At 31.5% G+C, this 57,671-nt stretch carries 43 protein-coding genes and 5 pseudogenes (1 of these 48 only partly in view); 14 read left to right on the top strand and 34 right to left on the bottom strand.

All coding sequences use genetic code 11. The features are described 5' to 3' along the window. Window positions 1-463 carry the 3' portion of a pyridoxal phosphate-dependent decarboxylase family protein gene (locus AC0ONG_RS28575; protein ID WP_098033636.1) on the top strand. Its footprint begins 1,190 nt before the window's first position, so the window shows 463 of its 1,653 coding nt (coding positions 1,191-1,653); the start codon falls outside the window, past its left edge; the stop codon is at window positions 461-463. Window positions 464-561: 98 nt separating this feature from the next. Then, entirely contained in the window at window positions 562-1,206 is a 645-nt protein-coding gene (locus tag AC0ONG_RS28570; protein ID WP_098855073.1) for a GNAT family N-acetyltransferase, read from the top strand. A 392-nt stretch (window positions 1,207-1,598) separates the two neighbouring features. Here AC0ONG_RS28570 and AC0ONG_RS28565 read toward each other — a convergent pair whose 3' ends face one another. Both AC0ONG_RS28565 and AC0ONG_RS28560 read right to left on the bottom strand, forming a co-directional pair. Next, window positions 1,599-2,390 (bottom strand): SDR family oxidoreductase, encoded by a 792-nt coding sequence (locus AC0ONG_RS28565; protein ID WP_098033635.1) that lies wholly within the window; start codon window positions 2,388-2,390, stop codon window positions 1,599-1,601. After that, window positions 2,377-3,294 (bottom strand): aldo/keto reductase, encoded by a 918-nt coding sequence (locus tag AC0ONG_RS28560; protein WP_474205090.1) that lies wholly within the window; start codon window positions 3,292-3,294, stop codon window positions 2,377-2,379. The genes AC0ONG_RS28565 and AC0ONG_RS28560 overlap by 14 nt, the downstream gene beginning before the upstream one ends. A gap of 471 nt (window positions 3,295-3,765) precedes the next feature. On the opposite strand from AC0ONG_RS28560, the gene AC0ONG_RS28555 reads away from it, so the two are divergent. Both AC0ONG_RS28555 and AC0ONG_RS28550 read left to right on the top strand, forming a co-directional pair. Beyond that, the gene (locus AC0ONG_RS28555; RefSeq protein WP_474205088.1) at window positions 3,766-4,776 is read left to right on the top strand and encodes an N-acetylneuraminate synthase family protein; all 1,011 of its coding nucleotides are present in this window, start codon (window positions 3,766-3,768) and stop codon (window positions 4,774-4,776) included. Next, window positions 4,776-5,564: an SDR family oxidoreductase gene (locus tag AC0ONG_RS28550; protein ID WP_097815259.1), complete on the top strand. Its 789-nt coding sequence runs from the start codon at window positions 4,776-4,778 to the stop codon at window positions 5,562-5,564. The genes AC0ONG_RS28555 and AC0ONG_RS28550 overlap by 1 nt, the downstream gene beginning before the upstream one ends. Window positions 5,565-5,939: 375 nt before the next feature. Here the strand turns inward: AC0ONG_RS28550 and AC0ONG_RS28545 are convergent. Further along, window positions 5,940-6,131 (bottom strand): annotated as a pseudogene (locus AC0ONG_RS28545) (DDE-type integrase/transposase/recombinase); the annotation flags it as partial. Window positions 6,132-6,165: 34 nt separating this feature from the next. Further along, window positions 6,166-7,563: a CDP-glycerol glycerophosphotransferase family protein gene (locus tag AC0ONG_RS28540; protein WP_474205086.1), complete on the bottom strand. Its 1,398-nt coding sequence runs from the start codon at window positions 7,561-7,563 to the stop codon at window positions 6,166-6,168. 1,149 nt (window positions 7,564-8,712) lie between these two features. On the opposite strand from AC0ONG_RS28540, the gene AC0ONG_RS28535 reads away from it, so the two are divergent. Beyond that, a complete protein-coding gene (locus AC0ONG_RS28535; protein WP_474205084.1) occupies window positions 8,713-10,074 on the top strand; it encodes a YncE family protein in 1,362 nt (453 codons plus the stop codon). 689 nt (window positions 10,075-10,763) lie between these two features. Here the strand turns inward: AC0ONG_RS28535 and AC0ONG_RS28530 are convergent. Then, window positions 10,764-11,174 (bottom strand): hypothetical protein, encoded by a 411-nt coding sequence (locus AC0ONG_RS28530; RefSeq protein ID WP_474205082.1) that lies wholly within the window; start codon window positions 11,172-11,174, stop codon window positions 10,764-10,766. 127 nt (window positions 11,175-11,301) lie between these two features. Then, the gene (locus AC0ONG_RS28525; RefSeq protein ID WP_001105580.1) at window positions 11,302-11,520 is read right to left on the bottom strand and encodes a helix-turn-helix transcriptional regulator; all 219 of its coding nucleotides are present in this window, start codon (window positions 11,518-11,520) and stop codon (window positions 11,302-11,304) included. 145 nt (window positions 11,521-11,665) lie between these two features. On the opposite strand from AC0ONG_RS28525, the gene AC0ONG_RS28520 reads away from it, so the two are divergent. Further along, a complete protein-coding gene (locus tag AC0ONG_RS28520; RefSeq protein ID WP_103621902.1) occupies window positions 11,666-11,992 on the top strand; it encodes a helix-turn-helix domain-containing protein in 327 nt (108 codons plus the stop codon). Between the two features lie 661 nt (window positions 11,993-12,653). On the opposite strand, the gene AC0ONG_RS28515 is transcribed toward AC0ONG_RS28520, so the two are convergent. The 8 genes and pseudogenes from AC0ONG_RS28515 to AC0ONG_RS28480 all read right to left on the bottom strand — a co-directional run bounded on the left by AC0ONG_RS28515 (window position 12,654) and on the right by AC0ONG_RS28480 (window position 23,244). Then, window positions 12,654-13,112, bottom strand: coding sequence for a GNAT family N-acetyltransferase (locus tag AC0ONG_RS28515; RefSeq protein WP_063538971.1), 459 nt, complete (start codon window positions 13,110-13,112; stop codon window positions 12,654-12,656). 239 nt (window positions 13,113-13,351) lie between these two features. After that, on the bottom strand, window positions 13,352-14,170 hold the full coding sequence (locus tag AC0ONG_RS28510; RefSeq protein WP_474205143.1) for a glycosyltransferase: 819 nt from the start codon (window positions 14,168-14,170) through the stop codon (window positions 13,352-13,354). Between the two features lie 242 nt (window positions 14,171-14,412). After that, on the bottom strand, window positions 14,413-15,741 hold the full coding sequence (locus AC0ONG_RS28505) for an FkbM family methyltransferase (RefSeq protein WP_474205079.1): 1,329 nt from the start codon (window positions 15,739-15,741) through the stop codon (window positions 14,413-14,415). An 868-nt stretch (window positions 15,742-16,609) separates the two neighbouring features. Beyond that, window positions 16,610-17,593 (bottom strand): glycerophosphodiester phosphodiesterase family protein, encoded by a 984-nt coding sequence (locus tag AC0ONG_RS28500; protein ID WP_474205077.1) that lies wholly within the window; start codon window positions 17,591-17,593, stop codon window positions 16,610-16,612. 434 nt (window positions 17,594-18,027) lie between these two features. Then, entirely contained in the window at window positions 18,028-18,594 is a 567-nt protein-coding gene (locus tag AC0ONG_RS28495) for an acyltransferase (RefSeq protein WP_098291915.1), read from the bottom strand. Next, window positions 18,587-19,717 (bottom strand): aminotransferase class I/II-fold pyridoxal phosphate-dependent enzyme, encoded by a 1,131-nt coding sequence (locus AC0ONG_RS28490; RefSeq protein WP_474205075.1) that lies wholly within the window; start codon window positions 19,715-19,717, stop codon window positions 18,587-18,589. The genes AC0ONG_RS28495 and AC0ONG_RS28490 overlap by 8 nt, the downstream gene beginning before the upstream one ends. Window positions 19,718-19,736: 19 nt before the next feature. After that, window positions 19,737-22,275, bottom strand: a pseudogene (locus AC0ONG_RS28485) (glycosyltransferase). A gap of 177 nt (window positions 22,276-22,452) precedes the next feature. Further along, entirely contained in the window at window positions 22,453-23,244 is a 792-nt protein-coding gene (locus AC0ONG_RS28480) for an enoyl-CoA hydratase (protein WP_474205073.1), read from the bottom strand. Window positions 23,245-23,726: 482 nt separating this feature from the next. Between AC0ONG_RS28480 and AC0ONG_RS28475 the strand changes: the two genes are divergently transcribed. Then, window positions 23,727-24,002 (top strand): hypothetical protein, encoded by a 276-nt coding sequence (locus AC0ONG_RS28475; protein ID WP_474205071.1) that lies wholly within the window; start codon window positions 23,727-23,729, stop codon window positions 24,000-24,002. 715 nt (window positions 24,003-24,717) lie between these two features. On the opposite strand, the gene AC0ONG_RS28470 is transcribed toward AC0ONG_RS28475, so the two are convergent. After that, complete coding sequence (locus AC0ONG_RS28470; RefSeq protein WP_474205069.1) at window positions 24,718-25,335, bottom strand: DUF2238 domain-containing protein; 618 nt, start codon at window positions 25,333-25,335, stop codon at window positions 24,718-24,720. 458 nt (window positions 25,336-25,793) lie between these two features. Here AC0ONG_RS28470 and AC0ONG_RS28465 point away from each other — a divergent pair, with 458 nt between their 5' ends. From AC0ONG_RS28465 to AC0ONG_RS28445, 5 genes and pseudogenes are all read left to right on the top strand, one after another. After that, window positions 25,794-26,357 carry an undecaprenyl-diphosphatase gene (locus tag AC0ONG_RS28465; RefSeq protein WP_474205067.1) on the top strand — a complete coding sequence of 188 codons (564 nt, stop codon included), beginning with the start codon at window positions 25,794-25,796 and terminating at the stop codon, window positions 26,355-26,357. Between the two features lie 229 nt (window positions 26,358-26,586). Further along, on the top strand, window positions 26,587-26,730 hold the full coding sequence (locus AC0ONG_RS28460) for a hypothetical protein (protein WP_000746491.1): 144 nt from the start codon (window positions 26,587-26,589) through the stop codon (window positions 26,728-26,730). Window positions 26,731-27,193: 463 nt separating this feature from the next. Continuing rightward, window positions 27,194-27,373: a small acid-soluble spore protein H gene (locus tag AC0ONG_RS28455; protein WP_001041683.1), complete on the top strand. Its 180-nt coding sequence runs from the start codon at window positions 27,194-27,196 to the stop codon at window positions 27,371-27,373. A 258-nt stretch (window positions 27,374-27,631) separates the two neighbouring features. Further along, window positions 27,632-27,803: pseudogene (locus tag AC0ONG_RS28450) on the top strand (DUF1657 domain-containing protein); the annotation flags it as partial. Between the two features lie 34 nt (window positions 27,804-27,837). After that, window positions 27,838-28,707: a DUF421 domain-containing protein gene (locus tag AC0ONG_RS28445; protein ID WP_195756443.1), complete on the top strand. Its 870-nt coding sequence runs from the start codon at window positions 27,838-27,840 to the stop codon at window positions 28,705-28,707. 506 nt (window positions 28,708-29,213) lie between these two features. On the opposite strand, the gene AC0ONG_RS28440 is transcribed toward AC0ONG_RS28445, so the two are convergent. Together AC0ONG_RS28440 and AC0ONG_RS28435 are read right to left on the bottom strand one after the other, a co-directional pair. Next, a complete protein-coding gene (locus AC0ONG_RS28440; protein WP_474205063.1) occupies window positions 29,214-29,624 on the bottom strand; it encodes a hypothetical protein in 411 nt (136 codons plus the stop codon). Between the two features lie 115 nt (window positions 29,625-29,739). Further along, the gene (locus tag AC0ONG_RS28435) at window positions 29,740-29,928 is read right to left on the bottom strand and encodes a helix-turn-helix transcriptional regulator (RefSeq protein WP_474205061.1); all 189 of its coding nucleotides are present in this window, start codon (window positions 29,926-29,928) and stop codon (window positions 29,740-29,742) included. 160 nt (window positions 29,929-30,088) lie between these two features. Between AC0ONG_RS28435 and AC0ONG_RS28430 the strand changes: the two genes are divergently transcribed. After that, window positions 30,089-30,412 (top strand): helix-turn-helix domain-containing protein, encoded by a 324-nt coding sequence (locus AC0ONG_RS28430; RefSeq protein WP_474205059.1) that lies wholly within the window; start codon window positions 30,089-30,091, stop codon window positions 30,410-30,412. Window positions 30,413-30,801: 389 nt separating this feature from the next. Here AC0ONG_RS28430 and AC0ONG_RS28425 read toward each other — a convergent pair. From AC0ONG_RS28425 to AC0ONG_RS28350, 16 genes and pseudogenes are all read right to left on the bottom strand, one after another. Beyond that, window positions 30,802-30,939, bottom strand: a pseudogene (locus AC0ONG_RS28425) (site-specific integrase); the annotation flags it as partial. Between the two features lie 199 nt (window positions 30,940-31,138). Then, window positions 31,139-32,461, bottom strand: a pseudogene (locus tag AC0ONG_RS28420) (IS4 family transposase). A gap of 195 nt (window positions 32,462-32,656) precedes the next feature. Beyond that, window positions 32,657-34,324: an ADP-ribosylglycohydrolase family protein gene (locus AC0ONG_RS28415; protein ID WP_474205057.1), complete on the bottom strand. Its 1,668-nt coding sequence runs from the start codon at window positions 34,322-34,324 to the stop codon at window positions 32,657-32,659. Beyond that, window positions 34,311-34,997: a DarT ssDNA thymidine ADP-ribosyltransferase family protein gene (locus AC0ONG_RS28410; protein WP_219303860.1), complete on the bottom strand. Its 687-nt coding sequence runs from the start codon at window positions 34,995-34,997 to the stop codon at window positions 34,311-34,313. Before AC0ONG_RS28410 ends, AC0ONG_RS28415 begins: the two co-directional genes overlap by 14 nt. Before the next feature lie 10 nt (window positions 34,998-35,007). Beyond that, entirely contained in the window at window positions 35,008-36,447 is a 1,440-nt protein-coding gene (locus AC0ONG_RS28405; protein WP_474205055.1) for a 3'-5' exonuclease, read from the bottom strand. Between the two features lie 1,102 nt (window positions 36,448-37,549). Next, complete coding sequence (locus tag AC0ONG_RS28400) at window positions 37,550-39,244, bottom strand: hypothetical protein (RefSeq protein WP_474205053.1); 1,695 nt, start codon at window positions 39,242-39,244, stop codon at window positions 37,550-37,552. Next, window positions 39,244-41,316: a hypothetical protein gene (locus AC0ONG_RS28395; RefSeq protein ID WP_474205051.1), complete on the bottom strand. Its 2,073-nt coding sequence runs from the start codon at window positions 41,314-41,316 to the stop codon at window positions 39,244-39,246. Before AC0ONG_RS28395 ends, AC0ONG_RS28400 begins: the two co-directional genes overlap by 1 nt. Beyond that, window positions 41,306-41,983 (bottom strand): hypothetical protein, encoded by a 678-nt coding sequence (locus AC0ONG_RS28390; RefSeq protein WP_474205049.1) that lies wholly within the window; start codon window positions 41,981-41,983, stop codon window positions 41,306-41,308. The genes AC0ONG_RS28395 and AC0ONG_RS28390 overlap by 11 nt, the downstream gene beginning before the upstream one ends. 582 nt (window positions 41,984-42,565) lie before the next feature. After that, a complete protein-coding gene (locus AC0ONG_RS28385) occupies window positions 42,566-42,775 on the bottom strand; it encodes a hypothetical protein (RefSeq protein WP_474205047.1) in 210 nt (69 codons plus the stop codon). Between the two features lie 35 nt (window positions 42,776-42,810). Continuing rightward, on the bottom strand, window positions 42,811-43,698 hold the full coding sequence (locus AC0ONG_RS28380; protein ID WP_219303854.1) for a hypothetical protein: 888 nt from the start codon (window positions 43,696-43,698) through the stop codon (window positions 42,811-42,813). Window positions 43,699-43,926: 228 nt separating this feature from the next. Continuing rightward, window positions 43,927-44,787 (bottom strand): HNH endonuclease, encoded by an 861-nt coding sequence (locus AC0ONG_RS28375; RefSeq protein ID WP_474205045.1) that lies wholly within the window; start codon window positions 44,785-44,787, stop codon window positions 43,927-43,929. Window positions 44,788-44,792: 5 nt separating this feature from the next. Further along, window positions 44,793-46,313 carry an AAA family ATPase gene (locus AC0ONG_RS28370; protein WP_474205043.1) on the bottom strand — a complete coding sequence of 507 codons (1,521 nt, stop codon included), beginning with the start codon at window positions 46,311-46,313 and terminating at the stop codon, window positions 44,793-44,795. Between the two features lie 1,253 nt (window positions 46,314-47,566). Beyond that, window positions 47,567-48,985, bottom strand: coding sequence for a UvrD-helicase domain-containing protein (locus tag AC0ONG_RS28365; protein ID WP_474205041.1), 1,419 nt, complete (start codon window positions 48,983-48,985; stop codon window positions 47,567-47,569). 44 nt (window positions 48,986-49,029) lie between these two features. Then, window positions 49,030-49,215, bottom strand: coding sequence for a hypothetical protein (locus AC0ONG_RS28360; protein WP_001060051.1), 186 nt, complete (start codon window positions 49,213-49,215; stop codon window positions 49,030-49,032). An 11-nt stretch (window positions 49,216-49,226) separates the two neighbouring features. Then, window positions 49,227-51,860, bottom strand: coding sequence for a hypothetical protein (locus AC0ONG_RS28355; RefSeq protein WP_474205039.1), 2,634 nt, complete (start codon window positions 51,858-51,860; stop codon window positions 49,227-49,229). After that, on the bottom strand, window positions 51,850-54,936 hold the full coding sequence (locus AC0ONG_RS28350) for a UvrD-helicase domain-containing protein (RefSeq protein WP_474205037.1): 3,087 nt from the start codon (window positions 54,934-54,936) through the stop codon (window positions 51,850-51,852). Before AC0ONG_RS28350 ends, AC0ONG_RS28355 begins: the two co-directional genes overlap by 11 nt. A 437-nt stretch (window positions 54,937-55,373) precedes the next feature. On the opposite strand from AC0ONG_RS28350, the gene AC0ONG_RS28345 reads away from it, so the two are divergent. Further along, a complete protein-coding gene (locus AC0ONG_RS28345) occupies window positions 55,374-57,071 on the top strand; it encodes a DUF2075 domain-containing protein (protein WP_474205035.1) in 1,698 nt (565 codons plus the stop codon). A gap of 247 nt (window positions 57,072-57,318) precedes the next feature. Here the strand turns inward: AC0ONG_RS28345 and AC0ONG_RS28340 are convergent, their stop codons facing one another. After that, a complete protein-coding gene (locus AC0ONG_RS28340; RefSeq protein ID WP_474205033.1) occupies window positions 57,319-57,546 on the bottom strand; it encodes a hypothetical protein in 228 nt (75 codons plus the stop codon). Window positions 57,547-57,671: the final 125 nt, after the last annotated feature.

The following is a 57,671-nucleotide window of genomic DNA, read 5'->3' as shown; positions in this document are numbered from 1 at the left end:
AGCCTTTGGTGTTGAAGGATTTCAAAAATTACTAGCAAATTATATTCGTGTAAATCTATTATTTAGAGAGAAGTTGCGCAAGGCCCTGCCTCAAGTCGCAATCACAAATGATTTTACATATGGACCAATTACAACTTTCCGTTTCTATATGAATGGAGATGGCCAAGAAAATTGGGAAAAAGAACGAATAGGCCTTGCAACAAAAGAAGAGATTGAGGATACAAACCGATTAAATATAGAACTATTTAATTACCTAGGAAAAAATCGCGATCAAGTATTTTTTGGTGATACAACTCGTTCTTGTGAAGTAGATGTAATAAACAGTTGTGATAGAAATTCGATTTCTACATTAAAATTCTTTTCTATCTCTCCATATACAACTGTTGAATGTATAGATGAGATCGTAGAATTTCTTTATGAACATATTTCGATTGCTACTAAACAGATTTATTCATATGTTTAATAACCATTTTTGTTAGCGCTTTAATAGTTAAACTTAATTAAATAAAATTATTAATCCTTTTAATTACTATTCACTATATCAGGAAAGAGGAAAAACATATGAATATAGAGCTACTTGATACACATCACGTGAAAGATGCGGCACATTTACTTGCACATTCTTTTGTGAATAATGAACCTCTTGTAAGCAGTTTACAAATTCCTTTTGCTCCTTTTCACAAAATGTGCGAAGAAATGATGAAACAAGCTGTATCTCAAGCTATGTCATTTGTAGCAATAGAAAATTTTCAAATTGTTGGAGTTCTTTTAACAAAAAAATTAACCCAGCCACTAATAGATACAGAGAAAGCGATTGAACTATGCCCGCAAATGGAACCTATTTTTCACCTTTTAGATACATTAGAGACAGAATCTATTGAGTTTTCTCATTTAGATAAAGAAAAATTGGTCTATCTAGATATGGGCGCTTGTCATCCAGATTGGATGGGAAGTGGTATAGTCACTACCCTGCTTTCACATGCCATTCAAGAAATAAGTAAAAGAGATTTTGATTTTATTGCTGCTTGTACCAATAAAATTTCTCAAAAAATCCTAAAAAAACTGTGTACGACCTATGAAATGAATGAAATAGTGTATAGTAATTTTCTTTATAAGGAAGCATACCCATTTGCTAATACAACAACTTCCTTAACAGCTCAATTACTATATATACCTCAATCTCAATTTGTCATTCAGGCTATATAATTTGGTAAACTACCCGTTTTTAAAAAGTCTTATAAGGCTGTTTAAAAGGTTCTAGTGCAAAAACTTTAGGACAAAATTTTGAACATACTAATATTACTAATCTAAAGAAGGTGCGTGATTAGTATGGAAAAGGAAAATCCTTATCCATTTCTCAATATTCGATTATATGTTTCTTGACCACTGTCTAAAGTAAATTGTGCATAGTTGACATGTTTTTTAACTAAATGTCCGGCAACTTTTTTATTCAGTAAGTATCGATTTGAAACTATTTTAACACTATATTGAATATTTCCTTCCTAGCAACGCTTCAAAATCTCCTCAGTTTATATAAAATGAGGAGATTTTTTTAGTGGAAAGCTTTCTTATTACATCCTTAACTTTCTAGCGCTGTTTTACCACGATGTCCAGCCACCGTCAATACAAATATTTTGCCCCGTTACATAACTTGAGGCATTAGATGCAAGAAAAACAATCAATCCTTGTAATTCCTGCGGATTTCCTATACGACCTAGCGCTGTTTTTTTATTTAAATTTCGAATAAATTCTTTATTTTTCTGAACTTCTATATTAGGAAATGGACCTGGAGAGATAGAATTAGCTCTAATTCCTTTTAAACCATAGTGACACGCAAGATACCTGGTAAACTGTATGATAGCAGCTTTTCCTGCTCCATAATTTGGAGGATTATTAAAGCCTGAGTCGCCGTAAATAGAAGGGTCTGGGGAAACAACACCATACATTGAAGAGATATTAATAATATTTCCTTTATTCTTCGGTAGCATATATTGTAATGCCTTTTTAGTAACTCGAAACACATTATTTATAGAACCATCAATTCCTGTTTCCCACTCCCATTCTGTCATTTCTTCAATAGTCTTTCCCGCTCCAAAGTAAGCATTATTAATAAGAATATCTATCTTATTATCTAAATTGTAAATCTCCTCAAATGTATGGTTTATTGAATTACTATCTGAAACATCTAGAGCATATCCCTGACATTTCACATTATATTTTTGATTTAACTGATCAGCCAAATTCATACATTTTTCTTTGCTTCTACTAACTATCATAACGTTTGCGCCATACTTAGCTAGCCCTTCAGAAATTGCAGAACCAAGATAACCAGATCCACCAGTAACAATTGCATTCTGGCCTTTTAAACTAAATAATTCATGTTGATTCATTACTTACCCTCCATAAGTTCGGATTAATAATTATCTCAGGTATATCCTTAAATAATTTCTTTGCAGTATTAAGAACTTTCTCTTCTAATAAAGGTGAATTACAGATTTGAATATTTTCTTTTAATTGATCTACTGTTTCACACCCAATAATAATCTTATCAATTTCTTTCAATTCTCGAACAAATAATAAAGCCAATTGCGCTCTACTTAAATTGAACTCCCGAGCTAAAAACTCAAATTCTTTTATTGGTTTTTTAGCGATTTGTAAATAATCGGGGATTTTTTCCGCATCCATTAATAGCAACCCTTGAAGATATGGACTTCTAGCATGTATTTCTATTCCTTTTGTTTTCAGCTTTTGTAGTAGTCCTGAATGAATTAGACGTTGATCAAATATATTTAAAGGGACTTGAATCATATCAAAACAATCAAATTCCAAAAAACGCTTAACTTCATCAGGTGTATAAACGGATACACCAATCTTTTTGATTACTCCCCCTAATTTCAATGTATTTAATTTTTGAATGATATATCCATTATGTGAAACCATATTTTTAGAATCATGTAACAGGCAACAGTCTATAATGTTTGTTTTCAAATTCATCATAGATTGTTTAATATATTTATCAATTAAACTATCTAAATGCTCAATACCAATATTTTCAGATTCAATCATAGGTAATTTAGTTACAACCTGAAAATTTTTTTCTATTTTTTTGCTTGAGACATATTCACCTATAATAGCTTCACTATTTCCATAAGAAGACGCTGTGTCTAACACATCAATACCGTTATTTATAGCATATTGGATGATATTTAAAGCCTCTTCCCTATCAGGCTTACCCATTATATTTCCTATTCCATAATGAAGACCCAGCTGAACAGTACCTAATGCTAATTTCATAGAGCACCTCCATAATAACCACTTAGGCTAGTTAGATATTTTCAAGAGAATGACGATATAGATATACATTGAACGCACATAATACACTAATGGAAAACTACTAATTGATATTTATCTGCTGGAAATTAAAACAAATATCCCCCCATTTATTCAATAATTATTTTGAAAAATACTTATTTCACGTTCTAAATTCTTTTATTTGTTCATACGTTATTAAAGTTGCTGAAAAATAAAAAAGCGAAAGATTTAAAATATCATAAAAAGATTCCAGATGATGTTTAAAAAAGGTAGGTATGTCTTCTCCTAAATAAACACTGCAGCTGTTATAGCATGTGATTATTTGTACTTCACGTCTGTTTAAACATTTCTCAATAAAAATCTTGCTAACAATCCCTTACAAATTCACTTAAAAATTACATTTTATACAACTACTGCAATGTTGTAGTTACCTTGAGAAAGGACAGATTGCTGATGCAGAAATTTAATATTAATAGCAAGCTAATTGGTGATGATTCATCAGTTTTTGTAATTGCCGAGGCTGGGATTAATCATGCAGGTTCATTTATTGAAGCAAAAAAAATGGTCGAGGTTGCCAACTCAAGTATGGCTGATGCCGTTACTTTTCAGCATATAGCCTATAATGACATTGATTGTAGAAAATCTTCTAAGACCAAATTAGATTGGGATAAATGGAGATTATCAGACGAACAGATTATCGAATTGTTTGATACTACACATAGCTTGGGGTTATCTACGACGGCTTGTGTTGTAGATTTTAAATCTCTTGAGTTTATTGTCAAGTCAGGTGCTGATTTTCTTAAAATAGTTAGCGGGGATATTACATGCCATCCCTTTTTGGCTGAATGTGCAAAAACTGGTTTACCTATATTTCTTTCTACTGGAAGTGCATTGTTACCTGAAATAGAAGCTGCTTTAGAAGTTATTGAAAAATCTGGTGGGAAAAATGTCGTTGTATATCAAACGAATACTAAATACCCGACTCCACCTAATGAAGTTGATCTTAGAGTAATGGAGACACTAAAAAAATTTAATTATCCAGTAGGTTTCTGTGATCACACTGCAGGAACAGCTATCTCCTTAGCAGCAGTTACGTTAGGTGCTCACGTTATAGAAAAGCACTTCAGTTTAGACGCTACAATAAAAAGACCTGACTATGAAGTTTCTATTAATCCTCATGAACTAAATCAATTTGTAACTGATATACGTAATATTAAAAAAGCAATAGGTTTGCCGATAAAGCGCCGGCATACGGATGATGCAAATTTTATATTAACTCGTAGGTCCTTGGTAGCTTGTAGTGATATGACTAAAGGTACAAAAATTCAATGGAGTGATTTAACATATAAGCGCCCTGGGACAGGTACCCAACCTTCAGAAGCTAAGAATTTTATAGGTAGAATTTTAAAATATGATGTAAGTAAAGATGATCAATTATATGAAGATATGTTGGAGGAGATTTAATGAATAAAATTGAAAGACGTACCGCATTAGTGTTAGCTAGTTCTGATGGACTTGGCTTAGCAGTTGCTAAAAGATTATACTTTGATGGACATAATATAATTATTACAAGTAGAAGTGAAAAATTAGAAAAAGCTAAAAAAGAAATTTGTGATATTGGTAGTAAAGGAGAAGTTCTAGCAATCCCATCCGACGTAACTAACATCGAAGATTTAAATAAACTTATTATGCAAGGAAAAAACCAACTGGGTAATATTGATATTTTATTCACAAATGTAGCTGGCCCTAAAGCTGGAACGATAGAGGAGTTAAAAATTGAAGATTTCTGTAAAGCACACAATGACCTGTTATTGCCCGTCATTTATTTAACTAAACAATTAATTCCTGATATGTGCTCTCGTAAATGGGGCAGGATTATTATAAATTCTTCCCTTACTGCAAAAGAGCCTTCAAAAATGCTTACTTTATCAAATATATATAGGGCTGGACTAGCTTCTCTTTCGAAAACCCTTTCTCATCAATACGCTAGTTATGGAGTTACAGTTAATACTGTTGGACCTGGTTCTTTCAAAACTGCTCGCGCATCAGAATTATTAAATGAAATGTCTAAAACACAAAAGCGAAATGTTGAAGAGATCGAATTAGAAATCACGCAAAATTTACCAATGAAGAGATATAATGAACCAATAGAATTTGGGAATGTTGTAGCTTTTTTAGCTAGTAATGCTGCAAGTGCTATTACAGGTACTTTTATTCCAATTGATGGTGGAATTTCTCATGGGATATTCTAATTAAATAGATATTTTACTATTATCCCAAAGTATTAAATGCTCAGATTGAGGTTTTTCTATATTGTAATCCCTTCTATAAACAGTCCGTTAGAACGTTAAGTGGCAGGTGGTTCACCACATATTAATACACTTTCAACTCCAAAACTAAAAGAAGAATGAACTGTATTGCCATTCTTATCAAAAAAATTAGGAAATACACTGATTTCATAATACCCAACTTCTCCCACACATCTTGGCTCACAGGAAATTTCATATTGTAGTGAAAATTCTATCCAGACGAAGTTCTAGACTGGAATATTGGTTCTGTTGCAAAATTAGCTAAAATATAAAAAGCTGTGATTTAAAAAACAAATTTTATATAGATAGCAATAATTTCTATAATTCATTGTACATCGAAAAAACGGAGTTTGGTTGATGACTCCGTTTTTTATATAGGGCATGAAGAGTTTCAGTTCCTTTTATTGTGATTGAGGCTTGAAGAGAATTTTGAAATCTTGAGGATCTAGCAAAACGACGTTTTACGTTTCTATGATCTTATTCCATACGATTATTTAGATGTTTAGCTGTAGAATTCATTGCGTTTTATAAATTTTTTTTACTTTTACATACCTCGAGATAAATCTTGTAATTTTTGAGTAACTGTTGTTTGAGGGTAATTTTTCTGTATGAAATAATCCCTTAATTGTTTAGCAGATGTTGAATAGGAAGAATCATATAAAACCTTTTCAATTGTCTGTATCATATTTTCAATAGAATGAGTTACAAGCCAGCTTAATTCATCGTAATATTTATAATCCCTCTCCTCTGACTTAGATTTATAAACGACTACTGGTTTATCCAATAACATAGCCTCTAATCCTACTGTTGAATTAGAGATAACTACAAGATCTGAATTAGAAATGACATCATAAACACTTACTTCAGTTGTAATATACTTAACATTAGGATATACCTTACTTAAATGAATATACTCGCTTACTAAATTACGACCTTTTTCCCAAGGATGAGGCTTTATAATAACTGTAATATTTTTATCTTTCATCAATTGTTTAGTTAATTCAACATAAACTTGGGTTTTAAATGGTTGCGTTGCTATAAAGATTATTTTCTTAGAGGGATCTATATTTAGTTTCTTACAAAGTACTTTTTTTTCTAAATGTTTCTTATCATAGATATCATCATATCTTGGATGTCCCAATATCTCGATTTGAGAATCAGCTCCCCCTCTTTGAAAATACCACTCTCGTTCATACTCTCCATATACAATCTGTTTTGTAGCAAAAATTGGAAAAAAAGCTTCTTCTCCCATTATGGCTCCATGCTGAAGACAATAACTTGGAATCCCCTTACTTTTAGAGATAAGAGTAAGTACTCGGTTCGTTATATCTTCTGTTGTACCAACAATCACACTCGAGATATCATGTTCTTCAAAAATAAAATATGCCATATTAATTTTTTCAATCATAATAGGAAGATCATTGAGTAGTTTTGTTTGAAAAAATTTATTAGAAAATAACGGATGTTCTTTACATGTTGAAAAAATTTTTTGAGCTTTTTCAATGAAAATATGAGAACTATCAGGAACTTTATTTGTATAATCCAGTGTGCAAATCGTAGGGAGACCATAAAGCTCGCTTTTTTTTGCTCTTGTTAATATTTTTGTATACTTAGGGTTAAAATGCGAAAAATTACCTGCTGAAAAACGAAGATAATCAGTATTAAGCAATACGACTCCATCTGGTCCTCTTTTCTTTGTCGTTTGCTCAAGCAGAGGCAACCATTTTTCAAATTCTGACTGCAATTGTTTTTCTTCTATTGGTGCAACAGACAAATATTTATAAAAATCCTTACTTTTCATCTTACTTTTAACATCTTCTTCTAAATATTGATAAAAATTACTTAATAAAGGTAAAGAAATTTTATGATGTACTAATTCAGAAAACACCTTTATATACTCTAAATTTAATAACCAATAATTTTTCAAATAGACTTCACTCAAGGTCTCACCCTCTTTTTCTTCTTAAGTCTTCTCTTAATTCCTTACATGTTCTTTATGGTTTAATAATTGTATAAATTCATTTTTTTCTTCCGCGAATAACTAAAAATATATTGAATTTAAATTAATATATTTTTCATCTAAAATCTTATCTATGGGATAAAAACCAAAAAAATGATTCAATCTCAAAAAAATAGCATACCTCATGCAATAAAATTCGGTTTCTTATCCCAGTAAGAACCCTATTTTTTGAACGATTGGCAAAATAGAAGCCCAATACATGTCGAACAATGAACCATTATATATGGATCATTGTTTGTAATCTTTTGTGCAGGTCTTTTTATAGCTTTAATTGGCTGAGATGCTTCGTTAATTAAAACTGCGAAACATTGACAATTCTAATTTAATGCGCTCCGTATCGATTTCTCTACAAACAATGGCTTGTAATAACTAGTCATAATAACTATAATTTTAGGCAGCTATTATCCCACTCCTTATCAATAAATAAAGTTCAGTTATATTATTATATAAACAAAAAGAACGAACTGTTCCGGTAATTATGATTTTCTTTTTGTATACACTAAAAGATAAAGGCGATATCTTGTTTGTCCATGAATTTTTATTATTTTCCGTAAAAATCTATTCCATAAGTAACTTCAATCACAATATGACTTGCTAACTAGAAAATCTTCTGATGTAAAAAATAAACCAGGAAACTCTAATCACTTTCTAGACTTACTCCCCCTCACTCTTAAGCGTCACACCCCTTATTATTGGTACATATGCAATTTCCGTTTCTGCCATAGTGCTGTGTCACCTTTCATGCTTTGACTTCTTTGAATTCAATAGCGCTTTATCAGCATTAACCTATCGAGATCAATTTTATATTTACCTCAACGTGTTTTACTATTATTGGATCAAATATTATCCCGATTAAAATAACCACGATATGTACAAGCATTAGAAAATAGGAAGCATAATATAGAGCATTGCCACCTATTGGCATGTCATATCAACAAGTAAATGCCTTTCAAACATGATTATTTCATAAAAAGGCATAAGTTCTAAAATTATTTTTCTTAATACGGTATGTAATCAACTTTATATACCACATGAAATAACACATAATTTTTGATAAAGGAAGTGAAGTACATGTTCCCTTGCCAAGGTACGTGCAATCAATATGTAGATTTTGAGGTTTTAATTACAGCTCCTGAAGGATATATAATTAATGATACGAATTATACCGGTGCTGTCACCTGGAATACAAACCGATTAAAATGTGCATTTGAACCATGTACGATGCAAACACCGAACCCTTGCCTTCTTCAAACTGATCTACCAGATGGTTCCTATCCAGTACACAGTGTTCGCATATATGGAGTACTTACAATGCTTGTTAGTATTTCCCCTGTTCAAAATCAATATGGACAAGGAGATGCAGCTTTTTCTAAATGGCATAAATTCTCTTTCAATCAGATTGTTTATTATACAATTGATTCGAATTGCTGCTTTGATTTTAGTAGCTTTAAACTTAAGAGTTTAACAGTTACGCCACAAGATAAAAATACATTTATCTTAAATGGCACCCTCTCTATTTTACCAGTGCCACCAAATCCTCCTATTTATGCTTTTACAGCAAATAGAGATGATAATACTCTTTCAGTAATTAATACAGCAACAAAGACTGTCCAGCATGTAATCAATCTTCCATATCAGCCAATTAAAGTTGCTGTTAATCCAAACAAAACATACACTTTAGTTTTGCACTCAAATGATAATAGTGTCTCTATGATTAAAAACGAAACTCTTACTATTACCTCTACTTTCTCAATAAACGGTCCAATTGATATTGGGTTTTCTCCGGATAATCAGTTTGCGTATATACTAAATTTTTTAACTGGTTCAATGGGCATTACTGTTATTAACCTCTTAACTCAAACCATCTCTAATACTATCTCACTAGGAGGATCTGGATTTTCAAGTATAGCCATTGATCCGAATGGACAATACGCCTACATCGTAAATTATACGACTTGGAGTATTGTAAAAGTTGATCTAAATACAGGAGAAATTGTAGTAGATCTTCCTACTTCAATGGATTATCCAAGCATCATAGAAATTAGTTTGTTTGATGGCTTAGCTTATGTTACAGAAGAACTTCCAGCGACTGGGACCCTTCTTGCAGTTATTGACTTGTCCACTTTTCAAGAGATTGGCAGAATTCTTACCGGAACGTATTACTACTCGTTCCTTGTTCTTTCACCTAATCAGCCTGTAGCTTTGCTAGGAGAAGAAACTATAGATGAAATCAATATTATTGATACAGCACAACAACTATCCACAGGAACGATTTCCATCAATGGTCCAGCAAGTGCTGCTTTTACACCTGATGGGAAATTCATCTATATTACTCAGCCAGAACAAAATACAGTAACTATTCTTAACTCCGTTGATTATACCGTAAATACAGTAGTAACAGTTGGAGCATCACCTGTAAGTGTTGCAATATAAAGTTTAATGCTTATTAACATTCAAGAAATACTGAGGATTGCACCCTCTACTTATATTAATTTCCTACTCTCCGGTATTCCATTTATACAAATAACTAGTGTCCTTCTCTCTATTTAATGACTAATCGTTTATTTTGATATGTAATAATTTATACACGGGACTCTTCTTAAATACTAAAAAACATATTATCTAATAACTCCCTAAATATTTCCTATAGTTCTTTCCATTACAATTCTCTTTAATTTTGTTTATCTATCCATTCCCTCCGTCGATTAAATCTCCCTCAAGAAATCCAATTTAAAATTCATTTTACAAGTAAACAACCGTTCCATAAGTAGATTATTTAAGGGAAAGGAGTCAGACTTACTGAATCCCTTTCTTCTCATCCTTTTTTGAAGCTCTTTTAAGTCTAATTCTATTGTATTCCAGCTAAATAACATTCCCACTAATAAATAATATGTTATATAACTATATAAAAACTCTAGCAAATCATTAAAGGAATCTCCTTTCTCCTATCGAATTATTGTAGAGGAAAGGAGAGGAATACATGGAAATTCTAGGATTAGATCCTCGCGCATTAGCGACTTTAGGTGCACTTGAATACACCAATCGTCGTAATAAATTAATCGAAGACTCGGAGAATAACATATACGAGTGTAAAGAAATAAAAGAAATACTTCAATCACTCCCTAAAGAGAAGCAGATTGAGGTTCTTGAGAATCAAGCTCACTTTGAAGCTGTGGCAAAGATGATTGAACAAAACAATTTAATTCTTTTAGAACAGATGAAAGCTCTACAGCTAATTCAGAAATAACAAACTTATGATTGATTAATTCTACATATGCTTCCATAAATAATGTATCTTTATTTATACCATCAGCCTCTGTTTTTACAGGGGCTTTTGTTATGCGTTGATTCATATTTTGAATTTGAATGGTTTCTTTCACATGTATGAATAAATCTTCTAATAAACCTGGTGTCGAGTCTAATTCCTGCTTTTCAATTTCCTCTGTTACAGCACTTATAAACCCCCATAGTACTTTTGCACCAAGTAGTTCTGCTAATCGTTTTTCACGCATTTCAAATGTTTTCATGTTCATGTAAATACCCCCCTATAATTTATATATAATGATAAAAAAATTACATTTTTATGTAAAATCACCTAAAACACTTTCTAAACTTACATTTCTAAAAAATCACTACATCATCTTAAAAATCTAAAATTGTTCAACACACTTCGTGTTGTTCTGAATCAAAAAAAATTGTTTGAACTGTAACACCATAAAAATTCGCTAATTTTATTTTTATATTATCTCGTGGGATTCTCTGTCCATTTTCATACATCTGCAATGTACTAATACTGATTCCGACTGCTTTTGCCACCTCTTCTCTAGATCTCCCATTTCTTAAATTAATTAGATTTTCAGCTACTCTTTCATAATTCATATATTCTCACCTCCAAAACCACAATTCGTGTTGTTAATTAAAATATAAAACGCACAAAATGTGTTGTCAATAGATTTCAATTATCAATTTTTAAAAGTTCTAATATATTAACACATATTGTGTTAATATATTATCAGGTGATAGAATGAAAACGTTTGGAAATATAATTCGTGATTTAAGAAAACAAAAAGGAATTACGCAAAAAGAACTGGCTCAATCCCTTCAACTTAGTGAAAGTACAATTGGTATGTATGAACGTAATGAACGTCAACCTGATTACAATACCTTGATACGTATAGCAGATTACTTTAAAGTATCTACTGATTTTCTTCTAGGGAGAGATTTTGATGTTGAAAGGAATAGAAATGATTCAGAACTAGATCAATGGTTAAATGATATAAAACTTGCTCCATCCCAAAAGCGTGAAGAATTAAAACGTTTTTGGAATTTTATAATGCAGGAAGAAAAGTAATAAATTAAACCCCCACCTTTACAGTGTGGAAGTCTTGAGTTCGAGCCCTTTCCGGGCCCATATATTACGGTAAAATGGCGTTCTATTCAAAGTTAGAGCGCTTATTTTTGTCCGATAATTTACTCATTGATTTAGCCTAAATATTTGCGTTACGCCGCCAAACTGTATGAAATGAAAGCCTCCTATTTCATACATTCAACGTAAATCATAGATTTAATAATACTGGAGTTTAGTCTGCCTTTAGACATAAGAGTGTTAACTAGTGAGTATTAATACACACTAGCATTTAGTGCGTAATATCTACTAGAAAAGAACGCCTTCCACCACTTCGCAAAACTATCTCTTCCATAATATCTGATTTTTTCAAAGTATAATCGATAAAAACCACTTTTATTTGCATGTATTCGACTCTTTTTATTTATAAATACGAAGGAGCATTGTAAAGTTTGCTTATCCATCTCATTTATTTCTCTAATTCCTATAAAATTATTTAATTTTATTATAAAAAATATAAGAGCCTTGCTACATTTTATTGTAGTAAGGCTCTTTAAAGTTGTTTAATTTCTATTCATTTAAATACATTTATACTCAAAGTTCAATAATGTAGTTGTTTAATCTTGTTCAACTAAAGCACCTGTTTGTTAAACAAGGGGCGCTTTAATTATAGAGCCGTTGACTTTTTAAACAAAGGTATGTAACCTCCACTAGGTCCATAAGCAACACCAATCTTTTCCCATCCATATTTTTCATAATACTCTTTAAGATCTGAAGTAAGATAAAGAAATTTGTATCCTCTTTTTGCCGCTTCTAGAAGTCCATGATTCAACATTTTTTCTCCTAGAGAGTTGCCCCTAAATTTTTCATCTACAAACAAACATGCTAGCCAGGGGCTCAAATCCTGACGACTATTTAGATCATTACGAATTAATGCATAAATCCCGATAATCTTATCATCTACTTTTGCAACGTAAAAACTGGGTATGTCATTTGGATTATTTAAAGCATTAATCATACAATCTTCATAAAAAGCACGCCCTCCTTCTTCACCCCATTCTTTCCAAAAAACATCTATAGCCTTATTAAATAAGTAATCCTTCTTTAGTAATTGAATTATTTCCATAAAGCTATCATCCCCAGAGTATTATTTAATAATTGTAGAACAAAATTAATATTTTTCAATTATCTATATTTTATCTATGTAATCAGCTATAATTTACTCACCCTAGAAATATAGAGTTTTAAATATTTATTCTCTTAATTTATAAAAATTCCTTCTTAACCGAACCTGCCTCGTTAGTGACATAGGCAATGTTTTCATTTTTAATCAACTTTATAAAATATTAAATGACTTTATTGTCATTAAACATAAAACATGTGAGATAGCTTGAAATTTACATTTGTTTTATAGTTAAAATATTTATCCATTTTTAATGAACCACTTTTTCCAATCACTAATGCTTTTTCAAAATTCATCTTAATCCATAATAAGTTATTTAATATGGAATTGCTATCTTCTTCTATCTGCAGATAGTCTTCACCATGTTTAAGTATACGATCATCGTTTCGGTGATTCGTTGAAACTAAGATACACCCTGTCGCCATTGCATCAGCTGCAGCAGTAGTTGGAAATCCATCAATAGCAAAATTATCTTTTGTACTACAACAGATAAATATATGAGATTGTTCATATAAGTGTTTTAGTTTTTCAAAATCTAATATGCCCCAAAAAGTATAATTCTTGTTTGTTAATAGATGTAAACTATCTTCCCAGTTTCCTACAATATGTAAATGAAATTGATTATCAAGCTTATTAAACGCTTGCGCTAATAAAGGAAATCCTTTTCTTTCTGCATTGTGAGCCACAAATATTATCTGTATTGGCTTAGAAATAACCTTTTGATTGTAATGATAAAAATCTGTATTAATCACTCCTGGAACATAAATACTATTTGGGATAGTATTTAATATTTCATTTGCATTAGAGAATACTGTTTTACAATGTTTAGATACTATATTTAAAAATTCCACAGAAGTATAAGGATCTAATCCCCCTCCTGGATATACTGTAGTGTGAAGTTCAATATGATTTTCCATTAAAAAAGTCGCTATATCAAGTTTAGGATTTGCTCCTGGCATTTGTGTTCCGTCAGGAAGATAACAAATACCTAATAAACTCAACACGAAATTTAAAAAAACACAATATATATCGGTAATTCCTTCTTCTTTCGCTATCTTATTAAATAATTGAAAATCATAAACTTTGGTCGGGAAATCATCTGTATATACCTCAGTAGCAAAGAAAAGAGTATCGGGTCGTTCTTTATAGATTTGGTAATTCTCCCAATAACGAAATCCACTTAACTTCCAAGGGAATTTGGTATCAATTACCGCAAGACGTCTTTGAGATTTATTCTTCATTTTTAACCACTCACTTCCATCTTCTCTCTTGCAACCGCAAATAAAATTGTTTCTTGAGCATTGATAGTATAGTGGCCTAAATAAAATTGATATCCCAAATTTAATTCATTAATAAATTTCATAACATTAACAAAATCACTGATTTGATGATAAATCGCAATAGCAAGCGTAGGGCGGAATGTAGTTATAGAATGGATAGCACCTTTTAACGCATTCATTTCAGCACCTTCAATATCCATTTTAATAAAATCCAATTTATGAATTTTTTGTTCTATTACCAAATTATCTATGGTGGTAGTACTCACTTTATCTGTAACACCTGATTCTTCAGAAAATGAAACAAAACTTGCAGCCCCTTGATCTTTATAATATAGCGAAGTATTTGAATCATTCCAAAGAGGGTGTTTAACAATTGTAATATGCTTTTGAAGTGTTTCATTTAAATTGATGTTTTTCGACATAATTTCTAAATTGCTTGGTATAAATTCAATTGTATAAACATGGCCCGTTTCTCCTACTTCATGAGCGAAATAAAGCGCAGTATCCCCAAAACATCCACCTGCGTCTATAACAATGTCTCCTTCTTTTGCTTTTATTACGGGTGAAATTTTATTGTATTCATACTGCTTATCTAAAAAAGTCGCACTAATTCCCATCGAAACATAAAATAACTGCAAATTATACTTTAAAGGCGTTAAATCAAACAATTGTAGCGTCCAGTTATGATAATTAGTTTGAAGTGTTTCTGTAGAATGGATGAGGTTTTGAATAGATTTTCTCTGATTCCAATAATCAAGAGTATTTAAAGACAACTTGACTTTATGATTTCCTAATAATCGAAATGCCAGGAGTTTGATTAATAACTCTTTGGAAAAGGGGTCGCTCAAATTGAAGTATAGTTCTTCAAGTCCTTGTAAGTGCTTCAAAATTTCTTCTTTTTCATTCTGGATATTTACAACAATTGAATCTATGGAGGGACGTACATGCATAAGTTCAAATAACTCTATATCGATATTATAGTAATAATGGTTCTTTAAGCAATTAAGAAGTTCCATTATAAGTGTATCTAAAAATCCAGAAGTAGACTCCATATTATCATTATTGTTAATCTGGATTGCACGTTCTGCTAAAAACAATAATTGATTTGCTTTGTTGGATAAATCAATATTGTTAGTCATTTTCATGACATAGGATAAATATTTTGCTGCTAAATATAGTCGCCCACTGGAGTAGTAAATCTCACCTATCTTTAATAATGTCTCAGGATCATTTATATTTGCAATTAAAAGTGTTTTTAACTCTAACTCCAGTAAATTTGTTTCATGTTCCATTTTTAAAGTTACCACCCTTCTTTTAACATAAATTATATTTTACTTTTTCCAGATACCTAAATATGCGTATATTGAATTCACTTCTTATGGCTGTTGTTATTTGAGACACCGTTATAAGATATTATCTGCAACTAAAAAATAGAAGCTTATATTACAGAAATTTATATCATCTCGCTAGAAAGAACGTCTGTACAAAGGTAAATTTCAACTCTTTACATATCAAAATAAATTCGAGTAACAAACAATTTTTTGTTACTCGAATGTTATAAGATGATACGATCGAGAAATTTATAAAAAAGCGCCCTCCCTTTCTATTCAGCCTATATAGAAAAAATAACGTTTTTTACTTTGTAATAATGGAAATGTTTAAGAGGATAGCAAATATATTATAGCTCTCTTAATAAAAAAAAGATTACATATAAACTTGCCAGAAATTAAAGCCTAACCTTGCTGGAAATCACATGTTATTAAGAAGATTTCGTTGATTATTTAAACGAAAAGGAAACCTAGCTTTGCCTCAAGTACAAAAATACTAATAGTCTATCTCAAATTTTTAGAATTAGATAGAAGCACCACCACTGCCTATCAACTGAATGTTTTGAAAGTACCTCCAAACTTATCGACATTTAGTTACTTATGTAGATAAAGTTCATTTTGTACATCTAGTAGTTTATTTTTTAATCTATGTCGGACTTTTACTTGAATATAAATTAAATAAGTCACATTCATTAAAAAAACTCTGATTTCCATAATGTATATGAAATCAGAGCGTTTTTTCGGTAGATCAAACTTCAATATTTTCAATAGGTCTTTTTTTAAAATACAAATGGCCAAATACATGAAAAAACTCCGCTTTTAATGTCTTCCCTTATTTGCTAAATAGAGGTGCTATTTTATCAATGCGATTTGTCCAAATTCCACCTGTATAATCATCTGGAAGACGTTTTATATCTTCAGATGAGTCAAATCCACTTGAAAATCCAAGTCCATTTCCTCCTACAACGATAATTCGCGTATCTGCTTTATCCATTCGATTAAGAAAACGATTAGGCCATCCCCAAAGCAAAGGAGCTACTTTATCTGGTATATGTAACTCTCCATGCTTCATGCTTGAAGGTATGTAACCAGTCCACCCTAACGCCATATAAGTAAGAAGATCCTTTTTCATGGTTGCTTTTGACATCGTTCGTAAACTAGGGATGTGCTCTCTTATCGCAGCAATCGGCTTATCACCACCATATACTGTTAGTTGAGCAAGGCGTTTCGCTGGCAGTTTCTTGAGATAAGTAGCCAATTGGATCCCTTCATTTTCATCATCACTTTTAATATGAATAAGAAAAGAACGATCTGGAAAATGGTTAAGTACTTCATCAAGTGTTGGCATAAGATTAATCCCTATTCCACGAAACGGGAATGTTTTTCCCCCGTCAGCTGTATACCCGTAACCAATATCAAGTGCTTGTAATTCTTTTGTTGTAAAATCTCTTGTAACGCCTTTACCATTAGTACGGCAATCAAGCATCCAGTCATGAAAAATAACAAAATTATTATCTTTAGTTGGTTGAACATCAAACTCTACTAGATCAGCTCCAGCTTTAAATGCAGCTTCCATAGATGGAATTGTATTTTCTAAATAAGAGTGTTCAGGTTTATTTATACGTTCTGCTGTACACGTATCACCCTCAATCCCTTCCATGCTAAATGTTTGCGAAAGCCCTCGATGAGCAAGAAGAAGAGGTTTTCCCTCGTCCCTCTTTGCAAAAAAAGAACTGTTATTTACATAAACAAGTACGAAAAGAATAAAAATTATCCAAGTCGTTTTACGTTTAAGTAACTTTTTTATTTTATTCATTGTATTCTCCTCTTAAATATTAGTTAAAATGATTTAAACAATATCCGGCATTTAAATACTTTTAAATTCTATAGCTTATCCTATTGCTTTGCAATGGAGATTATAAACAATTGTATGTTGCTATTTTTATATAAAGCAGGAGCGATCCAAAGGTATTTTGTAACTATTATGTAGTATCATTTTTAAGAGTTCATGTCTACTTTAAGGCTTTCTTAGTGGTGATGGACATGTAGTGCTCTCTATAATAAGTTTTCTTCCACAAACAAAAAGAACCATAACCTTACCGAAACGGCAAACTTATGGTTTAAATCACAATTTTATCCGCAAAGTTCTATAACTTTTTGCCACCTACTAGTAATCGCATAATATCCACTCATACACACATGTCTTTGTTTATTTCTTTGAGATAATTTGCAGCGAAATCTTTTAAAGACTCATGAATTAATGTTTTTTAAAAATTCATTTTCTAATTCTACTATCTTTCTTTTACGAGCTTTTATTTTTCTTACAGGCACCCCAACATACATATACCAATCATCTAAACTTTCTTTTACCATACTCATCGCACCAACTGCTGCTCCTTCTCCTATTACTACATTTGGAAAGATAATAGAATGCGCACCAACAATGGCATGCTTTTTTAAAATAACTTTTCCAGCTTTCACATTTTTATATTGATGTGGAACAGTCGGTCCCATTAATGTATTTCCGCTAAAATCATCAATTGCTGCATATACAATTGTTTTTGATGAAATATTTGCAAAATCATGCATTTCAATCCCCATTTCTCCTCCAAATAACGCTGTATATGCCGCTATATGCGAATAACTTCCAATTGTAATTTTGCCACTTAAAATGCAAAAGTCATCGATTCTTACATTATTTCCAACAGATATAGCACCTGGATTATATATGCTGGTTTTTTTACTTATTAATACATTTTCCCCGACAGACAGAAAGCCAATTTTGCTCAACTCTTCTTGACTATAAAAACTATTCATCTGTGGACACCACCTTCTGTATTAAACACATTGTAATTTTCTCTACGATTTCTTTTGTCATTCCTTCCCATAAAGGTAGACTAATTATTCGTTTTTCAATTTTATTTGTATTTGTTAAATCTGTAGACTTATATTTTTTAAAGAAATCTTGTTGATGACAAGATGGTGAAAAATATGATCTAGCTTCTATCTTTTGCTTTTTCAACTCTTCTATTATCTGCTTATTGTTAATTTTTTCTGAACAGAGAATGGGCATAAATTGATGAATAACTGCTTTTGTCTTTTGAACTTGCCAGCCTTTTTTTATTAATCCCGTACTTTGTAATAACTGTTTATACCATTCAGAGATACGATTTCGTTCTTGCACTTTTTGATTCCATTTATTTATCGTTGTAATCCCAATAGCTGCTGCATATTCAGTCATTTTACAGTTAAACCCCATAATCGTACATTCACGATTATGATCAAATCCAAAGTTCCCCATTCTTTTAATTTGATTTATCTCTTCCTCATTATGGCTATATATCATACCACCTTCACCAATTCCGAAAGGCTTTGTTGCATGAAAGCTATACACAATCATACCACTAAAATTCTGACCGTAATGTATACCCTCATGCATTAATCCAAACCCTGGTGCCGCATCTACAACAACCGGAACACCCTTTTTCTCTAATTCTTCATAGTCTTTCAAATCCATCCATGATCCGAATGTTGCATATGGAACAACAACTGCAACCTCTTCTTTTAATTCATCAATCTTATCCAAAAGTAACGTTTTATCCATACACCAATCATCTAATGAAATATCAATAAAATAAGGCTCCAAGCCACACCAAATAGCTGCCAATGGAGTAGCAGGGAATGTAAAACTAGGCATAAGAGCATACTTTCCTTTTTTTCTTTTCTTACATTGAATTGCCGCCATTAACCCTAGCGTTGCGTTTGCTACTGTTGTAACTGCTCCCCTGTTCTGAAAAAATTCCGACATAATTGCTTCTTCAAAACGTTGATTTATAGGTCCATAATTTGTATATATGTGGGATATATCAATTCGCTCTAACTCATCTAAGTACTCGTTTGCAGGTACAATTGACGCACGTAAAAAAGGAATATTCTCCATATGCATCTATTCCTTTCTATCATTTTCGGACAATATAGAGCATATCCGTTTCAGATAATCCGAATTTCCTAGCAATTTCTATTCCTTGTTTCTGAGCTATGTTATACAATTCCACCTTAAAGCCCGCATCTGTTAATCGTTGAATAAATCCTAACATGATCTTCTTGACCAAAGGCTATTTTTCTCAATAATGGCGTTACAATAGATTTATCCTCTATAATAAAATCTACATTCATTACGATTGGCACTTGAATAATTCCCCATCCATTTGGCTTTAGTACCCTATATAATTCTCGCATTGCTTTTTCATCGTCAGGCACGTGTTCTAGTACATGACTACATAAAATAACATCAAAGGTATTATTTTCGTATGCAATTCTCGTAATATCAATTTCCTCCATTAAAGAATCCTTTGGTTCTAAATCCCCACATATATAAGTAATGTTTTTAAACTGGTTAAGCCATCCTCTTACTTTAACTTCAGGTGCAATATGAAGCATAGTATAATTCCTACTTAACAAATCCGTTTCTGTTTCAATGTACGCACGATACAACCTGTCACGATCCATCGAATAGCAAACTGGACAGATACCTGTATCTTTATTCCACATCTCAAATTCATATTTTAGAAAATCATAATGTGCTGGCCAAGGAGAAAAACTTTTAAATTCTTGATTGCAATATTGGCAATAACAAATATTTTCCTCAAATATATGAGTAACTAGTTTAATTAACCCGCTTTTTATTTTTTCATTATAAATTTGATCTAGTTCTTCACTTCTTACTGCATCCTTAAGTATAAATCCCGCATTCTCCAAACAATAAGATAAGCTCTCTTTATAATCTTGTTCAGTATTTAAAAATCCACTATTATGTGCATCTGTAATTAATTCAATCCATTCTTCAATTGTCATTAATATAAAGTACATTTGTTTTTGATTTTGTCCACTATGTTGTCTAAAGTAGCTAAGAGGTTCCTCTATATAAACTACTTTTCCTTTCCTCATCATATCTAACCAAGTTGCAATGTCATTAATAGAAGAATACGCTTTCCCCTTAAAATAACCAAATTTCCCTCCAAAAAAATTGCGATTAAACAAAACCGTTGTCGGTTCTCCAACTACGTTTTTCAAGTTTTTCAACATATAATTCCCTAGTGTTTCCCCTTCAAAAATTGTAGTTTCTATGGCAATTTTCATATTCAATGTTGAGGGGGGTAATACCTCTCCATTCTCATCAATCAGTTCACGGTACGACGTCACAAATGCAATGTTTTCTAATTCAAAAAAGTATTTCATCATTCTCTCAATCTTTTCAAGATGAAATAAATCATCATCTAATAAAAAATTTATATATTCACCAGTAGCAAGCTCTATACATTGATTAAAATTTTCAGCCACCAATGGATTTTCATTTTTAACATATGTTATATATTCATATTCTTTTAAGTATGGTTGGATCATTGCTTTTACTTCATCATTTGTACTATCGTCAGAAATTATAATTTCAATATTTTCATAGGTTTGATTCAAAGCACTTTTAAGGGCTAATTCTAAGTAATGAGGTCTATTGTAGGCGGGAATTAGTATACTGACTTTTGGGAGGTGCGAGTTGATATTCATACGCTGTTTTTTCTTTTCTATATTTATTTTCTTTAGCTTGATTTGTTGATAGTAGTCCAATGAATATAATATCGATGATGGGACAATTCTTCTTGCATAGTCTAGAAAATTAGTAATAGCTTTGTCTAACTCATCTTCGGAAGATAAGAAACCATATTTTTCTCCAGCAATAATACTATGCGAAAAATCTTCTACCCCATCCATCATTTTATTAGATTCATTTAACTGCTGATTTGAATGTAATCGAAAGTAACTGAGTGTCTCCGCTATATATACTGCTTTCCCTTTACTCAGTAAGGATAACCATGAAGCTATATCTACGTTGCAAAGATACCGCCTTTTATCAAATACACCATACGGTTCTGTTAAATCACTTTTACGAAATAAAACCGTTGTCGGTTCTCCTATATAATTCTTTTGATTCATAATCACCATTTTTCCTAATTGTGACCCATCTATAATCGTATCTGTATAAAATAAACGCATCGTTGAATAAACATCTGGCAATAGGTTTCCTTCTGCATCCATTACTTGGCGATGGGATGTTACAAGCTTAATTTCATTATCTAGGTCATTTAAAAAGTATTTCATCATTTTTTCAATTTTATTTACATGAAATAAATCATCATCCATTAAGAAGTTTATATACTCACCTTTCGCCTTATGAAATAACATACGTGAGTTCTCAAATTGTCCAAGAGTTGACTTATTTTTTATATAAATAATATTTGAATGATCATACAAGTACTTTTGTAACACTTTCTCTGTTTCGGCGTTTGTACTATCATCCCCTATTATAATTTCTATATTAAGATACGTTTGTTCTAATACACTACATAAAGCTTTTTCAAAGTAGTGTGGACGATTATACGTAGGAATTAATACACTTACTAAAGGCGTTTGATTTATTTCCTTTTCATTTGTACCATTTTCCATTCTATTCCTCCGCTTTTTTATTTATTTTCACTTTTGAAATATACATGCTACTACAAATGTACTTATTAAGATGAACTAGATCTGAAAGGTGTTTCGAAAACCAAATAAATAGCTTTAAAAATAGCATCTATATTGGCATAGTGTAGACTAAACCTTGATACCTTTTTTCGTCCCATTCTATTTATTTGTAAAATACGGCATTCTTTTTTCAATAAATGCCTTTACCCCCTCCTTCACATCTTCTGTTTGAAATACTTTTCCAAAGTAACGCGCTTCAATCTCAAGCCCTTCTTGTAAAGGTACTGTTGCACCTTCGCGAATTGCCAACTTCATATAGGCGAGAGCTGGAAGAGAAAATTTACTTATATCCCTTGCAATCTCTTTTGCTTTATTTAACGCCTCTCCTCGAGGTGTAATGTAGTTAACCAAGCCTATTTCTTTTGCTTCTTTTGCTGTAATCGGTTTCCCTGTGAACATCATCTCTTTTGCTTTCCCTTCTCCAATTAATCTAGGTAATCGTTGGGTTCCTCCAGCCCCAGGAAATAAACCTAACGTAATTTCTGGTAATCCAATTAAAGCTTGTTCTTCTATTACCCTTAAGTCACAAGCAAGTGCTAATTCACATCCACCACCTAGTGCTAACCCATTAACAGCAGCTATAGTCGGTTTAGACAGATTTTCTAGTTGATTAAGTGGCTGTTGCAATTCTAATGATTTCATCTCAGCATATTTTTCACCTTTACCCATCCAATCTGGAAATTCTTTTATATTCCCTCCTGCTACAAAGGCCTTTTCTCCACTTCCAGTTATAATTACGACTGAAATATCATTATCAATTTCTATTTCCTCTAATACATCTACTAATTGTTGAACTACTTCTAAACTTAAAGTGTTGACTGGTGGATTTTGAATTGTAACGACTGCAATACTTCCTTTTTTATTACAAGTTACTACTCGTTCATTCTTCATAAAAAGTCCCCTTTTAAACTCCCTCATTTTTCACAACACCAAGCTTCTTCACTTTACTCACCATCAGCCTTAATTTCCGAATATGGTTCCGCTTTTAGAAATTCATCAATTTATTGTATGAACTGTAGAAGCATAAAATGAGCAATCCTTTCTTGGCACCATTTTATAATCTCAACATATTTTTAAATTGTTCTTTTACTATTATATTAATTGGCTTCATATTTCTTTGGTTTCTGCTACACAGTTTCTGAAGCTGGGATGACTCGTAGGAAAAATGAGATAAGGAAACTGATATATCAGATATATTAAAGATGAACAATTTAAGAAAGATAACATTTTAGTAACCACGTGTTTTTAAACCTTTCTTAACTATCAGTACCACCGATTTAGACAACTACCTATTTATGAATAGACAATCATCTAATTTATATTAAATTCAATAAACTGTATGGAAACGAATATTAAAACAAGGAGTGATACGTATGTTTCGTCGTCCAACTTGTATGCAAGCTTGTTTAGATAGTGGTCATGATTACGATTATTGCCGTATATGGTGTGAACCTATTTACATGGTTCCTACTTATTCCTACTCAGTACAACCATCGTATACAGTACCTACAGTAACACCTTATAATTCACAGCAATATCAGACTTATGCCTATGGGCAACAAACTGATCCGCGTTGGGAATGTTACCGTCAATGTATAAGAAATGGCGGAAGTGCTGCCAGCTGTTGTTATTATTGCGAACTGTGCTAACAACACCTCCTATTTATGTCGAGGCCTACAACTGTAGTGCACAAACAGATTACAAATCAGTAAAAGCATCCGTCATAATTTTAAGGAAACTAGCCATCTGCACTCCAATCTCTCGTTATTTCCATCTTTCCTCGCGACCATTCTTTTATAGGACTTGATTAGTGTAATAATAAAGAATTCCTCATTTATTTGCTCCCCACTGTACACTTAACTATCACTTCCTTTAGATAACGTATCATTTTTTCGTATTTTGTTTCGTCTTGGATTTTTCCTGCGATTTGTTTATCTACCTCTCTAAAAATGACAATCTCTCGCTTTTCCACAATTTTTTTATGATCTTTAACCTCTACACCCTATATGACACAAGACTCACTCAGTTTGCGCAGAAATCATGAATTTTTTTACTCATACTTACTAAGTCGCATGAGCTATCATACCCACATACACTTTCCAATAAAATTATCGTTTATACTAACTAAGCCATGCAAGATGTTCTTTCCACTTATTTTCCATGTAAATATACGCAATAAAAGCACGTGTATAGGCCACACGTGCTTTATTCCTTCTATATAAAATTGATGTCGTCGTTTGCCATCTTGCCTTGCCGAAGTTATTTTTGTTGTCTCCTAATTGCCGCTAGGTAAATTTTGCTCTTCCATTACCTTTTCAATCAAAAAAGAACTGAAAAGTTACGTATTATTAGATTGGAAATTTATCAATTCTTTTTCAATAGTCGGTTATGTAATGTCGAAAGGGTGAGTAACGCAAGAATCGAGCCTACTAAGGCAAGTGACATATCCCATTGTGCATCCCATATATCGCCTTGCATACCTAAAAAGTCTTTTGCCCCTTTTCCTCCCTTTGCTATTTTAAAAGCTAACCATTCGATGATTTCATATAGCGCAGCAATAGCAAGCGAAACACTTATACAAATCGTAACTAACCAAGGGCCTTCGGTGAGTTGAGTTTTCCGTAATAATATTTCTCTTATCACAATTGTAAACAAGCCTTTTATCAGATGTCCAAATCGATCATAGTGATTTCGATTTAAATCAAAGACATCTTTTATCCAATTAAAAAGAGGAACCTTTGAGTATGTATAATGACCGCCGATGAACATTATGATGGCTAGTATTGCAATAATGATATACGAGAGAGTAGTAAAGCGAAACTTATTGTATATTGCAATTATAATGATTAGACCGAGAACGGCAGGAATGGCTTCCGCTGCCCATGACGAGTATCTTGCAGGCTTAATAACAGACCATATAAAAACTGCAGTAACAATTAATAATAAAAATAGATGAAGCATTTTACTTTTATCCCTTATCACTTTTTTCACTCCTATTGAAAGGCTTTCTGCTTAAAGTATTTGAAAAAATACAGTTTCATATACAAAGTACTTGGCACTGTTTGCCTTAATTTACACTTAAGAACAGCTCTTTTAATGGGGAAAGTGTTTTTGTCTAGTAGATATTCATAATGAAAATAGGACATATTCACAGCCTGCGGCAACTGCTCTAAAAGGTGTAGCTCTATATCAATGTCAAGTTGATAATGCCAAGAGAATATAGGGGAGTGTGCTTTCTATAAATTTTTGTTACTAAACAAAAAATGTATATAACCTGTAGGAAGAGCATTATTAAGTTAAACATATTCAATTTTTAACTATATATTATTTACCTATTTAAATGGAGTAGAATAATAAGAAAGGGCATGCACACTACATATTTCTCTTTCGTGAGGGAATGGTATGTATATAACAATTCAAAAATAAAGGAGAGCATCTACATGAATTATAAGATGTTTAGGGCTATCAATCGTCTAGCTGGTCGTAACTCAACATTAGATACATTTATGATATTTTTTTCACAAAAGACTCGATTCCTGTACATTTTCTTATTAGCCTTAATGTGGTTTAGAAACAATTCCTATAAAAAAATCATTTTATTTGCAGGGGTATCAGTAGGATTCGCATTATTTATAAACCGCTTTATCCAGCTCTTTTATTTTAAACCTCGTCCATTTGTTATACATCGTGTGCGTTTACTTATCCCATCAAAGAATAATTCCTCATTTCCTAGTAAACATACAGTCTTAGCATTTGCCTTAGCGACCTCCGTCTTACTTCGTGAACGTTTATTTGGCTCAATCATGTGGTTCTTAGCAATTTTGACAGGTTTTTCACGTATCTGGCTAGGGCATCATTATCCATTTGATATCATAGGAAGTGCCGTCATAGGAATCTTAACCAGTATAGCTATTGGCCGTACTACACATTTATTTAATTCTTTTGTTACCTGGATTATAAATGTATATAGAAAATTAATTTTTGTGGATTTGAAACATTCCTGATGATACTTTTGATAAATCACAGCACGTAATTTTGTACATTTTTCACTAAAATTACTCTTCTTTGAAATACATTTTGCAGTAAACTCACAAATATCTAGGAAATCCCTTAATAATTGAATTTGATTCTAAATTGATATAAAGGAAAAAGTGTTAAAAAATGTTAGCATATTCTTTTTCTATAAGTAGAAGATAATAGCATAGATATTTCTCTGAAAGGAGCAATAATCACTTGAAGAAAAGAAAATATTTACTTGCTATCATGTCTACTATTTTATCTGTAGGTTTCTTGTGCGGTTGCAATGGCGTTGATGAGAATGAGCCAGATCCAACTGAAGAACCTTCTGAAGAAATTCAAGAAAAGAATAATCAATAACAGTTTAATGTAAAGATTATTATTGTCTTAGAGCAGCTTCTTAAATATAGGAGAACCTAATTGAAGTAGAACAATATAAAATAATCCAATAGAATAAAACAAGAAAAAACACCTCTTATGCCTTATTTTATTAGATATGGTACAAGAGGTGTTTACTGTTTATAGGTACATTTCAGAAATTTATACAGTTACTTCTTATCCCCTAAAAATTGTCACTGTAACTAGGCCACTTGCCTTTTCAAAATACTCATGCTAAGTATCCTGATTATAAAACAAAAAGTTTACTTTCTACATAAACTAATCCCGCAACCAACTAGGAAATCAAAATCTAACCGTTCTCTTCATTAGTCAAGTAACCGTAATTAAAACTAGCTCCCTGCTTACATATTATTGAGTAATAAGAATACTTAAGTAGTTTGAAGTAAATATTATAACTGATACAAATCAAAAGGAGGTCATTATAATGAACAAACAAAGAGCACAAGAGATTGCCGCTTCACCAGTCATGGCTAACGTAACGTATAATGGAGTTTCAATTTATATTCAAAATGTAAATGAAAATAATGAAACAGCTAGAATTTATCCTCTTAATGAACCAAATAATGAACAAGAAATTCCTTTATCCAACTTAATAGAACATTAATTGGTTACATGCTATCTCAATAAATAATTACTCAAACATACAAACACCATTGTAAGTGGTGCTTGTATGTTTGAGTAATCTTATTTTCTATTTTCTTCTAGCTAATTAAGTTAATAAGGATAAAAAACATGTTTGATTGGTGGTTACAATCCTCTTTAATAAAGCAGCAAAAAAACTACCAAAATTATGGTAGCATTTACTACATAAATGACTTATTTAAACTATTGATAACAATGTACCTCCAACGGCACCAGTAAAAATGTAAAAACATGCCTCACTAGTTTAAGGGGCGCTCAAGCAAGCTTAAGTTCCCTTTCATTAAATTCAAAGATGAAGAAGTAAGACGGGTTTGTCATGTATGTTAGAAATGGACACCGGCACTGCTGATTTAAAGGGTAGAGTTTTCGTATTAAAACGTGAAGAACCTTAATATAAAGGATTTAAGTATACTGGAGGAAATTAATATGTCTCACCTACCCGAATGGATGCTTGTCATTCTACGCTCTTTATTCATATTAATTATTTTATTTACTATCACAAAATGTTTAGGAAAAAGGCAAATCTCTCAACTTTCCTTTTTTGAGTACGTAGCTGGAATGACAATCGGTGGTATCGCCTCTCAAGTATCTACAGGGCTAGACCAAAAGTTTTTCCATGGTGTTTTTGCCATACTTATTTTCGCTTCGATACCTTTTTTTGTAGGAATTCTTTCCTTAAAAAACAAAGCCGCAAGAGATTTCTTTGAAGGCAAGTCCACAGTTTTAATAAAAGATGGCAAAATACTTGAGGATAATTTAAAGAAAGAAAAGTATACCAGTGATGAATTACTTGAACTTCTCAGAGGAAGTGGGTCCTTTAGTATATCCGAAGTAGAATTTGCCGTCTTAGAACCAAGCGGAGAATTAAATGTATTATTAAAGAAAGAATCTCAACCACTTACAGCAAAAGATATTGGCTTGAAAGTACCAAATAAAAAGGAACCACAAACTGTTATTATGGATGGAAATGTACTAGATGAACCTCTTTCAGCTAGTGGGCATAACCGCGCTTGGTTACATTCTGAACTAGAAAAACTCGGTGTTGTCATTGAAAATGTCTTTCTCGGTCAAGTTGATTCATACGGACAACTTACTATCGACATTTATAATGATAAACTCCAAATGCCTTCTCCTCAAAACAAACCTTTATTACTAGCATCTTTAAAAAAATGCCATGCTGATCTTGAACTATTTTCTTTAGAAACGAAATCAAAAAAGGCAAGTGAAATGTATAGTAAAAATGCACAGCAAATTGAAGCTATTTTAAACAAGGTAACCTACCTTCTAAAGGAATAAAAAAGAACGTTCTCACAAGCGTCCTTTTCTCCGAGTGTTGGAAAACCCTTTAGGGGTTTCCCAACACTCGGACATCTTTGTAGATTTTAACAAATGAAAACAATAAATGAGGATGGATTTGGGCTTCTTTACTAGGATTAGGAACCATTTTAGGTGTATTAGCAACGCGTAATTCAAATATGATGAGACCTATCCAACAATCCTGGTAACAGGCCCAATAAAGCTAGGCGGCCTATCAGAGAACCGATCCACCTACAGCGAACGATTCGTAATTCTCCAGTCATAGTCGTATTGTCTCCTTGGAAACAAATCCATCAATTCTAGTCATCTTCAAAGCTCTTGACTCAGCCCTCCCTAAAAAACTTAAATCACTAATAGTATTACATACTATATAACAATTAATAACTAATATTTTAATAATTATTAGTTTTATATTATATATAATGAAGGCTCAAGGAATAACATATACGAATGTAAAGAAATAAAAGAAATACTTCAATCACTCCCTAAAGAGAAGCAGATTGAGGTTCTTGAGAATCAGGCTTACTTTGAAGCTGTGGCAAAGATGATTGAACAAAACAATTTAATTCTTTTAGAACAGATGAAAGCTCTACAGCTAATTCAGAAATAACAAACTTATGATTAATTAATTCTACATATGCTTCCATATATAATGTCTCTTTATCTATACTACCAGCCTCTGTTTTTACAGGGGCTTTTGTTATGCGTTGATTCATATTTTGAATTTGAATGGTTTCTTTCACATGTATGAATAGATCTTCTAACAAACCTGGTGTAGAATCTAATTCCTGCTTTTCAATTTCCTCTGTGACGGCACTGATAAATTCCCATAGTACTTTTGCACCTAGTAGTTCTGCTAAGCGTTTTTCACGCATTTCAAATGTTTTCATATTCATATTTAAACACTTCCCTTATCTAATATTTTCTTAAAAATAATTAATAAATTATTTCGTTTTAGGAAAACAATATAGAAATGAAATTCTCCCTCTAATAATTACACGTATCGTGACATTAATCTTCAAAAAAAAGAGTCCAATCAAAATTTAGTACCCTAGCTATATTCTTTGCGACAGGAACACTTGGATTTCTTTCACCACTTTCAATCATTGCATACATACTTCTAGATATTCTTGCCTTATATGCAATATAATCTTGTGTTTTCTCTTTATGTTTACGTTTTTCCAATAACCAGAACCTCATTATTCCCCCTCTTCCATTGTCACAAAATGTGTAACTAATGATTATATTACATAATAATAAGTTTGAAATCAATTGTTTTTACACATTTCGTGTATTTAATTAAATGTTACATATTGTGACGTTATAATTGATATAGAAAACACCTAAAAGGAGGTAGCATATGTTTGGCACTAGACTACACACTCTTCGAAAAGAACGCAAACTGCGTCAAGAAGACATGGCAAAACAACTAGGGATTGCTCGAACTACATATGCAATGTATGAACAAGGAAACCGAGAACCTGATTATAATACATTGATAAAATTAGCGACTTTCTTTGAAGTATCAATTGATTATCTCCTCGGTACAACTGAAATGAGACAAGTTACAGACATACAAGACCCTGAGCTTTATCAATGGTTTAAAGATATAAAAAATGCAACTCCTCAAAAACGTGAGGAATTAAAAAAGTTTTGGGAGTTTATAATACAAAGAGAAGACTAGATTATTTGAAAAATCTCCACTTTGACGGGATAAAAGTCATGAGTTATATCCTCTTTGGGGTCATAAGAAAATCCCTTGATATTCAAGGAATTTTCTTATATATAACTGTTTGCTAAAATGGATGGAATAGTACTTTTGGGGCAGAACATCGTAATTTTATATCGTTTTCAAAGATTTTTTATCCTGTATAGATTTAATAACATGCTGATATATCAGAGTTTAACATCTATTATCTGTTATAATCATGAAAGATTATCGATTTTGACAGGGTGAAGGTCGTGAGTTCGAACCTCTCCGGAGGCATATTGTAGAAACCGTGTCAAATTAGCTTTTGATGCGGGTTTTATTTTTGGAAAAATCCTATGCTACAACTCCAGTGGTCACATTCTCTACAAAATCTCATCGATTTTGTGAACTGCATCTTCTTGCATCGTTGGTAATACATACGAGTATATGTCTAATGTAATTTTGATGTTACTGTGTCCTAACTACTCAGAAATCACATTCACACCTTTAGCCAATAACAAAAACCCCCACCATTATACCTTTAAATACCCAATATAAAATAATAAAGACAGAGAGCTTATAAGTGAAGTGAGACCCCACATCCATCAACTTAAAGTATATGTTTATACAAAGACTGATCTTGCCATATAGTTTTTTATAGATATCGTAAAAGTAGACATATCAAATAAACCTTGAAGGATTTCAATTTTTTTACTATAACTATGATACCTGATGAATAGAAGCGGTAAACTCATAAACAACAGCCACAATATCAAAGGCTGTTTTTTTCTCATATCTTTGGGATTTTCGTCCGTTTTGCTGTAGAAGGTTAAACAGACGAAGGAGAATTTTTGATAATTCTTGGGTGTGTTTATGCAATGTTTGATGAAAAAGTAAGAAATAATCTTTAATCATGTACATCGCTTTATATTCACTTAGTTCTTTCTGTTTCTCACGTAACAGAGGTTCCCTTATTTGGAACATAGTAGAAGAACATAATAGGATACTAATGAGTTGTCCATATAGGTGACATTCTAGCCGCTCTTGTTTAATAGATTTACAACGATGAATTTGAAACCAAGATTTCCATATTTTAAATAACAGCTCAATTTGCCAACGCGGGGAATATAAATCATAGATTTTCTCTTTTGGTACCCATTCCGTAGAAATGTTTGTCATATATACCGTAATTCCTTGCAAAAGCTTCGTACAATCTGTATGTGTAATCCTTTTTTTCTTTTCACAAATAGCTCGGTCACGTTGTAATTATTTCATGATGTCTTCCAAATGAACTTGTATTTATACCGGTCTCAATTGATCCGGTTTTGTTTTAAATACCACTGTTCCGAATTCTTTTCTTTATATTTTAGTTGGTAATTTAAGACGTGATAAATAATATCCTTGCTTATCTTAGATAGACTTAAAGTCTAGTAAACGAAAATATCCTAAGTCACGAATATATAGTTCATTCTTTTGTATCATGCCTGTTCGAGTCGCACCATACGGCTGATCACTTAGTTTTCCTGGCTCAATTTTCACATCAGAGAATTATCTACTCAACAAGTCATACACTAATTGAATTTTCACACCAGCTTTATGACTAAATCCTCCGGCACCAAAATAAGTAGATGCGAATCAATCTGGAACTTGAAAAGTTGTAGAATTATGGATGTGCATGCGCTCAAAGTAAGCTGAAAGAGAATGAAAAATCTTAGATAACCCTCCAATTTTAGCTTGTAGAAGTGTAGTAAATAAAGTTCGCAAGAAAGTTACAGAAGCTGAGTTAAAGTGTCGAGTAAGTCCCTCCGGACTCAATAAAACTCCTGTTGAGGTTTCTAACTGACTACAAAGTTGAGTAAGAGATGTAGTAGCGATTTGTTGATTTAACCATACACACAAGGATAGAAAATGCTGTCCATGGCACTTACGTTTTCGTTTCACTCCGCCAGCTTCTATAGCTAATTGATTAAGTGTAGCGGGAGACATATATCGATATATCTCTTCGGCAAATATAGACAACCCTTGTTTTTGATGTATATTCATAAAAGGCACGTCACCCTTTCTCATTAATATAAGAAAATAGCAAAGAGTTTTTAATTTTAAGAATAGACCGAATATTTTTTCCGGTGGATGGGGGGCCCGCCACCCATCAAACTAAAATTTTAAGACAGCCCAATCTCATTTGATGAATAAAAAAGGGATTGGATATTTAAAATAATATCCAATCCCTTTTTTATTTTAATATTTCAAAATAACGTTAACAGCTTTCTCAATGTCTTTCATATCAATTTGATGTTTCATCCATCTCTGTTCAAGAAACTTCAAACCATTCTGATTAATACCACCGCTACCATTCCGTTCGATTTCATCCATAATATCCGCAATAAACTGTAAACATAAATCAAACTCTAACTTTTCAGGTAAAATGTTTGATAAACCTCTGATTTTTCTAGAGTCTAGAACTGGTTTATCTGGATAACCTGAAGGCCGTGTTTGCTGTTGCTGATACCTAGAAATTGATTGATTTACCAGCATGTTACACTTGCTATCTTTTAAAGGGTATTCATCTTCTACAGATCCTTTTTCATAGGTTTTAACAAAAATGTGTTGCCCTTCTTCCGTTACAAATTTTAGTGTATTGACAATTGCATTTTTCGCATTTGGTCGATTTATGTGCTTATCTTTAAGCATCAATCTACCAAATGGCTCTGCTCTTAATATGTCACCAACCTGTAAATGTTTGAACTTCGCTTTCATCTCAGGATTGTAATAGTCAAACAAAGGACCATTAAGTTTTGTATCTTCCTTATTTTCTTGGTGAATAAGACTTTTAAGGTATTCATAGTCCTGAACATCAAGCCATGAAACTGTAAGAAACTCCGAACCGTGTAAGATACCTAACAAACCACCTACCATTGAAGCTAATGTGTCCGTATCAGCATTTTTTAAATAAGCTGCTTCAATTATGGCTAGGCGAGGACTGGAAGCATATTTTGATGCAAGATAGATAGAAGCAACGGCTGTAACTGTACCTGAACCATTTACTTTTTTGTCAAAACACCCCAATTTTTTTAGGACTTCATCCCCTATATCTAAAGCACCTTGATCAAGTCCTTCTTTAATAATTTTCAATTGTTCAAGAACTTCTTCAGTTACTTCATCCCAAAGACCCATATAATTATCTTTAAATACTAAATTTGCAGCATTCATCCAGCTATCGAGTTTTTGGACATTCGGAAATGATCCCCATTCTTCTCTGCGTTCTAAAAGATAATCAACAAGCTCTCCATATCCAAGGGTTTTTTCAATGTTTTGTAAGTATGTTAATGCATCAGCATAAACTAATGCGCCAATCAACGCTCTTGGATGACCGTGTGTAAATATTCCATTTAGGAAAACCTGGTGTTTAACCTCAGCCCATGCCCCTTCACGTCTAAATACATGGGGTAAAATACGCATTGCTACACCATTTCCACCGGCACTAAAGTACCTTTGAACATCTTCTTTACTTTCTTTTTCTACATTCCAAGGATTGCTGCCCTTTCTCCAAGTTTCAGCAGCCCTTTTAGTAGCTCCTCCGCCACCTCTTTCATATGAAATCCATGCTGGAAGTTCTACTTTTGAAAATATCTTATTCCAATTAGATCCATGACTTAAACTTCTAGCAGTTGCAATAATTAATTGAGTATCATCACTATATTCCCCAGGATGTATTTCCTCATAATGTGACCAAAATCGGCCTCCATCACGTCTCTCCCATTTTTGAAAAATTTCTTGTTCTTTGTGAGGAGCCTTACTTATATTTTTACTGTTTTGTTCATTGGGCCATCCTAATGCATCACCAGCTGCTGCTCCAACTAAAGCCCCTAACCATTTGTCTAGCTTTTGATTCTCACTCTTTTCCAAGTGATGCACCTCCTTGGTAATTATACTCTATAGGTCTTATGCCTTTACGAACTTTCGTACTCCATTCGCCATCGAATAAGTCTGGAGCTATAGATATATCAAACTTAGGGATATTTAACATTTCCCACCTAACACTTTCACCTTCACCTTGATCTTCATTTAGGACTACTACACCTATGATATCTTTTCTTGATATATTTTTATACACCAATACTTCCGCTTGATCATCTGTCGGACAACAATGGAGCATCTGAGAAGGTCTATTGCGATAATTGACCCTCTCATTAAAAAGTTCTTTAAAACCAGAATATCCACTGTTGATATAAGCACCTCTTTTTGTTGCTGCATTTACTGGACAAAACTCAGTAGTATCTAATGTTAGTATTTCTGGATTTATCAATAAAATAACCCATTCCCTGAAAAGTGGATCCTTATCCTTTACTCTTTTCCAATACCAGTGATTTGGGTATTGGATAGAACAATTAATAAAATCCTTCCTACCATCCAAACGTAGTTCATCATTGGCATCATACAAACTTTTATCAAGAAATTCAACAGCTTGTATTCCATCTTCAGAGCTTAATATATGCACAGCTTTTTGAGATCGAGTTATGTGACATAAACGAGTGATATTTCTTTTTTGATATTCCTGTCTAATTAATAATTCGTCCATAAACCCACCCCTACTTTTCTATTTTTCTTTTACTGTAAAGAGAGTCATCTTGGGGAATAATTTCAGTCACTACACCAGTGTAACTAATAGCTAATACTCGCTTAGCTCTAGTAGCTGCAACATAAATAAGTTTTGACTCTTCACCTAATGCTTCATCCCTGTCTTCTAATGCTGTAATTTTATCTTGATCTGGTAACCTATCAGCGCTACAATATGGAATCATTACAGCATTAAACTCTAGTCCCTTAGCAGAGTGGTATGTTCCAATAGAAACTCCGGGATTGTTTTTCCACCTCTTTAAATCTCCGTCCAATTCTTGAGGAGATACACCTGCTTCCCCCAGTAGTGCTCTAACCTTTTTAAGTGATTCTCTAGTCCTCATCAAAATAGCAACAGTCTGTCTTTCACCAAGCGTAACGGCATTGCGAATAACCCACTTTAATTCGGTAGCTTCATTCTGAAACTCAGCTAACACAGGCTGTGGACCAGAAGCGACGGGCTCTATTGGTGTGACTAAGTCTGTATTCTGGTTAAAGAACGGTTGTTTAGATATTGCAATAGCTAAATCTGCTATTTCTTTACTATTTCTATAGTTCTGATCAAATTTCCAAATTTCATTTCTAGTAACATTAAGACCGGCATTTCTCCAAGATAAACGCCCTCCATATATTTGTTGAGCCACATCCCCAAAGAATGTAATACTTCCATCTTTAGGTACTGCTAGTGCTAAAGATTGAAGCATTACCGGTGAGAGATCTTGTCCCTCATCAATGATAATATGCTTGTACATTTTATCATTATCATTTTCTAGTTCACTTATGACAGTATGAGCTAGATCGTCCCAATCATAACGATAATCATTTCTCCCTCTTATATCAAGATACCTTTCATAAACGGCAAAGAAATAATGCCTCTTATCTCTAGTAATCCGTGTACCAGAACGTCCAATTCTTTCTGCATCAATATATTCTTCTAACGAAGAAATACCCATTTTCTGTATCCAGGATATTTCTTCATAGAACACTTCAGGTGCCCTCGATAGTGTCGAATTATTGCCATGTTCTTCTATCACCTCATTAAGTGATTGTTTAATAAAAGAGAGCTTTTTATTTTCCCTATTATAATCCATGGATGGAACTATGTCATTCCATCCAAGCATACCTTTGTGATTTAGATAACCTCGGGCAAACCGGTGGTAATTTCTAACGTCAACATTATATAAATTGTTTTCAGCAAGTGAATTTAAATAGGTTACAAGAGACTTATTAAACGTAACCAAGAGAACCTTTTCTTTCGATTTTGAACGTTTTGCTAAATAAGCCGCTCTATGAATTGCTAAAGTGGTTTTTCCACTACCAGCCGTCCCTAAAACGACATAATGTCCTATTTCTGGTAAACATAAAACTTCTTTTTGTCTTCCCTCTGGAGCAGGTAATACCAATAAACTCATCCCCCTTGTACATAAAAAATTGATACACTTAAGCATTATATTTCAATATTACAAACCATATACTAACTATATAGTCTCTAAAGATGTATGTCCATATATTGGATGGGGTATCGCCACATTTCAGAAAAAAACTAAGCAAAAAATATAATAAGCCATCCATATGGACAGCTCATTTACATAATTCTCGTTATTGGAAGTAAAAGCAAATTATTCCCATTTAAAAGGCATTTATTTCTTAAACAGTTACTTGACTTGGATCAGTAATTATATCAATCGAACACTCAGTTCTTCTGTTCAAAATACTGTTCTTTTTTGAAATGAATTAGCGATATTTTGGATTTGCCCCTATACGATAACCCAGCACTAACACTCAAAAAACAAGGAACATCTTTTTTGTTATTCTCCCCTTAGAAACTACTAATGATTTTGATAATAAACCGTTAAAAATATCTTCATATAACCTTAGATATCCATTGGGATGTATCTACATCTTACTTAATATCGTCCCATGTAAAGTATCTCCTACTGTATCGATATAATTATTAAAGCGATAAACTGGCGCTAAATAAGAAGGTAAAACCGAATTCACCGGTGTCATTATATCTGTATACGAATGATTTAACTTTATATAAAATCTCTCTTTCCTACCTACCTTCATCATCTATTGAAATATGAGTTTTCGAATAAAAAACCTCATGATGGTTTATTTTTTGAAGTTCGTGCTCCAAACAATTATAAAAGGATTGTTTATACTCTAAAAACGTTATAGATAGCACTTCTAAATCCATTTTTAAATCTCATAACCTTCAACAAATACTCGTCTTTTCATTTAACCTGTATTTAATTCCTTCATAATAAATTCCTTTCTCTTGTAAAACATTTTTTTGGGTTGATTTTTTTCACTTAATTTTTGAGTCAAACTACTATCTTGGTATCTCTACAAAAAGAAAAAATAGTAAAAGTCCCCTATTATTAACTTTGGTAAAACCGTAACAACATTTTTAAAGTTGAAGTTTTTAAAATATATAACTCTATTCTTATTTTTAAAAGATATTCATAATTGAAAATATCCGAGTAGATTCTAACCCCATATGGACAATCCTTAAAATAAACTTAAATCAACCATTATATGAACCAAATATATTTCTTGATTATTTCTTAAATGTACTGTTTTACCAACCTTTATATTTGCATAATCATATTCTTCTACCTCTTTATAATCTATTTTTGCATAAGGGTATTTATATTTTTTTATATGATCAACATACCTATTCCACAACCCCGAAAAATTTTTTGAAGAAGAATATACAATTATAAAATTGTACTTAAGTCCAGTGGTATCATATCCAAATATTTTTCTCAAGTGTAACTCTAAATAATCCTTTTTTAATGAATCTAAATTCAATGCCTCAATAATTGAAAATGGTAGCCCATTCTTTTTCTTAACAAAGATATCTATTTCCCCAGATGTTTTCCCCTCATTCGATTTACTCCATAATGTCTGGTCTTTATTGTAAAAACCAGCCATATCTAAACATGTCGCCAAAAATGTGTTTCTTTCATTTTCTGTTTTATCTCTGTATAATTGATTACCTTGTAAATTAATACAAGCATTAATAATTACATCTATTAATTTATCATATGAATACTCCGAAAATAATTCTAAAAAATGTAAAATTTCATGGGTATTTATATCCCCCGTAATCTTCTGAAATTCCTTTTTTATTCTCGAATTATCTATATTTGGAAATGCATTAATAATCTTACTGAAAATTATGTCTTTTTCTGCATTTTCCTTTACTTCCGTCTTAGAAATCAACTGTTTTAGATAAGATAAAAATTTATGCATCTCTGACTCTTTATCAGCTTCATTTAACAATTTCTCAATTTTACAAATTTCAGCTTTGAAGTTTAATGAAAATAGTGGTTCAATTGTTCTCCTCATTAAATTACCTTTCATATTTTTTAATAAAGAACTTTCCATTAATTCCATACAAACTTCTTGATTTTTTATTTCATAAAAATAATAACAAAGTTGATTAAATTCTTTTCGATAATCTAACCAGCTTGAAGGTTCAACCATACTAATTTTTCTAAATGCATTTAATGTACGAAATAATCCTACTTGTAGTGGTGCAACCTGACTTTCAAAAGAAAATAGTTTTTGTTGCCATAATAACTTGGCCATTTTTTTAAAGCTTAATTGAAATTCACTTTCTCTGTGTTGAATTATGTCTAATAATAGTTTTATAACTGTACAAAAAAACTCTGCATCTATTCTATTTTCTATACAATCATTAGATTTCTGGAAATATTCCAAACTACTTTTTAAACATTTTACATATGTCTCTTTATCCTTTATTTCATTCGCTTTTAGAAAATATATACATCCTAATTGAAATAAGCTTTCACTTTTAATCTCATTTTTTTCATGTTCTTTCAAAACAATGTAAATTTCTTCTATTTCTTCTGTTTCATCCTCATAAAATAGAAACAATTTCTTTAACCTAGTAATTTCTAAAAAATCATCGCCTGTAAATTCCCATTCGTCTATCAGTATTCCTAATGCAGATCTTTTTTTTATTTTCTTAATCATGACTAAATTGATAAAATTTTCAAGTGCTTTTTTCCTTATATATAAGTTTTCTCCACTGTCTAAAATAATATTTTTTAAAAATTGCTGAACTTTTTTTCCATCAAAATTAATTAAAATATCCGGACTTTTAATATCGAAGAAGTAAATTTTCTCATGTATTTTCATATTTTGAAAGTTTTCTATTTCAATACACTCCTTCATTAAAATACATATTCTCCTTTATTAAAAACTTTTTCATTTTGTACTATATGTGCTAATTTTCTTTCAGCCGTCCCAATAATTATTTGTAGATTACCTCCATATCTTTTATCAATATCTACAAGGACCTCCGTTAAACCAGTAAGATAATTAGAATCCCCTTCTTCTTTATTTGGACTATCTATTATTAGAAATCTCGTATGTCTCCCAAAATTATATTCAATATCTAATTGAATAAGTGCAAGATACAAGGCTATCTTTGCTCTTAATTGCTCTCCTTCTGCAATACTATCAAAAGTAAGATCGTATCCATTTTGCTTATACTTTATATCAAAATTTTCATTGATTTTAATTTCTGTAATTGAATTTAACCCAAAATGATGCAGATTCTCTAACATTAAATCAGATAGATACTTTAATATCTTCTGTCCATTATCGTATCTTAATTTATTTAACTTTCTAATTGCTTTCTCTAGTAATTCAATCTTCTTTTCTTCTTTATAAAGACTATCCGGACTTTGTGTTAGTTTATCCAAACGATAATCTATAACCGCTTTCTCAGCTACTAAAACAGTTTTTCTTTCATTTTTAGGACTTAGCTTTTCCATCTCTTTATTGATGCTTTCTTCAATATCTTTTAGTTTTTTCTTTAGAGAACTAATTTTTTCTCGATTTATCACAGGATCCTCTAATTGTTTTATAATTAAACTTTTTTGTTCGAACTCTCTATTGAATTTTATGATTTTTTTTTCAATTAAACTCTTTTCTTCATTAAGTTTTTTCTTTATGATTTCTAAATCGGCAAGCTTTTGATAATATATATCTTGATTAATTTCTTTATCTAAATCATGAACTGGTTCATGACATAGGACACATTTTTTTTCTTGATGGATATTTTCTTTTTTTACTTCATGATTACAACTAGGGCATTGTTTAATATTAAGGTTTGAAAAGAAGATACCGATTTCAATATATTCTTTCATATCATTTATAGCCCTATCATTTTTATTAATTTCTTTCTTTATTCTTTTTAATTCATTAGTATATGTATCAAGTTCCCAATTAATTTCACTTAACAATTTACGTTCTTCACTTAACTCAATTGCATTTTTAGTTATTAAAGCATTTTCATCATTGATTTCATTAACTATTATTTCATATTTCTCATGCAGTTGATTAATACTATCCATTTTAAATGAATTTAACTCAAATAATTCATTTTCTAAATCAACTTTTCTTTGGAGTAAATAATCCTTTTTATCTTGATTTTTTTGTCCTTGTGTTTGATCAATTTGTTTAGCATTATTAAATTGCAAGAAATCTTTTTTAACTGAAAGTTGGTTAATTACTAATGTTAATTCAAGTCCTAATAACATTTGAAAAACTTTTTTTCCTTGGCTACCATACATTAAACTTGCACTATCCTTTGATTCAAGATATATAGACTTAAAATATGTTTTCCAACTTGCATTTGCTTCTACGAGTTCGTTCTTTTCTTTACTTGAACTTTTTTGGGTCCATTTAAGCGAGTAATAAGAAAACTGCATAAAGAAAAAATCTTGAATTTGCTCTTCATACTCATTAATTGTGCTCGTTTCAAATATGGGATCTAACTTAGATATCTTTCTATCATCAATGTTATCTATTACCCCACTGTATAATGCACCTTTCATTCGATTATTTTCAAATTTTATAATTATAGAATATTGTTTATCGTTTATTTTAAATGATAATAAAATTGATTTAATCCATTTTTTAACATCATGTTTCAATTTATTACTACCTGTAAGTGCCAATTGAATCATCTTAAACAAGCTTGATTTCCCTTTAAGATTATCACCCACTATTATATTTACACCGGTATTTAAAGGGAGACTAAAGTTAATTTCTTCACCGCTACTTTTTATTCCAATAATATTTATCTTAGTTAAAATTAGTTTTTTACCGGTAGAAATGGGAGTATCCTTTTTATACTCATATACTGTATTCAATAGCTCATTAACTTCCCTTACCGTAAAAGTATCACTATAAGCTTTATGTACTTCCTCTACAAATCTTTCAAAATTAAATTTCATATAATTCTTCTCCAAACATTTCTAAATAAATTTTCTTCACTCTATCTTGGATATTACTAATACACTCTTTATAACTAGCATCTTTATATTCATCTATTTCATACTGTAAGTCTTTGAGCTGTGTACCTCCTAAATCACCAAAGAATCGTTTTATTAATCCTATTCTTTCTTTATACCAATATAATGATTTTAAATTTTTAATCTCATCAATTTTTCTACATGCTAGCTCTGTAATATAATAATGCTTTTCAATTGTTCTTAAATCCAAACTTTTTTTACTATTAAAGTCAATAAAGCCTATGCTTTTTAGAAAACTGATTACATCGTCAATATTTTCGTACGCTCCAAAAAAAAACTTTTCCATTTCGAGTCTTCTTATACTGGGTTCTCTTTGAGTAAAAATATTTTTCACAATTTCTTTACATTCTTGTTTACTAATTTTATTTTCTTGAGCAAATAATAAAATTTGATATGCAAAATAATCGGGGTTACGCACCAAAAAATCAACTTTCTGGATTTTCACTTCACTTTTAAAAACTTTTTTTAAAGTATTATTACCATGTTCTTCAGACATATCTTCAGAAAGGAAATACAAGATGAGAAAAATTCTAATTCTATCCTTATATATCCTAATTTCTTCAGAAAAATCAACTAACACATCGCTCATTATATCCCCTCCATATATTACCTTAGTAATATACCAAATTTTCCATACAACTGCATATTCTTACTACTTATTATAATAACTGATTAGTGTAGATTTTAAAAAAAATCCATTGAAAATAGGAAGCATTTGTATAACGAGCATTATAAAATTGATGGAGATACTAAAAATACTAAGAGGAATCAAGAATTTTATGAAATGTTATAAGTTCAAAGACAGTGCATGATATAAGCGATAAGCGTATTATTGATGAAGTTACAAAGTAACCTTTATTTTTGAAAGAAGATTAATCAGAATAAATTACCAACTAACATAAAAAAATGACTAATCCTTTTATAACGAACAAAAAGAATCCATTTTGAAAAGATATATCAAAATGGATTCTCTTATTAGCCTTAACATACATAATTGCTAAGCTTAACATTATTACCTTAGCAAGGGCAACTTCTAATCCCCGCTCTTAAAAAATTATTCGGAAATAAACGCTAAAAGTCTCTTATCTGTTCCTATTGTGCTTGATTCTCATCATCCTGATTCACTCATTGTAATATAAAGGGATTCATTAGTGATTAGTTCACTATTTTTTTAGTCGCTTAATATCCAATCATAAAAATCTCTGTTCTCCTTTAATTCAGGAACTGCTTCAACTAAAAATGATAATTTCTCTCGAATAGAGATGTTCGTCTTATATGGACTTTTACAGTTATTTAAAGTACATTCAATCTCAGATTTCCATCCAATTCTTAACATATATATCCAATAATCCATCTCAAATCGGTCTAATTTGTTGTTCAACGCTATCTTGTCAGCTCAAAAATCTCTCTACAAAACTATTCTTCTTCTTCACATTGACAGGTGTCTTCTATTCTATACTCCCTACAAGAAGAGCAGTATTCCATATCAACTAATACTCCACCGTCTCTATGATTAGCACACCTATAATTTAAACAAGTCCCAGCTTCTAATTCATGATTGTATACTAAAGAATTTATTCCGCATTCCGGACATTCTAAATAGTCAGAATCAATTATAGACTCAATTGTAAAACTACATGTAGTGCAATAACAATCTGTTGGATAGGAATTCCCTCTATACATTATGAAGAAAGAATAATGACCACATGAAAAGCAATTACCAATTGCATAATCTTCTTTTTGCAAATTCAACATCATTTCATGACGCTCTCTACGTTCATCACTACAGAAAATGTTACCTAACTTTTCTTCAAATGTGTGGTCAGGTTGTTTATTTATATATAATAAAGCTGGTGCTATTACTTGATGATATAATTTTAAAACTATTTCTCTAACTTCCTCAGACTTAATTGCAAAGCAAAAGTGTTGCACTTTATTTCTTAATTTCGATGCCCGTTTCTCATATATTTTCAAATTTACCTTCTCATTTCCACTAAAATCAGGCGCATACTTAGCTACCGCATAACACAACGAATTAACGTCCAACGATTTACATTCATATAATTCCTCTAAAGTCGGGTCCAAAGGGTTTTCACATTTATTAAATAACGAATTTTTATCAAAAGCATATATTGGGTTTTTTAAGAATAGAATTTCTTTTAATAATAGTTCTGTACCCTGACAAAGATTTAATACAGCGTGCTTGTAATCATAGATATTTTCTGTTTTAACAGCAGATTCAAGATATTCAACACCATTTTGAATTGAATCATATGCATTTTCAAGTAAAGATAGCTTAATCAACTATTTCTCCCCCAAGCCCTTTATTATAAGTGTTTCATTTGCCTAATATTCCTTCCTTACTATAAAGTAGCCCCAAAATATTGTATACCATTTTGCGTATCGACTATAACATTAAACTACTTCTACAAATGAATTTATTTTACACAAAATACAACACGTAACAGGATTGTATCAATAAATACTCTATAACATTACTTAAAAAAATAATTATAAATATGCTTAAAGAATTTATTTCAATAAATCTTCAATTGATTTATATAAGGCTTCCTCACAAAACCAATTGCTTTCATATAAAGCTGTATATAAAGCTGTTTTCCAAGAATTCACATGTAAGTAACGAAGACTTTCCAACTCCCTTAACAATTCTTCTTTAACATAGTTAGCCCCACCACGTTCAAAGGCCTTTTTAAATAAAAATACCTTTCCTGAAAACTCTTCACTAGCATAACTACTGTACAATTGCCCAAGTTTAAATCTAGTAAAATGTTTTTTCACCCGTTCCTTTGTAACCTCATCCCAAGACTCATGTGGTTTAACCTTAAAATATATAGTGATAGGACATTCTTCTTTCATCTCTGCATACAACCAAAGATTATTTTCAACATTATCAAAATAAGGATGCAGACATTCGTCATCAGCATTATTAGGCTTCTCTGCTGATTTTTTTTTGTTACATCCTAAACATGCTGGAATCAAATTAATAGGACTAATTGCAAACGCAGGAAATTTTTCTTTTGGTAGATAATGATCCAAACTATCAACAGGTCTAGATCCACAAAGCGGGCACATATGATTTAATGGTGAATCCATTAATTTATCATAATAAACTCGTCCAGGTTGTTTTAGTTTAGCTAATTTATCAGTATAGAGTTTGAGCATTTCAGTTTTACTAATATTCGTTGGTTTACACCCCTCTTGAATTGTAGATACTGTATGAGTAGTTATTTTTCCTTCAAGAAATTCACTCCATTCTGTCATTTCATCTTTACTACTTCTAAAACGTAACACTAATTCTTGATTAGTATAGTTACTAATACATTTTAACAATATATCTTCAGTAGAAAATGTCGGTTTAGGTACTGTCCTCATATATTTTACTCCTTATAATATAAAAGCGATCTAAGTATCGTTCTCGCTTCTAATCCTAATTCACCATTAAACAAATCAATTATTTGATCATAATCTTTTCCCTTTTCGACCAACTCATCTAAAATTTTATGGAATCCAGAATAAGTCACTTCTAAACCAAAAACTTCTCTAGTTAAAGTACCTACATTCTCTCCAAATGTTTCTATCTCAGGTCTATGGACAGTAATGCTTTGATTGCTCCTCCTTTTTATTATTGATACACAGCTTCTTGGTAACTCTTGCAGAATAACCGGGGAATGAGTAGCTATAATAGCAACACCATTACGTGAAATCAATATATCAGAAAGAGCTCTAATAAATGCCGATAATAGAGGAGGATGTAAGTGTGATTCTGGCTCATCTAGTACTAGTAGTGATTTTTCATCAACTTTCTCAATTAATTTTGTAATAGTCAGTAGAATAATTTTATGTCCCGAACTAAGTTTGTTGTATTTTCTCTTTAATTCAATAATATCTTTCAATTCTATTTCTTTTATTCCAAAACTTTTAAACAAAGGATCAATTTCCAGCATAGAAATAGATTCTTTCCATTTATGTAATTTCCATAGATCTTTTGTATCTTTAATTCGCTTTATGCTTTCTATGAATTCATTTATTAAAGTTTCTGGATTTTTAGAAATAAATTTTTCGGTTGACCCGTTACTGTTTTCATCATTTGTTATTTTTTCGACACTCTTAAGACCTATATATGAATATATTATCTCATTTTCTTTATCCCTTACGTCCTGAAAATAAGGTGTGTTATCGAATGCACTAAATGATATAAAAATTGAATTCGCAAAAAGATTTTTCGTATCTCTTGTTTTAGTATCATAGAAACAACTATCGTTATCTTCACATACTGTTTCACCAATTATTGATTGAATCATGTTATTTATAATAGTTGTTTTTCCCACTCCATTACTCCCAATCAACGCATGAATATTTGTTGGAGGCATAGAGTCAGGCTTCACATTAAAATTAAAGATTACCGGGTCACAATCTTTTTGTATATACTCATAATCAAATTGATATGGTGTAAGTGGAACACCGCCCTTTGCTAACCTATGAAATTGATCCTTAACAGTAAATGCCTTAAATTCTCTTAAAAAAGATGTTTTTGTTATGTTGTAATTTTTTACTTTTTCAAAAAGATCTAAATCATAAGCAATATCATTTAAAGCTTTAAGTATACTGTCTCTCACTTCTGGCCCAAAAGTATTAAGCCGCTTGTAATACTCATTACCTTGGCCTAAACTAAAGTAACTATCATTTAATTGTTCAAAATTACTAGGAAGAAATGTAGAGTCGTTTTTTTCTTCATTCGACATTCCAATTTTCACATAACCAATCTCATGTTTTTTTAACTTATCTACATAAAACATTTTGTAGAGTGTGTAATATCCAAAATCATTCCATCCATCTTTAACTAAGTATACTCCCAATTCGAGCATTGCTCCCTTATGACTCGTTTCGTAAAATTTCATTATTTATACTCCTTTAATTCTACTATGTTGGCAGAAAGAAAAACTTCATTTTCTTTAATATTTTCCTTGTTTTTTAGTACCCGCCACTTAGCTTATAAAGCCTACCAAATATTATACGTTTAAATATATTCTTCTACCAGTTCTCTCCTTAATAAATACACTCTTTTTATTATTAAGGACAAATATGTCCCACCTTTTAAGCCATATATTATTTGACACTTATGACCTTTTCATTGGACGTATACATTAAATTAACTGGAAAATTTAAAATAATGATAAATTAAAATACACACCTTGTGGGAGCAATTTTCTCTAAAAGTGGAAGGAGTATTTTCAACTTTCTTTACTTGTTTGTTTTTACAGCGTGTTAATCAATCGCATTTACTTTTATAACTAACAAATATATTCTTTAATTAAGAATTACGACTTGTTCATACTAGGATAAATTAATTAACATTATCGAAAATTTAATATCAGTTAATTATTCACCGAATCTATAAAATATCCATTTTCATTCTATAACCTGGCCCTTTGGTTAAGTAACTTTATTGCTATTCAACAGTTCCTTAATTAGCCTTTCAGTTCAGATTTTCTTTTCACAATAAGCACACACCTTTAGATAAATACATCAAAAGATGCAAAACGTTGCGACTTTATTCAATACATCGCATCTTTTTTATAAAGTTCTTGATTTTATTTCAACTCCACACTATATTGTTATAAATAATTGTTAGATATGGAGCCGCTATATTTCTACATCCAATGAACACTCTTTTTTCAAACCTTTCATTGAAATGACAAATAATACTCAATACGTTGCCAAAACACATTTAACCTATAGATTATGGATAATTAACAAAGAGCATGACAGAAAATTGTCATGCTCTTTACCTATTAAAAGCTCTTTTGGCACACTATTATTTTCAGTATACTAACGTAAAAGCTGATTCATTTAATGGTATTTTTCATTTTTTATACTAACTTTAAGCAGTACAAACAATTTCCAACTGTTTCTTCGCTTAATAATTATTTAAACTAATTGTCGAATTCCTTATGAATATCCAATACCAAATTAGTATAATTCTCGAAGTTAGTTAAATTCACATCAAATTTTGACTCTCAATTTAAAAAAGTAACTCTTTTAAATATGATGTTTTAAATAGCTTAGTAGAATAAAAACATCTCTGAAGCAAATAAAAAGGACAGAAAATTTCTATTCTTTCATAAGCATATTTTATTTCCGCTTTAACAATTTATAAGGTAAAACTCTTATAGAACTCTGAATCTAGTTCCTTAACCAACCTTAACGTATCACCATAAGTAAATAATTGTAAATGTCTACAAGCACGGGTAATTGAAACATACAGCAATCGTCTTTCAATTTCCCAATAATTCTCTTCTTTATCCTCATCTGGTATTCTAGTAGGTTCAATTAAATCAATAATATATACAAAATCAAACTCTAGACCTTTGGCTGAGTGGAAGGTACAAAGTTTTACTCCAGGAGTATGTGGATTTCCCTTCTCTTTAATATCTTCTGATGGAATCCCAGCATCGTTTAATGCACGTTGCATTCTAAATTTTGCTGAGTTTCTTGAAGATCCTTCACGATATAAAATACCAATTGTACAATTTGGTGCTTGTTCAATAATTTGTTTTACTGATTTAATCACTTCTCTATCTTGCGATTCAGCATTTTTACAATTCATTAAATACGGAATAGGGCCTTCCCTCTCCGGTAAATTAGGAATTACGTATTCCTCATCATGAATAATCATATCATTTTGTTGAAGACTTGCTGCTAGTTGAATAATTTGTTTTGTCGAACGGTAGGATTCCTTTAATATTTTCGTACGATTACCCGTGACATTCAAACCAATTTCTTTCCATGTAAAGGATGTTTTATAGATTTTTTGTCCTTTGTCTGCAGCAACAATAAATGATTTTCTAGCAATCTGCTTTAATGCTTGCAGTTGAACCTGTTGTAAATCTTGAGCCTCGTCAATAAAAATGTGATCATATTTAATGGAATCTGGAAATATAGCTGGATTCTTCATGAGAACAACAGCTAGATCATCAAAATCAAGCAAATAATTTTTCTTCTTATTATATTGATCAAAGACTTGATAAATAATCTCACGATCATTCATGGTAACACGCGTATTGGTACCGCGCCCTCTTCGATCAGCTTTCAAATAATCATGTAAAGTAGAAATGTTCTTTCCTTTAATCCATTGTATTTCATCCTTCAGGAAATCGAAGTAATCATCATTGTTTACAAAACGATGATTAAGACTTGATAAGCTTTTTATAGCCTCTTTTAAAAAGCCATCCTGTTTAATCCCTTGTATAATCACGGGCTTCTTTTTCATGATTTTCCAATATGCACCATATGCCCATGAATGGAAAGTTTTCACTTCTAGGTTAGGAAGGTTGAACTTCTCAATTAAAAATTTAGTTGCATTAGAAAGAGTTGCTGCGTAAGTGAATATTACAACTTTTTCATTCGGGTATTTCATCGCCGTTTTTTTCGCTTTTCTTAATAATACAAGTGTTTTTCCACTACCGGCAATTCCTCTAATCAATATTTCATTTCCTGTGTAATCAACTATATCCTGTTGTTGCTTAGTTAATGTTAGTTCCGTACTCTCTAGTTTATTTTCCATACACATACAAAGGGGAGTTTCTCCCCTTCTCCTACACCTCTCTCATCATATTACGGTAAATCATCGTCATCATCATTTTCTTCTTCATCTAAGTATTCCAAGGCACTTTTAAAGGAATCTTCTTCTAGGACCATATTCAATGCATCATTTGTTAGTTCTTCTATCAAACTCACTGAATCACTATTGTTTTCAAATGTTCTCCAGTTAGTAGCTATTTGCCTCCAAATATTATTCATCCTGTTCCCTCCTAATCAATCGGATGTTCTCCTTCACCACAAATATCTATATGAGGGCAGTAACGACAACTTTCTCCTGGTTTAGCATGGAATACATTCTCATTCATTACATCTTCCTTCATATCAATTAACAAGGAAGGCTTATTCTTAACAGTTTCTTCTATCCATTCATTTCTTTTAACAAATGTAAGACCTGGAAGTTGAAAATTCTTCCTTGCTTTACTGATACTAATATTTCCACTAACTTGCTCTAGCTCTTCATCTTTCCTCGCAATTTTTATAAATGTTTCGGCCATTACATCTTTTTTATAGTTCGTCCAGTGAGGGAATAATTCGCTTACCGTATTAATAACCTTTTCATCCGCTAAAGTGGTACTACGCTTGACCAATCGAATTAAGTCCGTAAACATAAATTGATGAATAAATTCATCAGTAAAAACAGGTGAATGACCTAGGATATAACTAAAGTAAAATCGCCTTTTACATTGGTTATATTCGATTAGAAAATCTGTAAATGTTAGTTCTGTTAAATCCCCATCATTTATATCTACCGCTATGTCTTTAAAATCAACTGGATTAGGACGTGTTTTCACTACAAGGTGATTTGCCTTCTCCTTATAATCTATTACTTTTAATCCTAGTTGATGGACATACACAGCAGGTTGCAGATCTTCCTTATCTAAAAAGTTTTGCATCCAAGACAGTTCAGTATTTTTATCTAATAAGAATTCCAAAGCAATAAATAGTAAATACCTTGAGATCTGCTTGATAGATTGGTTTCTCAATGTATGTAATTCAAGTACTTCATGACGAATGGAGAGCTTTTCAAACGTAACCTCCTGTAATGGCCATGGTGTACTGAATTCATCAAGAGGTAGACCTTTTTCATCTAGCCCTGTTAGATAAAAGGTATTAATATTTTGTTTAAAAGCCTCTCCATCAACCTCAATAAACGGTTTTATAAAGGCTTCATCTGTATTTGATAATTTTCCACTCAAATAAACATTGATAGCTTCCCCAACATCATCATATAGAAAGAAATTATCATCCTGAATTTTCTTTAATTTTTCATTCAATGAATGAATAATATTCGTTTCATCTTGAAGTAATTTAGAATGCTGCATTGGACTATGTTTATCTAATATCGCTAACAATTTATTAAAATGCTCACTTATAGAGGCTTCCTTTGCTTCTATATCAAACAATTCTTCCGCAATGAAAACGAGTTGCTCCACAAAATAGTGAACTTCTTCAACTTGCTTCTTGCTTAGTGAAAAATGAGCAAATTTAGAAAAGGGACTACGCACACTCGTTACAACCCTATCATCATCTGGCCCTTCAAAGGCTGGTAATATTTCTTTGTAATGCTTCATTAAATCAGAAAACCTCGGTAACCAATCCCCATGAATTGTACGGCAATTACCGAAGAACGGTAACAGTTGCTTTAGCAAGTATGTGTAATCTCTAGCGTTTTTCTTCGTGATAGGATTATATAACCAACCTGATGAAAACGCTGAAATTAAAATATCTTCATTTAAAATCAATGTATTATCATCAATCATCTGATGGATTTTACTAATGAATTGACCAATCGGATATTGTAAAAAGTTTCTGCTTTCCGCAAATTTATTCGGATAATATTGAACAAGGATCTCATTCAACATATCAGCATTGGTTGCAATAATTTGTACTTTATCCTTGTTTTTATCCTCATCATCCTCTGTCTCACCAATCGGATAGTTAGGAATAATTACATCATTTAAAAAATCAAAAAAGGAATTATAACGAATAACTTCTTTTTTAAAGGTTCCCCCCGGTGCATTCTCTCCTTCAAATGCACTTAAAAATTCAGTACCAAGGGACTCTTCCTTGTTTCCCCGATTACTTTCAATTTGCCAATTATCAGTCCACTGATATTCTTTAGAAATAAAGCCTTTTATAAAATCAAAGGTTTCTGGGAAACGCTGATCATAAAAATTAAAGAATGTAATAGAAAAGCCCGCCTTCCTGAGAGCTTGTAGAAAAATCTGCTGCTCAGGCGTAATGAAGTAAAATCCATGTAAGACAAGCTCATTCATCCCAACATCTAGGGCTGGTCTTTGAGTTTTCTCTAAAAGCTTGTTGATTTTCTCTTTGATTTCTTCTATTGCCCATCCCTTACGAAGCTTATTTCGGATATTTGTATAGGTTCTATCTTTTCCCTCTACTTCAAACCAGATTTGTTGAAAGAGCCTTTCCTTTTCTGTTAGCTCATTATTCTCTAGATTTATTGTAGTTAAATCAATGGGTTTCACCCCGGTATACGTCAGAAAGCGAATCGTTTCAAGAAGATCAGGACGATTATTTTTAAATGCATTTTTTAATTCTGCATTCTCCGTGTTAAGCTCATTGATAACCCGAGAAAGCTTTAAATATTGTTTTAACTGCTCTTCGGGTAAATTCCATCTTGTTAATAATTCATCAATAATTTCGCGAATTGTAAACACATAACAAAACTCTCGTTCTTCTTTGTTTTGATAAGCCTCTAAAATACCGTCCTTCATATTTTTTGTAGCACATATATGAATAGCATTTTTTATCTTGTTATATTTTGAATGATTTCTCCAACGCTTCGGATCATCATATGTATATACATCAATGTTCATGATTCACCTCATTAAAAGCTCGTCCTAGTAAATTACCCCATGTATTTTCACTTATTTTTTCAGGCATCATTAAGATTAGTCTCTTTTTCGCACGTGTCATCGCTACATACAACAATCGAGTCTCTTCTCTTTCTACTTCAAAGCTTTCATAATTTTGAAGTGTAGCAAAATGGTTATTTTTAATATCTTTAGCCTTCCAACCAACAATTCGTTTATCTTCACCCATCTCTTTTTCATCTTGTATGTAAAAAGAGGCTTGTTTATTACTAAATGAGTGATTCAGATTAGGCATAATAACAGTATGGTACTCTAGGCCTTTCGAACGGTGGACAGTCGTAATTTCTACAACTCCTAATTTCGTTTCAATCATTGGCTCATTTTCATTACGATTTACGCGAATTTGTAAAGTTAACCATTCATGAATGTTCCAAAGCGTACCACTCATTGAATCAAATTGCTTTTGAATGATGTTCATTAAATGATATAAATTTTTCTCATACTGTTTTACAGCTAACTCAATCTCTAACTGTTTTATAGACTCATCTATGTCTGGGTCATCTCCATACTTCACTTCATAATAGGATGAAATATTTTGTAGTAATCCCTTTTCAGAGATAACCTTCTGTATAACAGCCATAACAGGTAATCTTTTTAACTCATCAAGATACTGTGTAAAGTCATTTCCCATATGCAATTGTAAAAACTTTATAATTTTTTCACTATCACCTTTTAAGGGAACAAGTAGTTTTGTTGGAATTGCATATCTAAAATAAGGTGATTGTAGAAAATTAACGACATGCTTTGCCTCACCTGGATATAACAGGGCATCTAACATCATTTTAAAATGTATGACTGCATCTGATTTATAAAACGTACCATCTAAATTTTGTACAGTCCCTATTCCTGCTTTCTCACACCACTCTCGTACTTCAAGAGCTTGTTTATTCGTACGTACAACAAGGGCGATTCTTTTATTTTCATCATCTGATAACTGCTTAGCTATATCCACAGATTCTAAAATTTGACGAACTGTTTCTTCTTCTACATTATCTTTATTTATATTAGGATAAAGGAACTCCCCTATCGTTGATTCAGTAATCTTCATCCCCTTCAAACGATCATCCTCCGTATAAGGAAGCAGAGACTCTTTACCTTTTGGACCCCAGCACTTCTGCCCCCAAACAGAAAATACCTTATCTAGCTTTTCTAATAAACTGCTAGTTGTTCGATAGTTTTGATTTAAAGCAACAGGCGTAAATGATGAATTCACCCTTTCTGCTAATCTTGTAAAGGACGTGTAATCAGCACCACGGAAACGATAAATTGATTGCTTAATATCTCCAACTACAAAAAGATGATATTTTAACTGATTTTGTAGACTTGCCACTAGTTCAATTTGTGTATTATCACTATCCTGAAATTCATCGACAAATAAATATTTATCAGTTTGAAGCTGTTTGAGTGTATCACCTTGTGTAAATAACTTTAGTTTTCGGACCATATCCCCTGTATCAATCGCATTTTCTTTCTTTTTTTGTGCTTCTAATAAACCTTCACATCGCTTGAATACATATTGAAAAAGATCCTTAAGAACCTGATGCTCTTCTTTTACTACCGTACCCCAATCAATTAATTCAATTTCTTGTCTAGTTAACCCCTTCTTCTCCATTTCATCCCAGAAACTCTTCATCATTTTTATAACTTCGTAAAACTTTAAATTTAAATCGACTAAAACTTTTGCGGGATGTTTTTGGAAAAATTCGTTAGCAAGCTTTTCAAGAATGTCACTCTTCGTTTTAATAAAACTTCTTACCTTTAAGTTTCTACCAAACCCAATTTCATGTGCTAATTGAGTTAAAATAGATTTAGAAAACGCATGAATTGTGCTAATTTGTATATTTTTTACTTCTTCAGCAAAGTAAAGATACTTTGTTTTCCCAGTCAATTTAAACATGCTTAATAATTTCTTTTGCAAACGCTCCTTCATTTCATTAGTAGACGCATTTGTAAAAGTAACCATTATGATGTCTTTAAGTGTAATCCCAACCTTTTCTAACAGATAAAAAATACGATCAATCATAACGTATGTTTTTCCTGTACCTGCACCTGCCGTAATCATTAAGTTATCAGTATGCGGCGTATGAACTGCTATATACTGGCCTAAATTAAACTCCGGAAACGCTGGAGACAATATATTCTTTAAAAAGGATGCCTCTACCTCTCCGTCTTGGATAATTCTTGTATCCACTGAAAGGAGTGTCTCTTTTGTTTGAAAAACTTGAAGTTGAAATTCATCACAAAAATCCTTTTGCAATGCAAGCCAATTCTTAGAAATAGAAAACGTGCTAAAGATATAAATTTTTAAACCTTCTTTTAATAAGTTTTCTATTTCCTCTTTCTCTTTATGAAATTGCTCCTCACTAGTAAAAACATATAAATTAGAGAACCGTTTTTGTTTTTCGCTTTTTATTTCATCTGTTTTTTCCCTTGCCAAATTTCTAATATAAAAGTGTTTTTTTAATGCATCCCATTGAGGATCTTGTAAATTTAATCTTGCTTTATATATATTCATACGCTCAAGTTTTTGAATCCAAGTCCCTTGTTCAAAGTCATCTTTAAACAATATAAAAGGAGTATTTAACAATTGGTTAAAACCACGCTCTATCCATTGTTTAATCGTAATATACGGTAAAGCTACTACCGCTCGCTTAGAAAACGCTCGATTCAGACTGTCCTTTTTTTCAATATCATCACACAACATATTTAATTGTTGCTCCGCTTGGTTAAAAGGCTCACCTTTAGATGCATAATAATCTTTGGTAAAGTGCCATATATGACCTTGTATTCCCTGAATTTGTTTTATATTTATTCCTTTTACTTCAATTACAGTTACACCAATGTCACGATCAACTAATAAGATATCTATTTCTCTTTTACTAGCATGATTTTCCTTGAACATTGGAAAATGTAAAAAACCAAAACTTTCACGTTCAATGAATGCTGATTTTACTTTTTCCCAAACGTAACGCTCCGCATCAATGCCTGGCCGATATTCAACCATTCCTTCAATAAACAATTTGTACAAACCCCCAAATAAAAAACATTAGTATTATTATACTAAACCTTCAATCTAAAATAGATAATTTTTTACAAATTAATACATACTTTGGCATTTTATATGGTAATTAACTCCCATAATTAGAATTTTTCTTCAGCTCAATTAAGGTTTAATCCATTTGTTTTCTATTAAACAGTTATATTCCTTATATCAACATAATATCCGAAGATATTAATTATGTAATATATATATACCGTTTTATATTGTATCAATAAATAATACATAAGTTGTATATTTATTTTTTAAATTATACAATTAAAGTGAAATTCTATAATTTTAAAACCTTTAAACCTTTTTCTAAGTATTTCAAAGCCATATTATTTAAGCAAGATTTAGCAGTAACGTTTTCCATTTTGAATCTAAGACATTGGTCTTTAAAAATAGGAGGTATATTCATGGAAGGATTAACTATTAAAACTATCCCTTTCACAAAAGAAGAAATTGATAAAATTAAAACGGATTATAATGTTTTTAATGACTACCCTATTATATATATCCTACATAAGGAGAAAGAAGCTTATATTGGTGAAACAGTAAATGCTTTTAATAGATTACACAACCATAGACTAAATAGGAATAATACTTCTAATGCTAAAAACAGACATGATTTTAAACACGTAACACTGATTAAACATGAAAAATTTAATCAATCTGCTACGTATAACTTAGAAACAAAGTTAATTAATTATTTCTTAGGTGATGAACGTTACACATTAAGAAATGTGAGTCAAACTGTATCTTCAGTTGTGCATAACTACTATGAAAAAAGCTTTTATAATGATGAAGTTTTTGAAGTAATCTGGGAAACCTTGAAAGATACTGAACAGATTGTTAATAAGGATCTATTTTTAATTGAGAATAATGATATTTTCAAACTATCTCCGTTTAAACAACTTACATCTGAACAGTTTGAATTATACCAAGATGTTGTATATGAATTAGAAGAGCAATTCTTTAAAATGAATACTCAAAACAAAACAGAACATAAAGTGATTTTCATTGAAGGTAGTGCTGGGGTTGGTAAAAGCGTTGTTTTAAGTTCTCTTTATTATAAAACGTTAGAGATGTCTAAAGACAAAAATTCACATTTATATGATACTTCCAGTTATATTTTGATTAACCATAATGAAGCATTAAAAACGTTTCATAGCATAGCCTCTAACGTGAAAATTATGCAGAAGAATAAAATATTAAAACCTACTTCTTTTATTAATCAAATGCCATTAGATACAGAGACTACACCAATTGATATTGTATTTGTTGATGAAGCCCATCTACTACTCTCAAGTTCAGATTCTTATAATTCATATCACGGTCATAACCATCTAGAAGATATTATTAAAAGAGCTAAGGTGACTGTTATTATATTTGATCATAAGCAAGTAACCCGCAATAAAGCATATTGGGATGCTAAAACTTTAAACACCGTTCTATCCAAATATAAGCCTAAAAGATATAAACTTTCTACTCAAATGCGAATGCATGCTGGCAATGAATTAGTTTCATGGTTAGATAATTTAGTTCAAAAGAAAATTACACCTATGCCAAATGTCCCTAACACTTATGATTTTGAAATCTTTGAACATGCTTCTGATATGCATAAAAAAATACAACAACAAAATACTAAATGGGGACTTTCTAGAGTTGTTTCCACATTTGATTTTGAACATAAAAAAGATGGTGGAAAGTATCATGTTACAACTGGTGAATTGGATCTACCATGGAACCTTACCGATTCTTATACAACATGGGCACAACGAGAGAAAACTTCTCCACATGGAAGTTCGATTGATGAAGTAGGTTCAATTTATACAGTACAGGGATTTGATTTAAATTATGTGGGTGTTATATTGGGCCCCTCTCTCTCTTATGATGAAAAAAATAATAAACTATTAATATTAAGTGATAGATATAAAGACACCGAAGCATTTAAAGGATTAGGAAATCACCCTAATGCTGCAAAAATAAAAGAAGAAATCATTTTAAATGCACTTAATATCTTGCTAAAACGAGGCATAAAAGGTCTTTATTTATATGCACATAATGAAAATCTAAGAGCAAAGTTACTAGAAATTAATAAATCTACTCTTTAATACAAATAACTCAATACACGGTTACTCATTAGTATTTTATATTTAGTCAAAACATATTATTAAGTAATTCTAACAACTAACCATGCGCTTCTGATGTACTTGTTATCCTACAAGTTATTGTTATTTGTTAACGAGAATTTATATATTAAGCAAAAAAGTGCTCCTAGATATTTTAGGAGCACTTTTAGATGTGTAACAACTGGATTGTTTATTTTAGAGCGAACCATAGTAACTAGATAACAAAGGATTATCTCTCTAATTCATCTACTATATGTGTTTTAAGGAGCATTCGATGGCCTTCAGCTTCGGGAAGAATCTCTCTCCAATCGAAACAATCTAAAATAACTTGCTTATATTCACCTTTATTTAATTCTTGATCAGCTTCAACTATGTGATTTAAAACTTTTCCATAAGTCAAGTTATTTGGAGAAGTATTGCTCCAAGCCTTTGACATCAATTTTTCAAATAAAAGCACGTAAAGAAACTCTTCTTGGCTTTAGAAAAGTTTCTTTATACTACGATAGTTCAATTCGAAAATAATTATTATCTACTAGAGTCCATTTTCAAAAATTATAGATTTTTATACAAAGTTAAAACACT

The organism is Bacillus sp. TCT6, from assembly GCF_056033845.1.
The sequence above is the reverse complement of the archived record's forward strand: the minus strand, read 5'-3'. Positions and strand labels throughout refer to the sequence as shown.

What these genes read in the sequence shown, in the direction of transcription:
- AC0ONG_RS28445 (WP_195756443.1), top strand. Translation starts at nt 27,838, where the DNA reads ATGTCTCACCTACCCGAATGGATGCTTGTCATTCTACGCTCTTTATTC.
- AC0ONG_RS28480 (WP_474205073.1), bottom strand. Translation starts at nt 23,244, where the DNA reads ATGAAGAATGAACGAGTAGTAACTTGTAATAAAAAAGGAAGTATTGCA.
- AC0ONG_RS28570 (WP_098855073.1), top strand. Translation starts at nt 562, where the DNA reads ATGAATATAGAGCTACTTGATACACATCACGTGAAAGATGCGGCACAT.
- AC0ONG_RS28555 (WP_474205088.1), top strand. Translation starts at nt 3,766, where the DNA reads ATGCAGAAATTTAATATTAATAGCAAGCTAATTGGTGATGATTCATCA.
- AC0ONG_RS28515 (WP_063538971.1), bottom strand. Translation starts at nt 13,112, where the DNA reads ATGGAAATAATTCAATTACTAAAGAAGGATTACTTATTTAATAAGGCT.
- AC0ONG_RS28455 (WP_001041683.1), top strand. Translation starts at nt 27,194, where the DNA reads ATGAACAAACAAAGAGCACAAGAGATTGCCGCTTCACCAGTCATGGCT.
- AC0ONG_RS28400 (WP_474205053.1), bottom strand. Translation starts at nt 39,244, where the DNA reads ATGAAGGAGTGTATTGAAATAGAAAACTTTCAAAATATGAAAATACAT.
- AC0ONG_RS28405 (WP_474205055.1), bottom strand. Translation starts at nt 36,447, where the DNA reads ATGAGTTTATTGGTATTACCTGCTCCAGAGGGAAGACAAAAAGAAGTT.
- AC0ONG_RS28550 (WP_097815259.1), top strand. Translation starts at nt 4,776, where the DNA reads ATGAATAAAATTGAAAGACGTACCGCATTAGTGTTAGCTAGTTCTGAT.
- AC0ONG_RS28475 (WP_474205071.1), top strand. Translation starts at nt 23,727, where the DNA reads ATGTTTCGTCGTCCAACTTGTATGCAAGCTTGTTTAGATAGTGGTCAT.
- AC0ONG_RS28365 (WP_474205041.1), bottom strand. Translation starts at nt 48,985, where the DNA reads ATGTGTATGGAAAATAAACTAGAGAGTACGGAACTAACATTAACTAAG.
- AC0ONG_RS28395 (WP_474205051.1), bottom strand. Translation starts at nt 41,316, where the DNA reads ATGAAATTTAATTTTGAAAGATTTGTAGAGGAAGTACATAAAGCTTAT.
- AC0ONG_RS28560 (WP_474205090.1), bottom strand. Translation starts at nt 3,294, where the DNA reads ATGAAATTAGCATTAGGTACTGTTCAGCTGGGTCTTCATTATGGAATA.
- AC0ONG_RS28465 (WP_474205067.1), top strand. Translation starts at nt 25,794, where the DNA reads ATGAATTATAAGATGTTTAGGGCTATCAATCGTCTAGCTGGTCGTAAC.
- AC0ONG_RS28375 (WP_474205045.1), bottom strand. Translation starts at nt 44,787, where the DNA reads ATGAGGACAGTACCTAAACCGACATTTTCTACTGAAGATATATTGTTA.
- AC0ONG_RS28500 (WP_474205077.1), bottom strand. Translation starts at nt 17,593, where the DNA reads ATGAATAAAATAAAAAAGTTACTTAAACGTAAAACGACTTGGATAATT.
- AC0ONG_RS28390 (WP_474205049.1), bottom strand. Translation starts at nt 41,983, where the DNA reads ATGAGCGATGTGTTAGTTGATTTTTCTGAAGAAATTAGGATATATAAG.
- AC0ONG_RS28525 (WP_001105580.1), bottom strand. Translation starts at nt 11,520, where the DNA reads ATGAATTATGAAAGAGTAGCTGAAAATCTAATTAATTTAAGAAATGGG.
- AC0ONG_RS28430 (WP_474205059.1), top strand. Translation starts at nt 30,089, where the DNA reads ATGTTTGGCACTAGACTACACACTCTTCGAAAAGAACGCAAACTGCGT.
- AC0ONG_RS28565 (WP_098033635.1), bottom strand. Translation starts at nt 2,390, where the DNA reads ATGAATCAACATGAATTATTTAGTTTAAAAGGCCAGAATGCAATTGTT.
- AC0ONG_RS28410 (WP_219303860.1), bottom strand. Translation starts at nt 34,997, where the DNA reads ATGGACGAATTATTAATTAGACAGGAATATCAAAAAAGAAATATCACT.
- AC0ONG_RS28505 (WP_474205079.1), bottom strand. Translation starts at nt 15,741, where the DNA reads ATGGAACATGAAACAAATTTACTGGAGTTAGAGTTAAAAACACTTTTA.
- AC0ONG_RS28345 (WP_474205035.1), top strand. Translation starts at nt 55,374, where the DNA reads ATGGAAGGATTAACTATTAAAACTATCCCTTTCACAAAAGAAGAAATT.
- AC0ONG_RS28360 (WP_001060051.1), bottom strand. Translation starts at nt 49,215, where the DNA reads ATGAATAATATTTGGAGGCAAATAGCTACTAACTGGAGAACATTTGAA.
- AC0ONG_RS28495 (WP_098291915.1), bottom strand. Translation starts at nt 18,594, where the DNA reads ATGAATAGTTTTTATAGTCAAGAAGAGTTGAGCAAAATTGGCTTTCTG.
- AC0ONG_RS28490 (WP_474205075.1), bottom strand. Translation starts at nt 19,717, where the DNA reads ATGGAGAATATTCCTTTTTTACGTGCGTCAATTGTACCTGCAAACGAG.
- AC0ONG_RS28520 (WP_103621902.1), top strand. Translation starts at nt 11,666, where the DNA reads ATGAAAACGTTTGGAAATATAATTCGTGATTTAAGAAAACAAAAAGGA.
- AC0ONG_RS28355 (WP_474205039.1), bottom strand. Translation starts at nt 51,860, where the DNA reads ATGAACATTGATGTATATACATATGATGATCCGAAGCGTTGGAGAAAT.
- AC0ONG_RS28440 (WP_474205063.1), bottom strand. Translation starts at nt 29,624, where the DNA reads ATGAATATGAAAACATTTGAAATGCGTGAAAAACGCTTAGCAGAACTA.
- AC0ONG_RS28530 (WP_474205082.1), bottom strand. Translation starts at nt 11,174, where the DNA reads ATGAACATGAAAACATTTGAAATGCGTGAAAAACGATTAGCAGAACTA.
- AC0ONG_RS28435 (WP_474205061.1), bottom strand. Translation starts at nt 29,928, where the DNA reads ATGAGGTTCTGGTTATTGGAAAAACGTAAACATAAAGAGAAAACACAA.
- AC0ONG_RS28535 (WP_474205084.1), top strand. Translation starts at nt 8,713, where the DNA reads ATGTTCCCTTGCCAAGGTACGTGCAATCAATATGTAGATTTTGAGGTT.
- AC0ONG_RS28370 (WP_474205043.1), bottom strand. Translation starts at nt 46,313, where the DNA reads ATGAAATTTTACGAAACGAGTCATAAGGGAGCAATGCTCGAATTGGGA.